Origin of the sequence: Hoeflea algicola (assembly GCF_026619415.1) — a bacterium.
Lineage (GTDB): Bacteria > Pseudomonadota > Alphaproteobacteria > Rhizobiales > Rhizobiaceae > Hoeflea > Hoeflea algicola.
This window is the reverse complement of record NZ_JAOVZR010000001.1, coordinates 4776567-4833711: the sequence shown is the minus strand read 5'-3', so window position 1 is coordinate 4833711 and position 57145 is coordinate 4776567. Positions and strand designations below refer to the sequence as shown.

52 protein-coding genes, 1 tRNA gene and 3 pseudogenes (2 of these 56 only partly in view) are annotated in these 57145 nt (G+C 60.3%); 26 read left to right on the top strand and 30 right to left on the bottom strand.

The features are described from left to right. A protein-coding gene (locus OEG84_RS23395) for a quaternary amine ABC transporter ATP-binding protein (protein ID WP_267655995.1) crosses the window boundary here: on the top strand, positions 1 to 1082 show its 3' portion. It extends 1 nt beyond the left edge of the window; only the last 1082 of its 1083 coding nucleotides appear in the window; only part of the start codon is in view: it crosses the left edge, with 2 bases visible at positions 1 to 2; its stop codon occupies positions 1080 to 1082. A gap of 445 nt (positions 1083 to 1527) precedes the next feature. Here OEG84_RS23395 and OEG84_RS23390 read toward each other — a convergent pair. Both OEG84_RS23390 and OEG84_RS23385 read right to left on the bottom strand, forming a co-directional pair. After that, positions 1528 to 1601 (bottom strand) — tRNA-Gln (locus tag OEG84_RS23390). A gap of 215 nt (positions 1602 to 1816) precedes the next feature. Next, positions 1817 to 2398, bottom strand: a complete 582-nt coding sequence (locus tag OEG84_RS23385; protein WP_267655994.1) for a biotin transporter BioY — start codon at positions 2396 to 2398, stop codon at positions 1817 to 1819. A gap of 176 nt (positions 2399 to 2574) precedes the next feature. Between OEG84_RS23385 and OEG84_RS23380 the strand changes: the two genes are divergently transcribed. After that, positions 2575 to 3483 (top strand): MBL fold metallo-hydrolase, encoded by a 909-nt coding sequence (locus OEG84_RS23380; protein WP_267655993.1) that lies wholly within the window; start codon positions 2575 to 2577, stop codon positions 3481 to 3483. A gap of 3 nt (positions 3484 to 3486) precedes the next feature. On the opposite strand, the gene OEG84_RS23375 is transcribed toward OEG84_RS23380, so the two are convergent. Further along, a complete protein-coding gene (locus tag OEG84_RS23375) occupies positions 3487 to 4461 on the bottom strand; it encodes a DUF1499 domain-containing protein (protein ID WP_267655992.1) in 975 nt (324 codons plus the stop codon). A gap of 289 nt (positions 4462 to 4750) precedes the next feature. Between OEG84_RS23375 and OEG84_RS23370 the strand changes: the two genes are divergently transcribed. Then, a complete protein-coding gene (locus tag OEG84_RS23370; protein ID WP_267655991.1) occupies positions 4751 to 5188 on the top strand; it encodes a hypothetical protein in 438 nt (145 codons plus the stop codon). A gap of 111 nt (positions 5189 to 5299) precedes the next feature. Then, positions 5300 to 5761, top strand: coding sequence for an Rrf2 family transcriptional regulator (locus OEG84_RS23365; protein ID WP_267655990.1), 462 nt, complete (start codon positions 5300 to 5302; stop codon positions 5759 to 5761). A 259-nt stretch (positions 5762 to 6020) separates the two neighbouring features. On the opposite strand, the gene OEG84_RS23360 is transcribed toward OEG84_RS23365, so the two are convergent. From OEG84_RS23360 to OEG84_RS23340, 5 genes are all read right to left on the bottom strand, one after another. Then, positions 6021 to 7712 carry a copper resistance CopC/CopD family protein gene (locus tag OEG84_RS23360; RefSeq protein WP_267655989.1) on the bottom strand — a complete coding sequence of 564 codons (1692 nt, stop codon included), beginning with the start codon at positions 7710 to 7712 and terminating at the stop codon, positions 6021 to 6023. 109 nt (positions 7713 to 7821) lie between these two features. Beyond that, on the bottom strand, positions 7822 to 8343 hold the full coding sequence (locus OEG84_RS23355) for a YcnI family copper-binding membrane protein (protein WP_267655988.1): 522 nt from the start codon (positions 8341 to 8343) through the stop codon (positions 7822 to 7824). A 262-nt stretch (positions 8344 to 8605) separates the two neighbouring features. After that, positions 8606 to 9691: a copper-containing nitrite reductase gene (gene nirK, locus OEG84_RS23350; RefSeq protein WP_267655987.1), complete on the bottom strand. Its 1086-nt coding sequence runs from the start codon at positions 9689 to 9691 to the stop codon at positions 8606 to 8608. A gap of 75 nt (positions 9692 to 9766) precedes the next feature. Further along, positions 9767 to 10264 (bottom strand): plastocyanin/azurin family copper-binding protein, encoded by a 498-nt coding sequence (locus OEG84_RS23345; RefSeq protein ID WP_267655986.1) that lies wholly within the window; start codon positions 10262 to 10264, stop codon positions 9767 to 9769. Positions 10265 to 10290: 26 nt separating this feature from the next. Continuing rightward, positions 10291 to 11388, bottom strand: coding sequence for a multicopper oxidase domain-containing protein (locus OEG84_RS23340; RefSeq protein ID WP_267655985.1), 1098 nt, complete (start codon positions 11386 to 11388; stop codon positions 10291 to 10293). 358 nt (positions 11389 to 11746) lie between these two features. Between OEG84_RS23340 and OEG84_RS23335 the strand changes: the two genes are divergently transcribed. Beyond that, entirely contained in the window at positions 11747 to 12988 is a 1242-nt protein-coding gene (locus OEG84_RS23335; RefSeq protein ID WP_267655984.1) for an aconitase X catalytic domain-containing protein, read from the top strand. Beyond that, the gene (locus tag OEG84_RS23330; RefSeq protein ID WP_267655983.1) at positions 12985 to 13422 is read left to right on the top strand and encodes an aconitase X swivel domain-containing protein; all 438 of its coding nucleotides are present in this window, start codon (positions 12985 to 12987) and stop codon (positions 13420 to 13422) included. The genes OEG84_RS23335 and OEG84_RS23330 overlap by 4 nt, the downstream gene beginning before the upstream one ends. Here the strand turns inward: OEG84_RS23330 and OEG84_RS23325 are convergent. Both OEG84_RS23325 and ppdK read right to left on the bottom strand, forming a co-directional pair. Further along, on the bottom strand, positions 13406 to 14494 hold the full coding sequence (locus OEG84_RS23325; RefSeq protein WP_267655982.1) for a YeeE/YedE family protein: 1089 nt from the start codon (positions 14492 to 14494) through the stop codon (positions 13406 to 13408). The genes OEG84_RS23330 and OEG84_RS23325 overlap by 17 nt on opposite strands. 219 nt (positions 14495 to 14713) lie before the next feature. Then, positions 14714 to 17380 (bottom strand): pyruvate, phosphate dikinase, encoded by a 2667-nt coding sequence (gene ppdK, locus OEG84_RS23320; RefSeq protein WP_267655981.1) that lies wholly within the window; start codon positions 17378 to 17380, stop codon positions 14714 to 14716. A 457-nt stretch (positions 17381 to 17837) separates the two neighbouring features. On the opposite strand from ppdK, the gene OEG84_RS23315 reads away from it, so the two are divergent. Beyond that, the gene (locus OEG84_RS23315) at positions 17838 to 18980 is read left to right on the top strand and encodes a DegT/DnrJ/EryC1/StrS family aminotransferase (RefSeq protein ID WP_267655980.1); all 1143 of its coding nucleotides are present in this window, start codon (positions 17838 to 17840) and stop codon (positions 18978 to 18980) included. Positions 18981 to 19304: 324 nt separating this feature from the next. Here the strand turns inward: OEG84_RS23315 and smc are convergent, their stop codons facing one another. The 3 genes and pseudogenes from smc to OEG84_RS23300 form a co-directional block, all read right to left on the bottom strand. Continuing rightward, a complete protein-coding gene (smc, locus tag OEG84_RS23310; RefSeq protein WP_267655979.1) occupies positions 19305 to 22769 on the bottom strand; it encodes a chromosome segregation protein SMC in 3465 nt (1154 codons plus the stop codon). 87 nt (positions 22770 to 22856) lie between these two features. Beyond that, positions 22857 to 23663, bottom strand: coding sequence for a DsbA family protein (locus OEG84_RS23305; protein WP_267655978.1), 807 nt, complete (start codon positions 23661 to 23663; stop codon positions 22857 to 22859). Between the two features lie 170 nt (positions 23664 to 23833). Next, positions 23834 to 24341: pseudogene (locus OEG84_RS23300) on the bottom strand (DUF721 domain-containing protein). Positions 24342 to 24611: 270 nt separating this feature from the next. Between OEG84_RS23300 and OEG84_RS23295 the strand changes: the two are divergent. The 3 genes and pseudogenes from OEG84_RS23295 to OEG84_RS23285 all read left to right on the top strand — a co-directional run bounded on the left by OEG84_RS23295 (position 24612) and on the right by OEG84_RS23285 (position 26763). Further along, positions 24612 to 24794 carry a PLDc N-terminal domain-containing protein gene (locus OEG84_RS23295; RefSeq protein WP_267655977.1) on the top strand — a complete coding sequence of 61 codons (183 nt, stop codon included), beginning with the start codon at positions 24612 to 24614 and terminating at the stop codon, positions 24792 to 24794. 249 nt (positions 24795 to 25043) lie between these two features. Then, positions 25044 to 26146, top strand: a pseudogene (gene mutY / locus OEG84_RS23290) (A/G-specific adenine glycosylase). Next, entirely contained in the window at positions 26143 to 26763 is a 621-nt protein-coding gene (locus OEG84_RS23285; RefSeq protein WP_267655976.1) for an HAD family hydrolase, read from the top strand. Before mutY ends, OEG84_RS23285 begins: the two are co-directional and overlap by 4 nt. A 136-nt stretch (positions 26764 to 26899) precedes the next feature. On the opposite strand, the gene OEG84_RS23280 is transcribed toward OEG84_RS23285, so the two are convergent. Continuing rightward, positions 26900 to 28033 (bottom strand): site-specific DNA-methyltransferase, encoded by a 1134-nt coding sequence (locus OEG84_RS23280; RefSeq protein WP_267655975.1) that lies wholly within the window; start codon positions 28031 to 28033, stop codon positions 26900 to 26902. 202 nt (positions 28034 to 28235) lie between these two features. Between OEG84_RS23280 and OEG84_RS23275 the strand changes: the two genes are divergently transcribed. Continuing rightward, entirely contained in the window at positions 28236 to 28925 is a 690-nt protein-coding gene (locus tag OEG84_RS23275) for an HAD family hydrolase (protein ID WP_267655974.1), read from the top strand. 13 nt (positions 28926 to 28938) lie between these two features. Here OEG84_RS23275 and OEG84_RS23270 read toward each other — a convergent pair whose 3' ends face one another. After that, positions 28939 to 29502, bottom strand: coding sequence for a hypothetical protein (locus OEG84_RS23270; RefSeq protein WP_267655973.1), 564 nt, complete (start codon positions 29500 to 29502; stop codon positions 28939 to 28941). A gap of 159 nt (positions 29503 to 29661) precedes the next feature. Here OEG84_RS23270 and thrC point away from each other — a divergent pair, with 159 nt between their 5' ends. From thrC to OEG84_RS23250, 4 genes are read left to right on the top strand one after another with little or no spacing between them, the layout of a single operon-like run. Further along, positions 29662 to 31065: a threonine synthase gene (gene thrC, locus OEG84_RS23265; protein WP_267655972.1), complete on the top strand. Its 1404-nt coding sequence runs from the start codon at positions 29662 to 29664 to the stop codon at positions 31063 to 31065. An 18-nt stretch (positions 31066 to 31083) separates the two neighbouring features. Next, entirely contained in the window at positions 31084 to 32382 is a 1299-nt protein-coding gene (locus tag OEG84_RS23260) for a M16 family metallopeptidase (protein WP_267655971.1), read from the top strand. A gap of 18 nt (positions 32383 to 32400) precedes the next feature. Then, positions 32401 to 33024: a GNAT family N-acetyltransferase gene (locus OEG84_RS23255; RefSeq protein ID WP_267655970.1), complete on the top strand. Its 624-nt coding sequence runs from the start codon at positions 32401 to 32403 to the stop codon at positions 33022 to 33024. Continuing rightward, entirely contained in the window at positions 33021 to 35954 is a 2934-nt protein-coding gene (locus tag OEG84_RS23250; protein WP_425602882.1) for an EAL domain-containing protein, read from the top strand. Before OEG84_RS23255 ends, OEG84_RS23250 begins: the two co-directional genes overlap by 4 nt. 44 nt (positions 35955 to 35998) lie before the next feature. On the opposite strand, the gene OEG84_RS23245 is transcribed toward OEG84_RS23250, so the two are convergent. Next, positions 35999 to 36610, bottom strand: coding sequence for a YqgE/AlgH family protein (locus tag OEG84_RS23245; RefSeq protein ID WP_267656305.1), 612 nt, complete (start codon positions 36608 to 36610; stop codon positions 35999 to 36001). A gap of 187 nt (positions 36611 to 36797) precedes the next feature. Between OEG84_RS23245 and OEG84_RS23240 the strand changes: the two genes are divergently transcribed. After that, positions 36798 to 37676, top strand: a complete 879-nt coding sequence (locus tag OEG84_RS23240) for a protein-disulfide reductase DsbD domain-containing protein (protein WP_267655969.1) — start codon at positions 36798 to 36800, stop codon at positions 37674 to 37676. Positions 37677 to 37773: 97 nt separating this feature from the next. Then, on the top strand, positions 37774 to 38259 hold the full coding sequence (locus OEG84_RS23235; protein WP_267655968.1) for a peroxiredoxin: 486 nt from the start codon (positions 37774 to 37776) through the stop codon (positions 38257 to 38259). A 19-nt stretch (positions 38260 to 38278) separates the two neighbouring features. Here the strand turns inward: OEG84_RS23235 and rnhA are convergent, their stop codons facing one another. The 11 genes and pseudogenes from rnhA to coxB all read right to left on the bottom strand — a co-directional run bounded on the left by rnhA (position 38279) and on the right by coxB (position 47344). Beyond that, a complete protein-coding gene (gene rnhA / locus OEG84_RS23230; protein WP_267655967.1) occupies positions 38279 to 38746 on the bottom strand; it encodes a ribonuclease HI in 468 nt (155 codons plus the stop codon). After that, positions 38743 to 39723, bottom strand: coding sequence for a homoserine kinase (locus tag OEG84_RS23225; RefSeq protein WP_267655966.1), 981 nt, complete (start codon positions 39721 to 39723; stop codon positions 38743 to 38745). Before OEG84_RS23225 ends, rnhA begins: the two co-directional genes overlap by 4 nt. 2 nt (positions 39724 to 39725) lie before the next feature. Further along, on the bottom strand, positions 39726 to 40724 hold the full coding sequence (ispH, locus tag OEG84_RS23220; protein WP_267655965.1) for a 4-hydroxy-3-methylbut-2-enyl diphosphate reductase: 999 nt from the start codon (positions 40722 to 40724) through the stop codon (positions 39726 to 39728). 81 nt (positions 40725 to 40805) lie between these two features. Beyond that, positions 40806 to 41561 carry an SURF1 family protein gene (locus OEG84_RS23215; RefSeq protein WP_267655964.1) on the bottom strand — a complete coding sequence of 252 codons (756 nt, stop codon included), beginning with the start codon at positions 41559 to 41561 and terminating at the stop codon, positions 40806 to 40808. Continuing rightward, positions 41558 to 41938 (bottom strand): DUF983 domain-containing protein, encoded by a 381-nt coding sequence (locus OEG84_RS23210; RefSeq protein ID WP_267655963.1) that lies wholly within the window; start codon positions 41936 to 41938, stop codon positions 41558 to 41560. Before OEG84_RS23210 ends, OEG84_RS23215 begins: the two co-directional genes overlap by 4 nt. 102 nt (positions 41939 to 42040) lie before the next feature. Beyond that, positions 42041 to 42913: a cytochrome c oxidase subunit 3 gene (locus OEG84_RS23205; RefSeq protein ID WP_267655962.1), complete on the bottom strand. Its 873-nt coding sequence runs from the start codon at positions 42911 to 42913 to the stop codon at positions 42041 to 42043. A gap of 62 nt (positions 42914 to 42975) precedes the next feature. Further along, a pseudogene (locus OEG84_RS23200) lies at positions 42976 to 43557 on the bottom strand (cytochrome c oxidase assembly protein); the annotation flags it as partial. A 33-nt stretch (positions 43558 to 43590) separates the two neighbouring features. Further along, positions 43591 to 43740 (bottom strand): hypothetical protein, encoded by a 150-nt coding sequence (locus OEG84_RS23195; protein ID WP_267655961.1) that lies wholly within the window; start codon positions 43738 to 43740, stop codon positions 43591 to 43593. A 2-nt stretch (positions 43741 to 43742) separates the two neighbouring features. After that, on the bottom strand, positions 43743 to 44681 hold the full coding sequence (locus OEG84_RS23190; protein ID WP_267655960.1) for a heme o synthase: 939 nt from the start codon (positions 44679 to 44681) through the stop codon (positions 43743 to 43745). A gap of 122 nt (positions 44682 to 44803) precedes the next feature. After that, positions 44804 to 46456, bottom strand: a complete 1653-nt coding sequence (gene ctaD / locus OEG84_RS23185; protein WP_267655959.1) for a cytochrome c oxidase subunit I — start codon at positions 46454 to 46456, stop codon at positions 44804 to 44806. Positions 46457 to 46471: 15 nt separating this feature from the next. After that, positions 46472 to 47344: a cytochrome c oxidase subunit II gene (gene coxB / locus OEG84_RS23180; RefSeq protein ID WP_267655958.1), complete on the bottom strand. Its 873-nt coding sequence runs from the start codon at positions 47342 to 47344 to the stop codon at positions 46472 to 46474. 366 nt (positions 47345 to 47710) lie between these two features. Between coxB and OEG84_RS23175 the strand changes: the two genes are divergently transcribed. Next, positions 47711 to 48241 (top strand): invasion associated locus B family protein, encoded by a 531-nt coding sequence (locus OEG84_RS23175; protein WP_267655957.1) that lies wholly within the window; start codon positions 47711 to 47713, stop codon positions 48239 to 48241. A gap of 39 nt (positions 48242 to 48280) precedes the next feature. Here the strand turns inward: OEG84_RS23175 and OEG84_RS23170 are convergent, their stop codons facing one another. Further along, positions 48281 to 48586, bottom strand: coding sequence for a DUF6958 family protein (locus OEG84_RS23170; protein ID WP_267655956.1), 306 nt, complete (start codon positions 48584 to 48586; stop codon positions 48281 to 48283). A gap of 98 nt (positions 48587 to 48684) precedes the next feature. Here OEG84_RS23170 and tldD point away from each other — a divergent pair, with 98 nt between their 5' ends. Together tldD and OEG84_RS23160 are read left to right on the top strand one after the other, a co-directional pair. Then, positions 48685 to 50100, top strand: a complete 1416-nt coding sequence (gene tldD, locus OEG84_RS23165) for a metalloprotease TldD (RefSeq protein WP_267656303.1) — start codon at positions 48685 to 48687, stop codon at positions 50098 to 50100. 174 nt (positions 50101 to 50274) lie between these two features. Then, a complete protein-coding gene (locus OEG84_RS23160; RefSeq protein ID WP_267655955.1) occupies positions 50275 to 51342 on the top strand; it encodes a polysaccharide deacetylase family protein in 1068 nt (355 codons plus the stop codon). On the opposite strand, the gene pdxH is transcribed toward OEG84_RS23160, so the two are convergent. After that, positions 51333 to 51947 (bottom strand): pyridoxamine 5'-phosphate oxidase, encoded by a 615-nt coding sequence (gene pdxH, locus OEG84_RS23155; protein ID WP_267655954.1) that lies wholly within the window; start codon positions 51945 to 51947, stop codon positions 51333 to 51335. The genes OEG84_RS23160 and pdxH overlap by 10 nt on opposite strands. 38 nt (positions 51948 to 51985) lie before the next feature. On the opposite strand from pdxH, the gene OEG84_RS23150 reads away from it, so the two are divergent. The 5 genes from OEG84_RS23150 (at position 51986) to OEG84_RS23130 (ending at position 55831) form a co-directional block, all read left to right on the top strand. Beyond that, positions 51986 to 52444 (top strand): RT0821/Lpp0805 family surface protein, encoded by a 459-nt coding sequence (locus OEG84_RS23150; protein ID WP_267655953.1) that lies wholly within the window; start codon positions 51986 to 51988, stop codon positions 52442 to 52444. Positions 52445 to 52574: 130 nt separating this feature from the next. Continuing rightward, entirely contained in the window at positions 52575 to 53600 is a 1026-nt protein-coding gene (locus tag OEG84_RS23145) for a DnaJ C-terminal domain-containing protein (RefSeq protein ID WP_267655952.1), read from the top strand. 114 nt (positions 53601 to 53714) lie between these two features. Further along, positions 53715 to 54527, top strand: coding sequence for an enoyl-ACP reductase FabI (fabI, locus tag OEG84_RS23140; RefSeq protein ID WP_267655951.1), 813 nt, complete (start codon positions 53715 to 53717; stop codon positions 54525 to 54527). 128 nt (positions 54528 to 54655) lie between these two features. Continuing rightward, entirely contained in the window at positions 54656 to 55243 is a 588-nt protein-coding gene (locus OEG84_RS23135) for a histidine phosphatase family protein (RefSeq protein WP_267655950.1), read from the top strand. Positions 55244 to 55360: 117 nt separating this feature from the next. Next, positions 55361 to 55831: a GFA family protein gene (locus OEG84_RS23130; RefSeq protein WP_267655949.1), complete on the top strand. Its 471-nt coding sequence runs from the start codon at positions 55361 to 55363 to the stop codon at positions 55829 to 55831. Positions 55832 to 55893: 62 nt separating this feature from the next. Here the strand turns inward: OEG84_RS23130 and OEG84_RS23125 are convergent, their stop codons facing one another. Beyond that, positions 55894 to 56154, bottom strand: coding sequence for a DUF1344 domain-containing protein (locus OEG84_RS23125; protein WP_267655948.1), 261 nt, complete (start codon positions 56152 to 56154; stop codon positions 55894 to 55896). A gap of 221 nt (positions 56155 to 56375) precedes the next feature. On the opposite strand from OEG84_RS23125, the gene aroC reads away from it, so the two are divergent. Continuing rightward, on the top strand, positions 56376 to 57145 hold the 5' portion of the coding sequence (aroC, locus tag OEG84_RS23120; RefSeq protein ID WP_267655947.1) for a chorismate synthase. The gene runs 325 nt beyond the window's last position; 770 of the gene's 1095 nt are visible here — the first part of the coding sequence; it begins with the start codon at positions 56376 to 56378; its stop codon lies beyond the right edge, outside the window.

The following is a 57145-nucleotide window of genomic DNA, read 5'->3' as shown; positions in this document are numbered from 1 at the left end:
TGAGTAACGACAGCAATCCCAAAATTTCGGTTCGCAATCTCTACAAGATCTTCGGAAACGATCCGCAGGCAGCGTTGGAGCGCGTCAAGGAAGGCATCAGCAAGGCCGACCTGTTAGCTGAAACCAACCATGTTCTGGGCCTCAACAACATCAATGTGGACATGCCCACCGGCAAAACCACCGTCATCATGGGGCTCTCGGGGTCGGGCAAATCGACGCTGATCCGTCACCTCAACCGTCTGATCGAGCCGACAGCCGGTGAGGTCTGGGTCGATGGCGAGAACATCCTGGAATACAACGAGAAGCAATTGCGCAGTCTGCGCCAGCACCGCATGTCGATGGTGTTCCAGAAATTTGCCCTTCTGCCGCACCGCACAGTGTTGGAGAATGCCGGCCTCGCGCCGACGATCAGTGGTCAAAGCCGCAAGCAATACAAGGACGAGGCCACCAAATGGCTCGACCGGGTTGGGCTCGAAGGACAGGGCAATCAGTACCCGGCACAGCTTTCGGGCGGGATGCAGCAGCGCGTCGGAATCGCGCGGGCACTGACGTCGAACAGCGACATCATGCTTATGGACGAAGCATTTTCCGCGCTTGACCCGCTGATCCGCACGGATATGCAAAACCTGCTCATCGACCTGCAGAACGAATTGCAGAAAACCGTGGTCTTCATCACCCACGATCTGGACGAAGCGCTGAAGCTGGCGGACCATCTGGTGATGCTGAAGGATGGATGCGTCGTCCAGCAGGGTGAGCCGCAGGAAATCCTGCTGCGCCCCAAGGATCCCTACATCGAGGATTTCGTCGCCGACATCAATCGCGCCCGCGTGCTGCGCGTCCGCTCGGTGATGGAAAAAACGACTGGCGCGCCCGGCAATGTGGCGGGTGATGTGGACCATGACGACACGCTTGAATCCGTGATCGCGCTATCGGAAGGCGACACGACTAAGCGCTACCGGGTGACAAAGGATGGCGTGCAGGTGGGCGTGCTGGATATGCGAACGCTGGTGCGTGCGCTGGTTCCGCAGGGTGGGGCGAGTGAAGCTGCGCGACTGCCGGAAACTGCACAGTCGGGAACATAGGTCAGATTTATAGCGGGTGCCGGCCCTCTCCGGCAAAACCGCAACGCGGATACCGGCTTGGCGGGCGAGTGGCATCGTGCCGCCGCCGGGCCCCTGTCTACCACTTGATGCCGGTTGTTATCGACAAGTGGCGGGTAACGCTCCCCCGGACATTTAATTGTAAACCCGGCGGGAGCCGGCATTCTCCAAACTGATTCGGCAACTGCATGCTTTCCCTGTGGTCTATACCCGCCACCGCCAGACCGCATCGCGTTTAAAAACATAGTGTGCGATAGCCATACCCTTCCCTCTCACGAGGGGGTGGGACGAATTCTGAAACCCTTCAGGTAAGACAAAGTCCGAGACATTCCGGTGAGGCTGTCAGGCCAGCCAATGGCTGACTTATAGGGCCCAGCTAAGCCGGACACACCAGAAAACATGTCTTCACGCGCTTGATAGAAAGCAGTGGCTGGGGCGCCTGGATTCGAACCAGGGATGCCGATACCAAAAACCGGTGCCTTACCGCTTGGCTACGCCCCATCACCTTGCCCGGACGAACAAATCCTCCGCCCGGCACATCCCGACAATGTCGGGAAGCCCCGGGGAGATAGCAAAAGACGGGTTGGATCACAAGCGGCGAAACCACCCCTTGCCAAGGAATTTCCACGTAGCAAAAAACCCGTGCAGCTTCACGCTACACGGGTTTTCAAATTCACCCCTTCGCGCCAGGGCGAGGTTTCATTGAGCCTGTGGACTCAGCGACGGAACAGATTGGCGATCTGCCAGCCGGCAGGAACGACGGCTGCGGCCAATGCGGCCTTGATCACGTCGGTGGCAATGAACGGGCCAACGCCCCATGCAACGGCCTTGTCGGCGCCGAACACCAGCGCGATCCAGGCAGCGCCGAGAGCCAGAATGATGGCGGTGCCCATCAGGTTGACCGCAAACAGCTTCAGTGCATTGCGGTCGAGACCACGATCAGCAGCCCAGCCGGTAAGACCGGCGGCGACGACGAAGCCTGCGAGGTAACCGGTGGTCGGACCGGCAAAATAGGCAAAACCGCCGCCATTGGTGAAGACCGGCAGACCGACAGCACCTTCAAACATATAGAGCGCCAGAGTGGCCAGCGCGAGCTTGCGGCCAAAGGCTGCGGCGAGCACGAAGATGGCGAGCGTCTGCATCGTCGCAGGAACGGGCCAGAACGGCACGACGACCTTGCCTGCAAGCGCAATCAGAATGCTGCCGAAAAGGGCAGCTACGCCATAGCTCGCATAGCGGGCCGTGCTGCTGGTGGGCGCAATCGATTCATATAAGGAACGGGCGGGGGCGATGGCCATGACTCATCCTCCAAAAGGGCTGTCGGGAACGCTGCCAAATTGTAGCGCGTTTGATGCGGTATATTGACTTAAGCCGCTGACAGCAAGACAGTCCGCCGCAAATCCGCGACCGTCCACAATCCCACGGGCGCTTGCACAGGCGGGCTTGCAGGCCGCCATGCATATTGGAGCAAAGCGTGAAAAAACCTGAGTTCGACCTGACCTTCGCCCCCGCGCATGGCGAGGCGGTGCCAGCGGCCGAGAATGTGCTGCGGGTAACTGCGTCAAATTCGGGGCCGATGACGTTTCACGGCACCAACAGCTATGTGGTCGGGCGCGACACTCTTGCGGTAATCGACCCGGGACCGGACAACGAGGCGCATTGGCGGACGCTGTTGGGCGCCATCGGCGGACGCCCGGTCAGCCATATCTTCGTTACCCACACTCACCAGGATCATTCGCCGCTGGCGGCGCGGCTGAAGGCCGAGACCGGCGCCACTGTGGTCGCCCAAGGTCCGCACCGCGCGGCCCGGCCACTCTACACCGGCGAGATCAACCCGCTCAAGGAAAGCTCGGACATGGCGTTTGTCCCGGATCAGACCGCCGCCCATGGCGAGGTGATCTCCGGTGACGGCTGGGCGATTGAAACCCTGCACACGCCCGGTCACACCGCCAATCATGCGGCCTTCGCACTGGCGGGAACCGGGCTGGTGTTTTCCGGTGACCACGTGATGGCCTGGGCAACATCGATCATTGCCCCGCCCGACGGCGCAATGGCCGATTTTATCGCTTCGCTTGACATGCTGGTGGCGCGCGACGACCGTCTCTATCTACCTGGCCATGGCGGGCCGGTGCGCGAGCCGCGGCAATTCGTGCGGGCGCTGAAGACCCACCGGCGAATGCGTGAGCGGGCGGTTCTGGGCCGCGTGGTCAAGGGTGACCGGCTGATTGCCGACATGGTCAAGGCAATCTACCGCGACACCGATCCGCGGTTGCATGGGGCTGCCGCCCTGTCGGTGTTGGCGCATCTGGAAGATCTGGTCGGCCGCGGCGAGGTGATCACCGATGGCCCGCCGTCGATTACCGGTGAATTCCGCATCAAATAGCTATTAGCCGCCAGCGATACCAAGCAGGCGGACATCAAGATCATGCAGGAAGCCGCGAATCAGGTCGGCGTTCAGGCCAAGGTCATGGTTTCCGTCACGGGTGGCTGCGCGCATGTCGACAAAAGTGGTTTCTTCCTCTTCGGAAAGCCTGATCAGCACATCCTGTGGAATACCGAGTACCAGCGTCCGGGTCCGGTACTGAAGCACTGCGTAGGTGGGAAGCGGCTCGAGTTCCCCGTTTTCGATATCGGGACGCTGGAGCGGCACCGGTGCACGCGCCGGGTCGGCTTCTCCGCTGGCGATCTGTTCGGGTTGGCCGTCACTGGCGGTCTCGGAGGTCGGTTCAAGGCCATCGATCAACGCCTCGACGCCGATATTGGCGACCGGTGTCCATTTTCGCTCCGCCACCGCTGCGCGCACCGCCAGCAGCACCCGGTCGATGGCGCCGTCGTAGCGCCGCCCCGCGACCTTGGGGTAGGCAAGCGCCTGTTGCTCACGCACAGCAGGGTCGTTGCCGTCGGGACGAGACAGCCAGGAAGGCGTGATCACCGGCGGTTCCAGCCATTCCGGCGGTTGCTCGATATCGGTGGAGACATCGTGAAGGGTCGGCAGGGCAATATAGCGACTGGCAGCCACGCCCACCGGCGCAAGCACCAAAAGCGCCGTCACCATGCCGCTGAAGGCAGCGTGACCGCCCTTGGCGCCGATATGCCAAAGCATGACGAAACCGATCACCGCCAGGCCAAGCACGATGGCTGCCAGAAAAGCCGCGAGCAGGATAACCGCAACAGCATTGGGCAGGGTCAACAGCCCTCCCCGATGAAACAGCACGGCCATGAACGCCAGCAACAGCGAGAATCGTCCAAGCCTGCGGGACCAGGCAGCGGCAACTGAAGGCGGGCGTTGATAGCGAAACGGCATGGCGGCGGCCGGGTCTCCGAACGGACGGCGCGGAATGCGCGGAATGGTTTGATGCAATTTATTAGAGCCGTTCCTTCCCGATTGAAAGCTCTTTGAAGACAGTTGCTTGATCCTCGGCCAAACAATCGGGCCAATCAATCGCGACGATCGGCACGACCGATTGCTTTGCCGCGCCCGATGGCAGGTATGGAACCACATCCCCGCAACGCACGTTACTGCAACAGCGCTTCCACATTGCCGCCGCTGGAAAACTGCACGTCACACTTCAGCCACGCTTGCCGTCAATTCTTGAGGGCGCGGGGGCAGATCAACCGGAATACGCATTCCTTAGCGAAGGAGATTTGCCATGACGACCGACACAGCCTTAGCGCCGATGGCACAGCCGAGCCACGCCGATCCCGCCCCGTTCATGGGGCCGATGCAACCGCTTCCGATCATCGCCACCACAGCGGAGCAATCATTGGCCCCGATGATGCTCGACCTGATGGAACTGGAACTGGCGCTTGATCTCAACGACATCGCCGAACTGGGATTTTCGCAGGCCGTGCGGCAGGCGGCAAAGACCATCGGCGGCGAATTCCTGTTTGATCTCCCCGCCTCCGGGCTGGTCGACAACGCCCAGCGCATTGCCGTTGTCTGCCTGTCGCGGACCGAGCCTGGTCGGTTCGGACTGGTCCTGCTGGACGCTGATGGCGACCGGGCCATCACGCTGGAACCGGATGCCGCGACTGCGGACCTGGTGCAGTTCGCCAAGGCCTTCGTTTCGGTGCTGGAGAAGCTCTAATCCGTGTCCACCCCCTTCTCGCTTCCCGCGTAGCGGCCACGGAAGCGCAACCATGCATACTCCACTTTTAAATATGCATATGCTATACTCTTTTCCGGACCGATCATTATTATGGCCGAGAGAGAGACTGGGATGCGGCTAACAACATATACCGACTATTCTCTTCGAGTTTTGATGTACGTCAGCCTGAAAAACGGTGAAAAGGCAACAATCAAAGAAATTTGTGACAGCTATAAAATTTCCAGAAATCACGTTATGAAAATAGTCTACGAATTGGGACTTGCAGGATTACTGTCAACGTCCAGAGGAGTGACCGGCGGGATCCTTCTGGCAAAGAAACCCGAGGAGATATCACTGCGCGATGTCATGCTCATTACAGAACCCGATTTCAAGATTGCCGAATGTTTTGATTGTGGTGAGTCCGAGTGCCCACTGGTCGGGAACTGCGAACTGAACAAGACGTTAAACACAGGGTTGAAGGCATTTCTGGACGTTATGGGCCGGGTCACTATTGCCGACCTTGTAAAGTCAAAGGGGACGTTGACGCGGCTTTTGAATTTGCCAGGTTTCTGAGGCTTGCGAGCCTTGTATTGATTGCGATGGAGGCCATTCGTGACATCCAGGACGTAGGCCGGCCTGCGATGTGTCCCATCTCTGGCCCTCCGCACGCCGAATATGCCCATTTTTTTGCGCCGCGCTGCCGCCACGTGGATTGCAGTACATCCGGTTTGCCCCCCGGACAGTCTGCTTGGCCTTACCCGGCAGGACGCGGGGCGGTTCGTCCAGGTGCATCGCATTGTGATTGACATGTACAATCCCGCCACAACCGCGTTCAATACCCTGCGTCCCGGCGACCTGCCCGAGCACCTTTGAGAACCAAATTCTCTTGCTCATGTCCGTCTCTCTGCCTCCAAATCACCAGGCAAGGCGCTATAAATTCGAATGGGCCTCGTGCTGCCCGTTTTGGGGGTGTGAAGATACCGCTGAGTGTAATCTGCTTGAAGTCAGTCACGAGAACCGCAATGTTCAGGCTCCACGGTCCGGCTGTGGGAAGCGTAACGGGCCCAATTTGCCACATGCCGCTGTCCAGCAACTGCGCGTCAAAACTGATTGGGCCAATGCCAGCCGCGGGATCCGAGAAGGTCAGATTGACCTCTTTGGGCGGTAGTAAATCTGCATTTGTGCCCATGAAATTGACCGATACATCAATCGCACCTGGCGGCGCGGCGGAAAGGCTGACTTCAGCCGCGATTTCAGCACTGTGCAGATGCAGGTGGATCGGGTCGGGTGCTGTGTGGGCACCGGGCGGCGGCGTTAACCGAAAGCACATGGCAACAAGCAGGACCATAGCCCCGAGGGCGATCTCGGCACTTATGCTGCGGCGCAGGCTGGACCGTGCGCTGCCCGGTGCTGTGGCAAGCGCCGGGGTCAGCCGCGTTTTGTTCAAGAGCGCAAGCGCAAGCATACAGGCCACCAGCACCAGTTTGAGCGCCAAGAGCTTCCCCCAATCCGACGCGATCAACGTGGCAATATCCGCGCCACGGATCAGCGCGAGGCCAACCCCCGTTGCCACAAGCACGATTACCGCAGGCAGCGCGACGTTCGAGAACCGGCGCAAGGCGTTTAACCCGCCCTGCCCGGACAGGCTGGCGATCAGCGGCGGCAGTCCTCCAACCCAAAAGATCAATGCTGCGGCATGAAGCATCATCAAAGGCTGCCCGATCCAGCGGTTTTGTCCGGTGCTGGAATGCCCCGAAACGGCAAGCGACGAAGCCCCAAGAACGAGCACAAGCAGAGCAATAGCAGGCCGCTGCCGCGAGCGACTCCCCGCGATGATGGCTGCGGCGGCGCCGACCAGAAATCCCCAACCGCGCGGCACCGCGATGGCAACCTGCCACGGCACGGAAGAAAATAAAGCGGAGGAGCCGCGCCCCAGCAGATCAAGCCCGTAGGCACCGAGCGCAACCAGCGCCAGCGGCACCGCAGCCAGTGCGGCAACCCGGCCAAAGCGGGCGGCACCAGAGGACAGCGGGCCAATGAGCGCAGCATAAAGCGCCGCCCCTACTGCAAAGATCATGCTTAAAATGGCTAAAAATCGCGCGATGATGGCGGGAAGGACTGCCGCATCGGTTCCGGGTTCGGTCGTGCCGGTGACCTCACCGAGGGAGAAGACCAATGCGCCGCCAATGGGATGACCATCGGCGGAGACAACCCGCCAGTTCAGAACATAGGTGCCACGTCCGGTCGCGGGCGGTGCGGACAGCAACAATCCGTCAGGCGTGGCTTTGGCCGTTGCAGTGCCACGCGTTCCATCCGGCAAAAGCCATTCAAGCGTCAGGGCTCCGACAGGTTCGCTGAACTGAAGGCGCACGCCCGTCGGCAATTCGTCAAGCAAGGCATTGGCAACCGGGGCGCTGCCCTGAAATTCAGCATGGGCAAGGGCGGATGAAGGCACCGTCGCCACTACAAGAACCATAAACAAGAAGCAGAAGACCCCTTGTACATTGCTTGCCAGAATACGCATCGACTGCCTCGTATTGGGAGCGTGAGTGGTGCCCCTGCCGGGCATCGACATGCGCGGCAGGGGGTAGAGCGCCCAGAGCCAGGCGCCTCTTTTCGATCTTGCGGACTTGTCAGTTCTTTGCGGCTGGCGCCAAGATCTTCAGGCCCGGTGCCGGATCTTCGAGGTCATGGGGGTCTTGACCATCGGCAGGGATTTCAATCCAACGGTCAGCCCCGTTTGCGCATTCCTGAACAACCGGGAAGTAGACGGTTGTGCCCACTGCCAGAGTATCGGTCAGCTTGCCACGGAAGGCGAACTGATCGAAATAGGCGTCGGAAAGCTCGCCGGTCCAGATCAGCTCTTTCACGCCTTCGGTCATCGGCGTGCCGTAATAATCGTAGCTTTGCGCATAAGCGCCGGTCACGATCTCGACCGACCAACCAGCTTTCGGAACTGGTTTGACGGCAATCACGCCATCGGGGATCTGCACCCGCACTTTCAACGTGGGCTCTCCGGCGCAACCGTGGCCGATTCCAAGCACGCCGAGATAGGTAGTCCCTTGCTGTGCCTGCGGCGTTTCAAAATTCACATGTGCGAACGCTGCCGGGACGGAAAGTGCAAGCACTGCAAGGGTCGTCAGAATGGTATTCACGGTTTCTCTCCAAAGGAAAAGGGGGGATCGATCGGGCTGTCGGCCCGGGTTTTGCCGCCGCCCTCAGGTCCGCGGCTTCGAACCCACCAGGGTTTTGGCCATAGGTGTGAATGGATGGTCGGTCGCGGCAAACATGGGAACACTTGCCAACCCGGCGACATCGAGGATGACGATGACGGGCTGTTGAATATTTCCAGGTCTCAGGGGCTACGGCCTTGAAGGTGCCGCCAGAAATCGTCTTTCCGGCGGCAGGGCGTGTGTCCTATCCCTTGGCGTCAAGGAATTCAGGGTTATCGTCACCAATAACCTCGATCTGTGCCGCATTGCCTTTGTTGGTAACGCGCGAAAGAGCGTGATCAACCAAGGTGATCAACCCCGGAACCGGAAGATCCATATCGCCCACGAACGTAGAGCCAGGGGTCACCGGCCATGTCTGAATGTACTTGAGCGGCTCATTCGCCAGCCCGCCTTGCGGCCATGCGCGCGACCAGACGTTGCCGACCGGGTGGAAGCTGGACATCAGGTTTGGTCCCCCCGACACCAGGAACACACGGACGGTCTCACCAACTTCGGCCTTCATGGTTCCAAATCGAGATGCCACAAATGGGGCGACGGCTCCGCTGAACAGCACATAGGTCGGGTCTTCCTTTACCATGGAGCGCCCATCAAAGTTGGCTTCGCCCGGCTGACCGAAACTTTCTTTGGTGTAGAGTTCGTGTTGACCGATATAGAATTCGCGGTCTACGGCGGGCAGACCTTCGAGGGGCTCGATGACGATCATGCCGAACATGCCACGGCTGATATGTTCGTCCATGTTGCTGACGCCACAGTGATAGATGAAGGCACCGGGGTAGTCCGCCTTGAACGTAAAGGTCTTGGATTTCCCGGGTGCGACTTCGGAATACCCGGCACCGCCACCTGTCCCTCTGACCGCGTGAAGGTCGATGCTGTGAGAGGTCTCGTTTTCGGGAGAGTTGGTGACGGTGATATTCAGCGTATCTCCCTGACGGGCGCGGATCATTGGGGCCGGCACCTGACCATTGAAGGTCATGAAGGTGTGTGTCACGCCAGGCAGGATTTCAGACACGACGCTTTTGGCAACAAGATGGATATCATGGCTGCGGGGGCTGTCGTAGGAAATCGGGCCGGGAATGGCCGTCGGATCGGCAACCACCAGATCAGGTAACAGGCGTTTGCCGACAAAGCTGCCGGTTGTCAGTTCCGGCTTGGGCACGGATGCGCTCGCCTGGGTTCCGCTCAAGGCAATAGCGCTCGAAGCGGCAATACCAACACCCGCCATCTGTATGAATTGGCGGCGGTTTGATTTCGTTGCGTCCTCAAATGACATTCGTTTTCTCCTGGGCATGGGATCGATTGCAAGGAGATTTCACGCATTGATTTCAATGCGTGAAATCCAGTTTGGCTATTCGGATTTGAGCGTCTCAAGGAGCACACCCAGGCGGGCGCGGGCGCCTTCTGACAATGCAGCGTTGGTTGGATAATTGGCGATGATGTCGTCCAGATTTACCGACGGATCACCGGCCACGACGATACCAACCATGCCGATTTCCTTGTGGGCCGCGCATTGGACGACGTAGACGCCTTCCTTCTCAAAAACGACATTGGTATCCGCGTTCTTGTAGCCCTTGAATGGCGCGGCACCGGCAGGTGCCAGACCATCCACCGACGTAAGGTCATGGCCAAAATCCCAGGCGACGAAATTGACATCGCCGCCAACCTCAATGCGCATGATCGCCGGTACAAATACCTTGTTGGTGCCATCGGGCCCCTTGTCCATGAGGCGCACTTCATTCGGGGCGGCATCCTGTGCAAAACCGGGAAGCGGCGCAATGAGCAGGGCGCCAAGCAACAGGGGAAGGACACGCAGCCGAAAGCTACGCGGGACTATCGCGTTTTCCATATTTTTCTCCTATGGAACTGGGGGGATTAACTTTTTGACGGGGTGGCTTTGAAGCCGGACTGGGTGATGAGCCCGTACCCTTTCTTCATACTTTCGGTGAAGTAGAAGTCAGGGTCATATTTCTTGTGAGCCCAAAGGTACCAGGGGTCATCGATGCCAACTTCTTCGTACTCAATAATGCCAAACAGCCCACCGGGGGTGTCGCCATTATTGCTCAGATGGTGGTCGGCATGATCGTGGAACGGCCAGCGACCTGGATTGTTCATGTGCACGATGACGTCTGCACGCTGGCCCATGGCAACATGAACCGTATCGGCCAGTTGAGGATATGGCACCGGCATCCCGTCGCGGTGGGTAACGAGCATATCGTGGCCGTGCAGGTGGAACGATACGGCAACGCTTGCCGCAAACAGGCGCAGACGCAGGACATCGCCTTCCTTCACCCGAATTGGCTGATTATAGGGAAATGACTTTCCGTTGATGGAGAAGTAATTCAGGTGCCCAGAGGGATCTTCCTGAGCGAAATAGTCATCGGCGACGTCACTATTCCAACCCGAGAACATTAGAAGGCAATCTTTGGTCACTTCCTTTTCGATTGGAAGCGGGTCTGCCGGATCAACGATCAGCGGGCCCCACATGCCACGCACGCCAACATGATTTGGCACTTCGACATGGCAATGATACCAGAGGCTGCCTTTCCGATCGGCCTTGAAACTATAGGTATTGCTGCCACCGCCCGACTCGATGGCCAAACCGTTAATTCCCGGTGCGCCATCGCTGCGCCATGAGTTTGTTTGCCACATCCCGTGCCAATGGATTGTATGCACGCCTTTGGTCTTGTTGGTGACTGTCGCTTCTACAAAATCACCTTCACGGACATGGATCAGAGGGCCGGGTACCTGCCCGTTATATGCCCAGACATTGGTTTCAAAACCACGCGACACACTTAAACGCGCCTCTTCAACGGTCATGTTAAATTTGTGTGTTTGAGGGGCAACAGGCGCGATCGTTTCCGATGCGCCTGCGGTAAATCCATACGCCGTTTCGGTTGCTGAAAGCTGTGTCGCCACAGCGGCGCCAATGCCCGCTAATTTCACAAGGCCACGTCGGCTGATATCGTTCATTCCCATGATTTTCCCTTTTTAATTCAAGACTTACCTTGATCCCTGTTGAGGTTCGTGGTGGGTGATTCCGTAAGATGTATTTCAGATACATCTTTAAAAAAGTATCGTCAATACTTTTTTATCTGCACCGTTTTGCCAACCTCATGTGCCGACCTCAATGCCCCTTTCAACGGGAGTTTTCGGCTCGCTTCGCAACGACGGATCCTCGCGCCGTTTGCCCCTTTGCTCGCGAGATCGATACTGCCCGGCGTTCGGACAGAGGCAGGGCATGCAGAGCTCGATACCCAAGCAAAACGTTTCCATTTAAGGATGAACAGATCTAGGTTCGCCGCATGTTCGCAAGCAGGGAGATGCCGGGGTGGAATTGACGCAGGACGATCGTGAGATGCTCTCGGGAACCCATGGCTCTGCCGCTGCAGACGCGCTTGGGCTGGTATTGCGCTTTGCCGAGGCGGTGGGTGCCGAGCGGCTGGTTGACTGCGCGCAAGCCCATGTCGACGGTTGTCTCTATCACGGCCAGGCCAGCCTCGATTTCGTCGAACGGTTCGTGGCACAGCAAGGCCGGGTGCGGGTGCCGACGACGCTCAATGTCGGCTCGGTCGATCTCATTCATCCAGAACTCTATATCGGCGAGGCGGAGCTTGGTGCTGCCGGCAAACGGTTGATGGAAGCGCATCTGGAACTGGGCTGCACGCCGAGCTTTACCTGTGCGCCCTACCAGACATTGCTGAGACCGCAACTCGGCGACCAGCTTGCCTGGGCCGAATCCAACGCTATCGTGTTTGCCAATTCGGTGATCGGCGCGCGCACCAACCGCTATGGCGATTTCATCGACCTAGCCTGTGCGCTGACAGGAAGGGTGCCCGATTACGGGCTGCATCGTAGCGAAAACCGGCTTGCCGGGGCGATCGTCGAAATCACCGGGCTTGAAAATGCCACTGCCGACCAGGCCGGCGGCATTGCGGTCGCTGCGGGCCTTGTTGTCGGTCGCGAGTGCGGTGATACCATCGCCGCGATCACCGGTCTCCCCGCCGCCACCAGCGAAGACGACTTGAAAGCGCTGGGGGCCGCGGCGGCATCGTCGGGCAGCGTGGCGATGTTCCATGCCGTCGGCCTGACACCGGAGGCCCCTGATCTCGAGACCGCCACCGGTGGCCGTAACGTGCCGGTTGTGGCGCGTCTGGACGCTGGCGAAGTTGCAGCGGTGTTGAACCGGCTCGGCACCGTAACCGAGGGTGCGCCGATCACCGCCGCGGCACTGGGGACACCGCATTTTTCACTCTCGGAGTTCGAACGGCTGCTGGCGATGCTGGATCTCGCACCGTTCGCGGTACCGGTCTATGTCAATACCGGACGGCATGAATGGGAACGGCTGTGCGCAACCGGAAACGCTGCACGGCTTGAACAGGCGGGAGTCACCGTGGTGGTCGATACCTGTACCTATGTCACCGCCATCATCCGCGATCTGTCAGGTGCAGTGATGACCAATTCAGGCAAATGGGCCTATTACGCGCCCGGCAATCTCGGCGTCGATGTTGCCTTCGGCACGCTCGCCGACACGCTTTTATCGGCCAAGGCCGGCCGGGTGGTGCGGGCATGAGCGCCGGTCTGCAGATTGATGGGAAGTCACTGGTTCACGGGTGCGCGCAAGGCCCGGTGTTGATGCTTGGTGACCCCTTGAGTTTCTGGGGAGGATTTGACAGCGCCAACGGCATGGTGATCGACCGTTTTCACCCGCAACACGGGACCTGCCTGTCCGGCAGGATCGTGTTCATGAGACGCGGGCGCGGTTCGTCGTCAGGCGCCTCGGTGCTAGCCGAAGCGATCCGGCTCGGCACAGCACCAGCGGCGCTTGTTCTGCTTGAAGCCGACGCCATCATCGCCACCGGCGCGCTGGTCGCGCAAATGCTCTACCAGACCGATTGCCCGGTTGTTGCCCTTGCTAACGAGGCAGATTGGAACAAATGGGCGGCCCTGCCCCGGCTTACAGTCGAGGCCGATGCAGGCGCGGTCCGGCTTATTCCGCCGGAATGATGCCAACTGAGGCAGCAGGATCGGCACTGCGGCTGCGCAGCGCCAGATGTGCCAGTGCCCCGCCGGTGATCATCGAGCCTAGTCCTGCCAGCGACGAAATTGCCAGCACCGAGCCACCGGTCAGGCCGGCGCCGATGGTGCAGCCGACGGCGAGAATGCCGCCAAAGCCCATCAGCACGGAGCCCGCTGTGTAGCGCCAGATCGACGGCGTGCCGGGTTCGGCGAAGGTGGCGATGCGGAATTCGCCGGCAACAAGGGCCGCCACAAACGCACCAATGATCGCGCCCAGCAAAACACCCTGATCAAGTCCGCCAAAGCCGCCTTCGAGTGCCAGTTCGCCGGTTGTGGCCAGCGGACGGATGAAGGAGAGGCTTTCTGCCTGGATCGGATCGAAAACTTGAGTGGAAAGCTGCCAGGTGAAGTACCAGCCGGCCGCCACCGTCAGGCCGACCAACGCACCGCCGGAAAGGCGCCAGATCGACACCCGCGCCCTAAGCGCCACGGCAAGTGCTATCGCCGCCAGTGCCGCACCCAGAACGATGCCGGCCCAGCGATCGAGCCCGGCATGAGCCAGCAGATCATTGCCGCCAATCGCCGCGGTGCTCCACAGACTGCCGATGCCATCGCGAAGCGGCACCAGAACGCCACTGTAGGTCGCCAGCGCGGTAATCGCGACAACGGCAATCGAGAACACACCGCGCAGATTGCCAGAGGCGCCAAGCACCAAGAGCCGCGACACGCAACCGCGCGCCAGTACCATGCCGACACCAAACAGCAGGCCGCCGATAATGGCGCCCGACAGGCTTTGCGCGGTGGAGAAGAAGCGGGTTTCATCAACATTGATCAGATCGCCGCCGAGCAGCAGTTGCACCGCCAGGATGGCCGCGGCAAAGCCTGCAGCCCAGGTCGCCAGCGGCTTGAGGTCGCCCTCCCCCATGGCCGACAACACCGCCGAGCGAGTGCAATACTGGCTGCGTTGGGCGAAAATACCGAAGGCGAGACCAAGAACAAGACCACCGATCAGGGCGGTATGCGGCTCACCGACAAGGTCGATCAGGGGAACGAGATCCATGACTGCCAGCTCCATTGGAATATTCGTCTGAACATATATGAAGCGGTGACATGCGCCGTGGCGCGGGATTGCGCACCCAGGACGGGGAGCGGAATTATTTTCCCTGAAACGCGCAGATGTTGGAAAGCCTGTTCACCGAGGACTGATACAGTCCCGCCGGCTGCGGCGCATTTGCGCGCAACTGCCGGCGGACGTGTAAAGCTGGGGCTTTGAGCCGCATCAGACCTTCTTGGCGATGGCGGCCTGGGCTGCTGCCAAGCGGGCAATCGGCACCCGGAACGGCGAGCAACTGACATAGTCGAGGCCAATGGAATCGCAGAACCGTACCGATGCCGGATCGCCGCCATGCTCGCCGCAGATGCCGAGCTTGATGTCCGGGCGGGTTGCCCTGCCCTTTTCCGACGCGATCCGCACCAGTTCGCCTACGCCATCGATGTCGATGGTGACGAAGGGATCAGTCTCGATGATTCCCTTCTGCTGATAGGTCATCAGGAAGGAAGACGCATCGTCGCGGGAGATGCCGAAGGTGGTCTGGGTCAGGTCGTTGGTGCCGAAGGAGAAGAACTCCGCAACCTCGGCAATCGCGTGGGCACGAATGGCAGCGCGCGGCAATTCGATCATGGTGCCGACCAGATATTCGAGCTCAACACCGGACTCGGAGATGACTTCCTGCGCCACCGCATCGATCCGCGCCTTGACGAAATCGAGCTCTTCACGCAGCCCAACCAGCGGCACCATGATTTCAGGCACCACCGGTGCGCCGGTTGACTTGGCCGCGGCGACGGCGGCCTCAAAAATGGCGCGGGCCTGCATTTCGGCGATTTCCGGATAGGAAATGGCCAGTCGGCAGCCACGATGGCCGAGCATCGGATTGAATTCATGCAGTTCATCAACACGCTGGCCGAGCTTGTCTGCCGTCACACCGATGACGGCGGCCACTTCGGCGATTTCTTCCTCGGTCTTGGGCAAGAATTCGTGCAGCGGCGGATCAAGCAGCCGGATGGTGACCGGCAGGCCCTTCATGATCTCGAACAGCTCAATGAAATCCGAGCGTTGCATCGGCAGCAATTTGGCAAGAGCTGCGCGGCGACCGGCTTCGGCGTCGGCCAGGATCATTTCACGCATGGCTGTGATGCGATCACCGTCAAAGAACATGTGCTCGGTGCGACACAGGCCGATGCCTTCGGCGCCGAACGAGCGCGCGGCACGGGCGTCGGCCGGGGTTTCGGCATTGGTGCGCACCTTCATGCGGCGGGTGGCGTCGGCCCATTCCATGATCTGGCCAAAATCACCAGAAAGCTCGGGCTGCAGCATGGCAACCTCGCCCTTCAGCACCTGGCCGGTGGAACCATCGAGCGTGATCACATCACCCGCCTTCAGGGTGACGCCAAGCGCCACCAGGGTCTGGTTGCGACTGTCGATGCGCAGGCCTCCGGCGCCGGAGACGCACGGCGTGCCCATGCCGCGGGCAACAACGGCGGCGTGGCTGGTCATGCCCCCGCGTGATGTCAGGATGCCTTCGGCGGCATGCATGCCATGGATATCTTCGGGGCTGGTTTCCACCCGCACGAGAATGACCTTGCGGCCGGTCTTTGCGGCTTCCACCGCCTCTTCGGAGGTAAAGACGATCTCGCCGGTCGCAGCCCCCGGCGAAGCCGGCAGGCCCGAGGCGATGATATCGCGTGCGGCGTGCGGATCGATGGTCGGGTGCAACAACTGGTCAAGCGAGGCCGGGTCGATCCGGATGACGGCTTCCTCGCGGGTGATCAGTCCATCTGCAGCCATGTCGACGGCAATCTTCAGTGCCGCCTTGGCGGTGCGCTTGCCCGAGCGGGTTTGCAGCATCCACAGCTTGCCGCGCTCGATGGTGAATTCGAGATCCTGCATATCGCGGTAATGGTGCTCGAGCCGGTTGCAGATGGCGAGAAATTCAGCAAACGCCTCGGGCATCAGCTTTTCCAGCGAAGGCCGGTCGGAGCCAGCCTCGATCCGCGCCGCTTCGGTGATCGATTGCGGCGTACGGATGCCGGCGACAACGTCCTCGCCCTGGGCGTTGACCAGAAACTCGCCATACAGCTCGTTGGCGCCGGTGGAGGGATTGCGGGTAAACGCAACGCCGGTGGCGGAGTGATCGCCGAGATTGCCAAACACCATGGCCTGAACATTGACTGCGGTGCCCCAGGACGCCGGGATATCGTGAAGTTGCCGGTAGGTGATGGCGCGGGCGTTCATCCAGCTGGCAAACACCGCGCTGATGGCGCCCCACAATTGCTGGTGCGGATCCTGCGGAAACGGCACGCCGAGTTCCTCGACGATGGTCGCCATGTAGCGGGCGATGATCTCGCGCCATTCGCCAGCAGACACATCGGTGTCGAGCTCATGGCCGAGCCTGGCCTTCTCGTCTTCGAGAATTTCCTCGAAAACTTCGTGATCGAGCCCCATCACCACATTGGCATACATCTGGATGAAGCGGCGGTAGCTGTCATAGGCAAAGCGTTCGTCGCCCGAATCGCGCGCCACCGCATTAACTGTTTCGTCGTTGAGGCCGAGATTGAGCACCGTGTCCATCATACCGGGCATCGAGGCGCGGGCACCCGAGCGCACCGACAAGAGGAGCGGCTTTTCGGGGTCGCCAAATGTGCGGCCGGCGATTTTACCGACATTGACCAGGGCGTCGGCAACCGCCTGCTCTAGGCCATCAGGCAATTTGCGGTCATGGTCATAATACCAGACGCAGGCGTCGGCGGTGATGGTCAGTCCTGGTGGCACCGGCAGGCCGAGGTTGCACATCTCGGCGAGATTGGCGCCCTTTCCTCCCAAGAGATTGCGGTCCGCAGCCGAGCCTTCCGCCTGCCCGTCACCAAAACTATAGACCCACTTCGTCATCACCGATCGTCCTTCTTCCACAGCGCATCGCCATATCAGAGCCGATACCGTCACCTCTTCTAAAGTGACAGCCGATCCCGCGACAGCGATGTATACGCCAACCCGTCTACGCGGTGCTTATCGCATGACGAGCGAAATACAATGCGCAATTCCTCTAAATGAACGACTAAATCGATCCAAAGGATCAAGATCTTGACAGCTTTCTTGCGCAACCACCACGAATGGCGCGTGCGCATCTGACTCCCGGTCCCATACATCCTGACCAGTCATGAACTTGGAGAGTCACGCCAGATCACGGCAGGCAACGCAAAGTGATGGTAGCACAGCCATGAAGCGGGCATTCGCTGCAGCGGGATATGGACCCGACAGGCGCGACCGATTAACAGAGGGATCAAACCTACCGCTCTGGGCTCGCGGCGGGAGAGACAACAGGATTGAGCCCGGAGACCGCTGCACCATGACATCCACGCCTCTCGACCCCGTTCGTTTTGTTGATCTTGCCGCGCAGCAAGCGCTCATCCGTGACCGCGTCGATGCGGCGATCGCGCGGGTTCTTGATCATGGGCAATACATCATGGGTCCCGAAGTGGCGGAGCTGGAAAAACAGTTGTCGGCCCATTGCGGCGCGGTGCATTCGATCGCCTGCTCGTCGGGCACGGATGCGCTGGCAATGGTGTTGATGGCCCGGAACCTCCGGCCCGGCCAGGCTGTGTTCTGCCCGTCATTTACCTTTGTCGCCACGGCCGAAGTGGTGGCCTGGCTCGGCGCGCATATCTGGTTTGTCGATGTTGACGCCGAAACCTTCAACATGGACCCGGCATCGCTGGAAACTGCAATTACTGCCGCCAGAGAGGCCGGGCACGAGCCGGTGGGGGTTATTCCGGTCGATCTGTTCGGAATTCCGGCCGATTACGACGCTGTCGGCAAGATCGCCAGCCGCGAAGGCCTTTGGGTTCTGGGCGACGGCGCGCAATCTTATGGCGCGCGCTATCACAACCGCCGCGTCGGCACGCTGGCGATGGCGACGGCCACCAGCTTCTTTCCGGCCAAGCCGCTGGGCGCCTATGGCGATGGCGGCGCGATCTTCACCGACGATGCCGAACTGGCCGAGACGCTGCGCTCGATCCTGTTTCACGGCAAGGGCACGAGCCAGTACGACAATGTGCGCATCGGCATGACCGGCCGCATCGACACGATGCAGGCGGCGATCCTGATCGAGAAACTCAAGATCTTCGACGAGGAAATTGAAGCGCGCAACCGCATCGCTGCGCGCTATTCGGCCCAGCTTGGCGCGCATGTCACCACCCCGGTGGTGCCAAACGGGCTGCAATCGGTCTGGGCGCAATATACGGTCAAGCTGCCCGCTGGCGCTGACCGCGACGCCATTCAGGCGCAGATGAAAGGCGAAGGCGTGCCGACGGCAGTCTATTACGCCAAGCCTCTGCACAAGCAGGACGCCTACAGCCATCATGGGGTGGCAGGGGACGAATTGCCGGTGACCGACATGCTGTCTGGTTGCGTGCTGAGCCTGCCGATGCATCCCTATCTCGACGAAGAAACCCAGAACCGGGTCACCAACGCGCTTGTCTCCGCCCTATAAAAGGGGCCTTCAGAGAATGGCTCAGGGCGCCTTCAAGGTGAGTTCACCGGTGAGGATACGCGGCAGGAACAACGGTCACCAGGCCCCCTTCCATCCACTCTTGTGGGAAGACCATGTTGACCGTTACCTGTCGGGACGTGGCATAACGCAAACCGCCCCGGGCCTGAGAGATTTATAGGTTGATTCAACGTACTGCTTGAGTGTCTTGGAATATTGTCTGCCGCAACGACGCAAAGTTGGAAAACTGATTCAAGCGAACCCTGCAAGTCATTGAACGGGAATCAGCTTTGGGGGATGTCCTGCCCTGTCCGACAACCCAGCGCTTTAGCCTGCGTCGCGCAATTGCTCGGCGGTCTGCAAATCCACCGAGACCAGTTGGCTGACACCCTGTTCAGACATTGTGACGCCAAACAGGCGGTTCATCCGCGCCATGGTGATCGGGTTGTGGGTGATGATGACAAAGCGGGTCTCGGTGGACGCCGCCATCTCGTCCATCAGGTTGCAGAAGCGCTCGACATTGTGATCGTCGAGCGGCGCGTCGACCTCGTCGAGCACGCAGATTGGCGCCGGGTTGGTCAAAAACACCGCGAAAATCAGCGCCATGGCGGTAAGCGCCTGCTCGCCGCCTGACAGCAGCGTCATGGTCTGCGGTTTCTTGCCGGGCGGGCGGGCAAGGATTTCCAGACCGGCTTCCAGCGGATCGTCGGATTCGATCAGTTGCAGTTCTGCCGTACCGCCGCCGAAGAGATGGGTAAACAGCCGCTGGAACTGGGAATTGACCACGTCAAACGCCAACAGCAGCCGTTCCCGGCCTTCCTTGTTGAGGCCCTGGATGCCCGCACGCAATTTCTTGATCGCGTCGATGATGTCTTCGCGCTCGGTGATAATGGTTTCGAGCCGGTTGGAGAGATCGGTCTGCTCTTCCTCGGCACGCAGATTGACGGCGCCGAGCCTTTCGCGCTCGATCTTGAGCCGTTCGAGATTACGCTCGATGACGGCAGAATCGGGTATCGGCGCGTCGGCGGCGAGGCCGGTCTGGCGCATCGCGTGGTGCGGCTCGCAATTGAGCGCTTCGCGGATGCGCGCTTCGCCCTCTTCACGGCGCTCCCTGGCTGCCATCAGCCGTTCCTCGGCGCGGCCCCTTGCCTCGCGCCCCTGCGACAGATGACCGATCGCCTCGGTGGCGATCTTGTCAGCCTCGCGTGAGCGGGTTTCCGCCAGCGCCAGCGTGTCGGCGGCTTCCTGCCGGCGTTTTTCCGATTCCGACAGTTGGTGCATCAGTTGTCGGCGGCGCACGGCGATTTCATCGGGCGCTTCGGCCATGCCGGTGGCCTCGGTTGTCGCCTCATCGAAGCGGGCATGAAGGCCGGCAAGATGGCTTTCCGCATTGGCGGCGCGGTCGGTCCAGGCGGCGCGTTCTGCGGCAATCGCCTCAAGCCGGTTGACGCGAGCGGCGTTTTCGCGCTCCAGCCCTTCATGGGCGGCACGGGCCTCGGCTACCGCGCCACGGTCGGTGGCAACCTCGGCATTGACCTGGGTCAGCGCCGCATCAAGGCCGGCGAGATCCGGGCAGGCCTTGAGCGCGGCGGCCGCCTGCTCCAGAGCTTGTTCGGTTTCCGAAAGCTGCGCGCCGATCTGGGCGCGCGATTCAGTCAGCACCGCGCGGCGATTGGATAATTCGCCCGAGGCGCGCTCGGCGTTGGCCAGTTCATCGCGGGCCCGAGAGAGGTTGCGGCTGGCGTCGCGGATCAGGTCACGAGCTGTGCGGCCCTCGCCAACCAGGGCGGCAACCTGTTCTTCGCTTGCCCGCAATGCCTCCTCGGCCTGTCGAAGGACTCTGGTTGCTTCGACAGCCTCGGCGTCGAGTTCGGCAAGACGGTTTTTCTGCTCGAGCCGCATCGCCGCCGGCGTCGGAGCGTCGGCGGAAGCCACATAGCCATCCCAACGGAACAAAGCGCCGTCGCGGGTCACCAGCCGCTGGCCCGGCTTGAGTGACGCATGCAGCGCATGGCCGTGCTCAATATCGGCGACAAGTCCGATCTGGGCGAGACGGCGCTCAAGCTGCGACGGGGCGCGGACATGAGTTGACAGCGGCGTCACGCCGTCAGGCAAGTGCGGGTCCTGGCTGTCAGGCGCGATGCCTGCCCAATGCGCTGGTGCAGCCGGATCAAGCGGCAGATCGAGATCGTCGCCGAGCGCTGCACCAAGCGCTGTTTCATAACCGCGATCGACCTTGATCTTCTCGACCACCGGCGGAAACAGTTCCGCCCCTTGGCCAGCATTGAGCATGCGAGCAATGGTCTTGGCTTCGGTCTCGATCGCATTGAGCCGGGCCTTGGCCTCGGTGACCGGTTGGCGCGCAGCGGCTTCGGCCTCGCGGGCAGTTTCAAGCGCGGTTTCGATTTTCGCAAGCGCGGCCTCGGCCGAAGCCAGCGCCTGTTCGGCACTTTCCGTTTCAGCGCGCTTGGCGACCGGGTCGGGCAACCCGGCGATCCGCTCGGCAATGGAGGCGAGATCGGCATCCTGGCTGGCGATCTGGCGTTCGAGCCTTGCCTTGCGTTCACCGGTCTCGCGCAGCACCCGTTCAAGCTGGGTGCGTTCGGCTGCGGCTTCGGCCCGCTCGGCGGTGACAACGCCAAGCGAAGTTTCGCTTTCGGCGAGCTTTGCCTGGGCCGCCAGGAAACTGGCCTTGAGTTCAGCGGAGCGGGCGCCACTGCCTTCGAGTGCCGCGCGCAATTCGGCTTCTTCCGCCGACAGCCGCGCCATGACCCCGGCATTGTCGGCTATCAGCCGCTCCTCGCGTTCGATGTCGGCCTTGAGTTGCGCCAGTCGCCGGTCAAGCTCGGCACGGCGGCGCTCGATGCGATCGGCTTCCTCGTCAAGCTGGGTGCGGGCGATCTGCAGCCGCTGTAGCGCTGCGGCAGCAGCGGCTTCGCTGTCACGCAGTTCCGGCAGCTTGTGGGCGGCGACCGCCTGGTTTTTGGCGGCCTTTATCTGCGCCTGGGCAAGTTCGGCGACCTTTGAGGTTGCCTGTGCCAGCGCACTCTCGGCTTCGCCTTCCTGGGCCTTGGCCAACGACCAGCGCAGATGCAGCAGCGTCGCTTCGGCCTGACGCACTTCAGCAGAGAGGATCTTGAAGCGGTTGGCCTGCCGCGCCTGGCGCTTGAGGCTTTCGATCTGGGATTCAAGCTCGGAGGTGACGTCGTCGAGCCGCTCGAGATTGGTCTCGGCGGCACGCAACCGCAATTCGGCCTCGTGACGGCGCGAATACAGACCGGAAATGCCGGCCGCTTCTTCGAGCAATTGCCGCCGCGCTTGCGGCTTGGCCTGGATCAGTTCACCGATACGGCCCTGTCCGACCATTGACGGCGAGCGCGCGCCGGTCGATGCATCGGCAAACAGCAGCTGCACATCCTTGGCGCGGGCTTCCTTGCCATTGATGCGGTAAACCGAACCGGATTCACGCTCGATCCGTCGGGTGACCTGTATCTCGTCGGAATCGTTGAAGGCAGCGGGTGCGGTACGGTCGGAATTATCGAGATAGAGGCCGACTTCGGCGGTGTTGCGCGCCGGGCGATTGCCCGAGCCCGAGAAGATAACATCGTCCATCCCGGATGCGCGCATGTTCTTGTAGGAATTCTCGCCCATCACCCAGCGCATGGCTTCGACAAGATTGGACTTGCCGCAGCCATTGGGGCCAACCACGCCGGTCAACCCGCGCTCGATGACGAATTCGGACGGCTCGACGAAGGACTTGAAGCCCAGAACACGTAGCTTGGTAAACTTCATGACCGGGTCTCCCGGTCATGAGGGAATATCGGCACACCGATCCCGACCCTGCAACCCGGTTGCAGGGTGCGAAGATGCGAAACCCGCTTAAAGCAGCGGGTCGATGATCGCCGACATGATTTCAATCGACATGTTCCCCGGATAGCGCTTCCCGTTGATGAAGAACGTCGGAGTGGATTGCACCCCGAACTCGTCCGCGGCCTTGGTTCTTACCGCATTCACATCGTCCAGAAGTTTCTGGTTCGTCAAGCAAGCCTCGAAGGAGTCCTGTGTAAAACCTGCCAAACGGGCGATTTGCAGCAGTGCTTCGCGCCCATCCGCCGCTGTCGCCCAGTTCCGCTGCTGCTGGAACAACACGTCGACCATCGGGAAAAACTGGTTTTCGGGTGCGCAACGGGCCAGCATGATGGCCGCGGCAGCGCGCGGATCGAATGGAAATTCGCGCAGCACGAGACGAACCTTGCCGGAGTCGATGTATTTATCGATCAGCGGCTTGAGATTGGTTTCGTGGAAGGCGGCGCAGTGCGGGCAGGTCATCGACATGTACTCGACGATGGTGACCGGCGCGCTGTCATCGCCAATGACCATATCCTTGAGCGGGCCGGCTTCCATCAACTTGGCGACATCAACCTCGCCATCAGGCTCGGGCGCCTTGACGGCTGCAGCCTTGGTTTCGGTCTTCGGCGCAGTTGCCGTATCGGCCGGAGCGGCGGTGGTTTCAGCCTGTGCAACAATCATTTCCGCGGGCGCTGCAGCCGTTTCCACCGGTGCGACGGTTTCGGTCGGCTCGGACGCGTTGGCGGTGTCGTCGGAAGAGTCCGCACAGGCCGACAGGGTCAAGGCGAGCAGCGATACCGACGCAGCGGCGGTCAGTCGGGACGTCAAACGGAACATGCAAATCACCCATTATTCGAGAGTATTGTCACTCACGCGCTCAGCAGCTTTGTTGCCTCCTGGCCGCGCCCGGCTTCCGCGTCACTGTCGCGCTCGCCAAATTCGTCCCAACTCCTATAACCTGAAATGTGGCCAAACAAGTGCACAATGATCACGCAGCCGTGATCGGCTCAGGGTTTCGGCTGGCGGCTGATGACCCCTTGCCCCAACTTTTCCAGCGCTTGCCGCAATTTCGGATCCTCGACATCGGCGAGCATATCGGCGAGCCGTTGTTTCTCGGCGGTGTTCAATGGACGTGCCGCGGGCTTGTGGCTTGGCGCATGAACAGCCTTCTGCACGATGCGAGATCTGCGAGATCGCCCGAAACCCGAAGAAACTGTTGACCCGGGAGATCAGCTCGGCTTCCTGGTGCATCAGGAACAACGCCCGCGCGCCCTCGCAGGCAATGGTCAAAACACCTGGGGAAAAACCGCCGCCGATCTCGTTGGGGCTGTCCTGACGCGGCCAGCGGATGCGCTCGGGACGCGAACAGCCAGCGAACTGTTCGCCCGCAATCTCGTCCCAGGAACCCAGCAGCAACGTGTTGATGCCAGCTCGCTTGGCCAGGATCGGGTCAATCAGGTGATTGGCTATTTCTGCAATTTGCTGACTGCCCTTGCGGGTGAACGGCTTGGCCACAGCTCTGCCTCTGCTCATCTGCTAGCCGGCGCGTCGCCTTGCCAGACTTGTCTGGGCACCGGGATAGCGCGAAAACGCGATGATGAAAAGCGCTCACCGCTGCCAATCCGGCGAGCAATACCGCAGAATGGCGGGCAGGTGCGCGTTTATCTGGTGAACCAGCGCCCATGCCCCAGAGTCCCTGTGTCGCTTTAATGGAACCATTTCCGGGCAAATCAGTTTGCTAAATGCAACGCATCATTTCGGACGACCATATTTGGAGATATTGAGATGGGATTTGAATACAGCGGAATTTTGGGCATCATTATTTTGGTCCTCGACATCTGGGCGATCCTCCAGATCATCAAGGGTGGCGGTTCGACGGGTAGAAAGCTGCTGTGGATACTGATCATTCTGTTGTTGCCGGTGATTGGTCTGCTGATCTGGCTGCTGGCTGGCCGGGGAAGAATTTAAGTTCTGAACGGTATCAGGATTTGACTGGCGTCCCCCGGGGGATGCCAGTCTGCTGTTTCTCACGCTTTCTTTTTGAATGCACTGCCACAGCAGACACTTCCGGTGGACTGGCGACTTCCAGTCCACGATGACGGAAAAGAATCGCGGCTGATTGCGCCGGGGTGACTGGCACGACATGATCCCGACTTGCGTTCGCAACCGCGCGCATTAAGTGTTGTCGTTAATCCCTTGCACCGCTCCATGAGTCTGATGTCACCAGCCAACACAGTTATCCCGATCCCTGCCGACCTGATCGGGCCGGCGCTGCTTGCCTGGTACGACCGGCACGCACGCGCCCTGCCCTGGCGCGTCGGCCCTTCGGCGCGGGCGGATGGCGCGAGCAACGATCCCTACCGTGTGTGGCTGTCGGAAATCATGCTGCAGCAGACCACAGTGCAAACAGTCAAACCCTATTTCGAAGCCTTCATCGAGCGCTGGCCGGGCGTGATTGATCTCGCCGCAGCCGACACCGAAGACGTGATGAAGGCCTGGGCCGGAATGGGTTACTATTCGCGGGCACGGAACCTGAAAAAATGCGCCGAAATGGTGGCGGGCGAGCATGGTGGCCATTTTCCGGCAACCGAGGATGGCTTGCGCGCCCTGCCCGGCATCGGCCCCTATACGGCGGCAGCAATGGCGGCGATCGCCTTTGATCAGCCTGCGGCGGTGGTCGACGGCAACATCGAGCGGGTGTTCTCACGACTTTACCAGATCGAGACACCGCTGCCCGCGGCCAAGGTCGAGATCCGCGAACTGGTGGGCCGCGCCACGCCGCTGAAACGACCGGGAGATTTCGCGCAAGGCCTGATGGATCTCGGCGCCACGATCTGCACCCCGCAGCGCCCGGCCTGCGTGCTATGCCCGCTGACTGCTTATTGCGGCGCGCGCCATGCAGGCCGGCAGCAGGAATTTCCGGTCAAGGCGCCCAAAAAACCCAAACCAATGCGCCGGGGCGCGGCGTTCGTCGCCGAACGCGCGGATGGTGCGGTGCTGCTGGTCAAGCGTCCCGACAAGGGCCTGCTTGGCGGCATGAGCGGCATTCCCACCAGCGACTGGACCGTCCGCGCCGATGGTGCGACCGGCGAAGCCGCAGCCCCCTTGCCGCCGGCTGGCGCGACAAGGGCATCATTTCACACGTGTTTACACATTTTGAATTGCGGCTTGAGATATTTCATGCCGTTGTCAGCGACGAACCTGACCACGCCGGATGGTGGAGCGCGCGCGAATCCCTGTCCGGCGAAGCATTGCCAACCGTGATGAAGAAGGCGCTTTCCGCAGCCCTTCCCGATCTTTTCCAAAAAGGCGTCCGATGACCGAGAATTCCACACCCGTCCACCACATCGTGTTCGATATCGGCAAGGTGTTGATCCATTATGATCCGCATATTCCGTTCAGCCGGCTGATCCCGGATGAAGCCGAGCGCAACCGGTTCTTCGAAACGATCTGCACCCACGAATGGAATATCGAGCAGGACCGGGGCCGCAGTTGGGCGGAAGCCGAAGCGCTGCTGATCGACAAACATCCCGAGAAGGCGGAGTTGATCCGCGCGTTCCGCGCCAACTGGCGTGAAATGGTCAGCCATGCCTATCAGGACAGCGTCGACATCATGCTCGATCTGATCCAGCAGGGCCGCGACGTTACCATGCTGACCAATTTTGCTTCCGACACATTTGTTGAGGCTCGGGAGATGTATCCGTTTCTCAATGTGCCGCGCGGCGTCACCGTTTCCGGTGAAGTCGGCATGATCAAGCCCGACCAGGCGATTTACGACACCCATGCGAAGAGCTTCGACCTGGAGCCGGCAGCCTGCCTGTTCATTGATGACAGCCAAAAGAATGTCGAGGGCGCCATCGCCGCCGGCTGGCAGTCGGTGCTGTTTACGGATGCGGAAACATTACGGCAGGACCTGACGCGACTGGGCGTCATCTGACCCAATTGACCGACGGTACGTGCGGCAGTTGTAGGACGACAGACGAACGCCCGGAATACGCATGCGCATTCCGGGCGTTTATCGCGGCGGTGACTGAAGGTACTTGACGCCCGCCGGACCTGTAAATTGATTGAGCTTAGCCGGCGCGGGCCATCTCCTTGCGGATGGTGGCACGAAATTCATCGATCAGCGTCAGGCCATCTGCGCTCTCGACATGCCAGAATGTCCAGCCGTTGCAGGCGTCCAGGCCCTGCACATGGGCGCCGACCTTGTGGATCGAGCCGGCCTGTCCGTCCGCCACCAGCGTGCCATCGGCACGGACAATTGCCTTGTGCCGGCGCTTGGCATCATGCAGCACATCGCCGGGCTTCACATGACCTGCCTCGATCAGCACATTGAAGGCCACGCGCGGTTCGGCGCGTTTTCCCGTAAGCACGGTGAGCTCGTTCTTGCCAAGCGGTTCGACCGCATCAATGCGCGCGCGGGCGGCGTCGATGTAATCCTGTTCGCGCTCGATGCCGACAAAATGCCGGCCAAGCCGCCGCGCCACAGCACCGGTGGTGCCGGAACCGAAGAACGGATCGAGCACCACGTCACCGGGTTTGGACGAGGCCATCAGCACGCGGGCCAGAAGTGCTTCCGGCTTCTGGGTCGGGTGAACCTTCTTACCATCGTCACCCTTGAGCCGTTCCGCCCCGGTGCAGATCGGAAACAGCCAGTCGGAGCGCATCTGGACGTCGTCATTGGCGGCCTTCATGGCTTCGTAGTTGAAGGTGTAGCTCTTGCCCGACTGGTCGCGCGAGGCCCAGATCATGGTTTCGTGGGCATTTTGAAACCGGCGGCCGCGAAAATTGGGCATCGGGTTGGTCTTGCGCCAGACGACATCGTTGAGCAGCCAGAAGCCGAGATCCTGCAACTGCGTGCCGACACGGAAAATATTGTGATAGGAGCCGATCACCCAGATCGTGCCGTTGGGCTTGAGCACCCTGCGGCAGGCGAGCAGCCAGGCGCGGGTGAATGCGTCATAGGCGGCGAAGCTTTCGAACTGGTCCCAATGATCGTTGACCGCATCGACCACCGACTGATCAGGGCGCGCCAGGTCACCGCCAAGCTGAAGATTATAGGGCGGATCGGCGAAGATCACATCGACGGAATTATCGGGAAGGGCTTCGAGGGCGGCAACGCAATCGCCCTTGATGATGGTGTCGAGCCAGGTTTGACGCGCGGCTTTGACAGTCTGAACTTCGGCAAGCGATACGGAACGGGCCATGGGATACTCACATTACACAAACGCAACAACTGAGCTTCATGGTTACCGAACAGGGTAAACATCCGATGAACGACGCGAGCACCACGTCATTTACCAGTACATCAGCAGCTCTGGAGAGCGGGCCGTCCCTTGCCTGAAACCATGGCATGTTATAGGTCCGGTGGCGTTTGCCCCATTCCCCTCCCCAGACAGGAATTCTCCCATGGCCGGTTTCGAGCTTGTTCTTTTTGATTGCGACGGCGTGCTGGTCGACAGCGAGATCATCGCAGCCGAGGTCGAATCGGTGCTCCTGGCCGAAGCCGGTTATCAGATCACGCCTGAGGAGCTGGCCGAGCGCTTTGCCGGACTGACCTGGAAGGACATCCTGTTCGAGGTCGAGAAGGAAACGAGCATTCCGCTGTCGGCCTCGCTGCTGGACGCGTCGGAACCGCTGCTCGACAAGCGCCTGGCGGCAGAGGTGCGCGCCATCGACGGCGCGGGTCAGGCGATCAGCCGGATACCGGGGCCGCGCTGCGTGTGCTCGAATTCCTCGTCACACCGCCTGAAGGCAATGCTGGGACGGACCGGACTCGACCGGCTGTTCGGCGACCACGTGTATTCGGCGAAGGATGTTGGCGAAGGGCATACCAAGCCGGCGCCGGATGTGTTCCTGCACGGCGCGGCACAGTTTGATGTCAACCCGGAAAATTGTCTGGTGATCGAGGATTCGGTGCACGGCATTCAAGCGGCAAAAGCCGCTGGCATGCGGGTGATCGGCTTCACCGGTGGTGCCCACAGCTATCCCGGCCATGCCGACAAGCTCACAGAGGCTGGCGCGGAAACCGTCATTAGCCGGATGGTGGACTTGCCCGCCACCGTCGAAGCGTTGGGGCAATGGTCGGAACTTCTGTAGGCCCGCGTCTCGGTTAAGGGGTGTTGTAAGGCCCCGGATCAAAGCCGATATACATCTTTGCCGTACGCGAGGCTGTGGCCGGGAAGGTGACGGTAGAGTTGGTAAAGATGAACTGCGCTGCCGCCCCGCCTTCAGACACAACCACCGGCTGCTTCTGCAATTCGGAATAGAGCACGTTTTCGCCATCGAGCACGACGACGCGCACAGGGACATCGATCTGTCCGGGCTTGCCCGCCGGTCCGGTGACAACCCGGCCTGATGCAACCACCGTGGCAATCATCTGATCGCCGCTGATCCGGCATTGCCGGGTGGTGTCACTGATCGAAGCCTGATGAATGACCTTGGAAGGATCACCATCGCCGCCCTTCTGGTAGGTGCGGTAGAAGGCCGTGCCTTCACGCAACAGCACCTGCGGACAGGCGCCCTGGACCACTTCGGAATTTGTGACCGGGTCAATCGGCGGTTGCTGATTGGCGGCACCGGAATTGAGAAGAGCGCCCGGATTGGGCGATGTACAGCCGGCAATCAGGGCCGCTCCAAGCAACACCGGAACAAAACGCAATAATCTGTTTGACACGATTTACCTACCTTCAACTCAATCTCGGACCGAAGGCGGAGCCTGCAGCCGGTGTATGGCCTTTGCATGACGACCGCCCATGGTCTATATCAGCCGCGCGTCTAAAAATCGACCGGCGTTATCTCATCTTGCGCGTTCCGCGTCCACCACCCGGAGACCATGTCTGTGGACTATATTTCGACACGGGGCGAAGCCCCCGCACTTGGTTTTAGCGACGCACTGCTGGCGGGCCTGGCCCGCGACGGCGGGCTCTATGTGCCGCGCGAATGGCCAGAATTCTCGCGCAAGGACATCCGCGCCATGCGCGGCCAGTCCTACCAGGAAATAGCTTACCGGGTGATCTCGCCCTTTACCGAGAGCGAGATCGGCAGTGATGCGCTGCGCACAATGATCGACGAGGCCTATGCAGGCTTCCGCCACCCGGCGGTGACGCCGCTGGTGCAAAGCGGCCCCAATTCCTTCGTGCTTGAGTTGTTTCACGGCCCAACGCTGGCGTTCAAGGATGTGGCGATGCAGCTGATCGCCCGGCTGATGGACCATGTGCTGGCCGAACGCGACGCACGTGCCACCATCGTTGGCGCCACCTCCGGTGACACCGGTGGGGCGGCAATCGACGCCTTTGCCGGCCGCGACCGCACCGACATCTTTATCCTGTTTCCCGAAGGCCGTGTGTCGCCGGTGCAGCAGCGGCAGATGACCACCTCGCAGGCCAAGAACGTGCACGCGCTGGCGTTGAAGGGCAATTTCGACGATTGCCAGGACATCGTCAAATCGATGTTCAACCACGCTGCGTTTCGCGACAAGGTGCAATTGTCAGGCGTCAATTCAATCAACTGGGCCCGGATCATGGCCCAGATCGTCTATTACTTCACGTCCGCCGTGGCGCTCGGTGCGCCCGACCGCAAGGTCTCGTTTACGGTGCCGACCGGCAATTTCGGCGATATCTTCGCCGGCTATTGCGCCAAGCGAATGGGCCTGCCGATTGCCAAGCTGGTGGTGGCGACCAACGAGAATGACATCCTGGCGCGCACGCTGAGAACCGGGCGCTACGAGATGCGCGGCGTCACCGCGACCACATCGCCATCAATGGACATCCAGATCTCATCCAATTTCGAGCGGCTGCTGTTTGATGCCTGCGACCGCGACGGGGCTGCGGTGCGCCTGGCAATGTCCGGACTCAAGCAATCGGGCGCATTCGAGATCGCCGAACCGGCGCTCAAGGCAATCCGCAAGGAGTTAAGCGCAGGCCGGGCAAGCGAGCGCCAGGTCAAGGAGACCATCAGGCAGGTCCAGGCCGAAACCGGCTATGTGCTCGATCCGCACACGGCGGTGGGCGTTTTTGTCGCGGCAAAGATGGAAAAACCCTCGGCACCCATGATCACGCTGTCGACAGCGCATCCGGCAAAGTTCCCCGAGGCGGTAAAACTGGCCTGCGGTATTGACCCGGCGCTTCCGGCGTGGCTCTCTGATTTGATGCAACGGGAGGAACGGTTCAACATATTGCCCAGTGAACAGAAGATGGTGGAAGCCCATATACTGTCGCATAGCCGGGCCGTTCGATGAGCCGCGGAAAGTGACATAATGACAGTAAGAACCACGCTTCTCGCCAACGGTGTAACCGTCGTCACCGAGACAATGCCTCATCTTGAAAGCGTCGCGCTCGGCGTTTGGGTCAAATCCGGGTCGCGCGATGAAACCGCGGACGAGCACGGGATCGCCCATCTGCTTGAGCACATGGCATTCAAGGGAACCCACAAACGCAGCGCCCGCCAGATCGCCGAGGAAATCGAAAATGTCGGCGGCGAGCTCAATGCCGCGACATCGACTGAAACCACCTCATATTATGCCCGCGTGCTGCGCGACCATGTCCCGCTGGCGATCGACATCCTGCACGATATTCTCACAAATTCGGTATTCGACGAAGGCGAACTGGCGCGCGAGAAAAACGTCATCCTCCAGGAGATCGGCGCCGCCAACGACACGCCCGACGACGTTGTCTATGACCGTTTCACCGAGGCTGCGTTTCGCGACCAGACCATTGGCCGCCCGATCCTGGGCACCCCGGAGACGGTCAAAGCCTTCACTCCGGCGCAGATCCGCGCCTACCTGGCGCGCCACTATACCGGTGACCGGATCGTCGTTGTGGCCGCTGGCGCGGTTGATCACGATGCCTATGTCAAGCTGGTTGATGAACGCTTCGGCCAATCGATCAAGCCTACCGGCACCCAGTTGCGGGCGATCCCGGCGGCAAATTACACCGGGGGCGACTACCGCGAAGTGCGCGATCTGATGGACGCCCAGGTGCTGATCGGCTTTGAAGGCCGGGCTTACCAGGTGCGTGATTTCTACTGCTCGCAATTGCTCGCCAACATTCTTGGCGGGGGCATGTCATCGCGGTTGTTCCAGGAAGTGCGGGAAAAGCGTGGACTTTGCTATTCGGTCTATGCGTTCCACTGGGGTTTTTCGGATTCCGGCCTGTTCGGGGTACATGCGGCAACCGGCGCAGAGGATCTGCAGGAATTGATCCCGGTGATTTTATCGGAACTCGCCAAAGCGACCGACGGTGTCGAGGAGCAGGAGATCAACCGGTCCCGCGCCCAGGTCCGTTCGGGACTGCTGATGGCGCAGGAAAGTCCGGCGGCACGCGCCAGCCAGATTGCCCGGCAGATGTTGCTGTTCGGCCGGCCCGTCAGCAACACCGAATTGATGGAACGGCTCGCCAACATCACGCCCAAACGGCTCTCCGACCTTGCCGGGCGTTTGTTTTTCGACACCCCGATTTCGGTGTCGGCAATCGGCCCGGTGGACAAGTTGCTGCCGATGTCAGAGATGGCGCAGAGCTTGGCCCAGCACGGTGGTCGAACAGCCGCAGCCGAATAGAGCCTTGAGGAATCCGTGATGGCTCCGCCGGTGTTCCTTTTCCGCAACCGGTCACAACATGCCTTCCGGATCGACGGCGAAAGGACTTTCCTGCGCTATCCGACCGTCGCCGATCACGGCGAATGGTCCCGGCTACGCACCGCAAGCCGCAGTTTTCTGGAGCCGTGGGAGCCGAGCTGGTCGGATGACCACGAGAACCGGGCCAGCTTCCGTTACAGGGTGCGCCGCTACGATGCGGACCGGGACGCCGGTCTGGCCTTGCCCCTGTTCGTCTGCCTGAAATCCAACCGCCGCATCATTGGCGGCGCAACGCTGGGGTCAATCCGGCGCGGTGCTGCCGAAACCTGTACGCTTGGCTACTGGATGGGTGAACAATATGCCGGCAAGGGGCTGATGCACGACGCGCTGACCGGGCTGCTTCCCCATGTGTTTAACACGATGCGGTTGCACCGGGTCGAAGCGGCCTGTATTCCCGACAACACGAGGAGCCAGCGCCTCCTTGAAAAAATCGGATTTCGGCGCGAGGGATACTTGAACGGCTATCTGAAAATCAACGGCGTCTGGCGTGATCACCTGCTCTATGCGCTGATTGCCGAGGATTGGCATTCCATGCGCAGAAAGAGGTCCGGGTCCGGCGGATGACTTGCAAGTACTGTTTTCCCCCTGTCGGGCGCTGCAATTGGGCAGCGGGCAACTATGTGCGCGCGGTTTTCGGGCTGCTTGCGTTGTGCCTTGTGCTGTTTACCGGGCCCACGGCCATGGCCATCGAGCCGGTCAAGATCAGCCGTGACGACACTGCGCTTGACCTCACCGCGACCACAGAAATTTACAAGCGACGGGGTGAGGCGTTCCAGGTTTCCACCGCCGCCGGCGCTGACGGCATTGTCCGACGCATCGAGGTGCGTGCCAGTTCGCCACAGCACTCGGGCGACTGGGCGGTGTTTGCGCTCGCCAATGTCACCGACGAGCAGATCGACCGGTTGATCGTCGCCCCGCATTTCCGACTGGTGGGCTCGGGCCTGTTGTGGCCGGATCTCGGCTCGACCCGCATTCTGGGGATCACGCCGAGCGAAGGCTTTGCGCTGGACCGGGTGGAGGAAGGCAGCGAGGACGACGTCTTTCGCATCACCCTGAACCCCGGCAGCGTGATCACCTTTGTCGCCGAGCTTGCTGCCCCGGACCTGCCGCAGATCTATCTGTGGGAGCCGGAAGCCTACAAAGACACGGTCAACGCCTACACGCTGTACCGCGGTATTGTGCTCGGCATAGCCGGTCTGCTGGCGGTATTTCTGACCATTCTGTTCGTGGTCAAGGGCACCTCGATGCTGCCGGCAACCGCCGCGCTGGCCTGGGCGGTGCTGGCTTATGTTTCGGTGGATTTCGGTTTTTTATCCAAACTCATCAGCGTTACCCCCGGTGACGAACGCATCTGGCGAGCGGGCACCGAAGTGCTGCTGGCAACCGGGCTGGTGGTATTTCTGTTCACCTATCTCAACCTCAACCGATGGCACACCAACCTCTCCTATGTGACGGTGGCCTGGATCCTCGGGCTGGGCGGACTGTTCGCCGTGGCGATCTATGATCCGCCAGTGGCTTCGGGGATCGCCCGGATTTCGTTTGCCACCACGGCGCTGGCAGGGGTCGCGCTGATTACCTATCTCGGCTTCAACCGCTACGATCGGGCGGTGATGCTGATACCGACCTGGGCGCTGATACTATGTTGGCTCTTTGGCGCCTGGATAACGGTAACCGGACAGTTGGCCAACGACATTGTGCAGCCGGCGCTGGGCGGCGGCCTGGTGCTGATCGTGCTGCTGATGGGCTTCACGGTGATGCAGCATGCCTTTGCCGGCGGCGCCTATCAACAGGGCCTGTTTTCGGACATGGAACGCCAGGCCATGGCGCTGGCGGGATCGGGTGACACGGTATGGGATTGGGACGTTACCCGCGACCGGGTTGTCACCTCGCCGGACATGTCGCCACAACTGGGACTGTCGCCGGGCTCGCTTGCCGGCCCTGCCCGCATCTGGCTGCCAAGGATTCACGCCGACGACAGGGACCGATTCCGGACCACGCTTGACGTGTTGCTGGAGCACCGCAAGGGACGGCTCAACCATCAATTCCGGATGCGTGCGGAGGACGGCCATTACCACTGGATGGCGCTGCGTGCACGGCCGGTGCTGGGCTCCAACGGCGAAGTCATCCGCTGCGTCGGCACCATCATCGATGTGACCGAGCAAAAGAATTCGGAAGACCGACTGCTGCATGACGCGGTGCATGACAATTTGACCGGACTGCCCAACCGGCAATTGTTCCTGGACCGATTGCAGACCATGATCAGCATGGCTGAACGCATCCCCAATGTGCGGCCCAGCGTATTCATGATCGACATCGACCGGTTCAAACTGGTCAACGACAAGCTCGGCATGTCGGTCGGCGACACCATTCTGCTGGCGCTCACGCGCCGGCTCAAGCGGCTGCTCAAGCCGCAGGATACGCTGGCGCGGATTTCAGGCGATCAGTTCGGTCTGGTGCTGGTCTCCGAGCAGGATGCGGACAAGGTGGCGGCCCTCGCCGAGGCTATCTCCAAGGCGATCTCCGCGCCCATCGACTTTGCCGGGCAGGACATCCGGCTGACCGCATCGATCGGCGTTGTCACCTGGGTGGAAAACAATGCGGTTCCCGAAGACCTGGTCAAGGACGCCGAACTGGCGATGTACCAGGCCAAACGGTTTGGCGGCAACCGGATAGAGCCGTTCCGGCCCGCCTTCCGCACGGTCGGATCGGACCGGCAGCGGTTGGAAAGCGATTTGCGCCGGGCGCTGGAACGACGCGAGCTGACGCTGGTCTACCAACCGATTGTCGAGCTCAAGGACGCCGAAATCGCGGGCTTCGAAGCGTTGCTGCGGTGGGAGGATCCGAAACGCGGCACGGTACCGCCATCGGAGTTCATCCCGGTGGCCGAAACATCCGACCTCATTCTCGAGCTGGGAATGTATGCACTCAAGCAGGCAGCCGACGATCTGGCACAATGGCAGGAGACGGTGGGAGAAATTCCGGTCTTCATGTCGGTCAATCTGTCGAGCGCGCAACTGCTCAAGAGCGACCTCTGCAACGATGTGATCAAGGCCATTTCCGCCTCGCGTTGCGACCCTTCGCGGTTCCGGCTTGAACTGACCGAAACCCTGGTGATGCACAACCCGCAACAGGCGCTGATGACCCTGTCACGGCTTTCGGAAGCCGGCATCGGCCTGACGCTGGATGACTTTGGCACCGGGCACTCGTCGCTCGCCTATCTGACGCGGTTTCCATTCCGGACGATCAAGATCGACAGGTCACTGGTGATCGATCAGTCAGAAAAGGGCGGCATCCTGATCCGCTCGATTGTCGATCTGGCGAACAAGCTCGACATGAAGGTGGTCGCCGAGGGTGTGGTTTCCGAAGATGATGCGCTCAAGCTGTCGGAGATGGGGTGCGACTATGGACAGAGCTTCCTGTTCGGCCCGCCAATCGGTGCAGAATCAGTGCAGAAGCTGCTCAAGGAACGGTTTCCAATCTCCAAGTCCAGCTGACAAGCCCAACTACAGCGGCGCTGCAACGCCGAGGTCCACGCGCGTCAGGCGTGGCCGGTCTCGGTCGACAGCATTGCCGGTGTCACTCCCATATGCGCCAGCACCCGGTTGTACTTGGCCGAGTGGTCCAGGTCGAAAACGATGTCATCGCGCGCCGGACAACTCAGCCAGGCATTGGCGGCCATCTCCTGTTCGAGCTGACCTGGCCCCCAGCCGGCATAGCCGAGCAGCATGATCCCGCGCTCGGGCCCCTGGCCATCCTTGATGGCGCGCAGAATGTCGACCGTCGCCGTCAGGCATAGATCGTCGTTCACGGGCATGGTTGATTCACTCATGTAATCATCCGAATGCAACACGAAGCCGCGCCCGGTGTCGACAGGTCCACCGAGCTGAATCGGAAAATCGCGAGCGCAATCGCTGACGCCGACCTTGCGTGATTTATTGCTGCCAGAACGGCGTTTGTGGCTGTCGAGATCGAGATTTTCGACAAGTTCCGAGAACCGCAGCGGCTGCGGCCGGTTGAGAATGAAGCCCATCGCCCCGTCCTCCGAATGCGCGCAAACGAAAATCACCGTGCGCTCAAAGCGAGGGTCCGTCATTCCCGGCATGGCGATCAGAAAATGCCCATCCAGGCATCCCCGCGTCCGCCGAGACATATGGTCATGGATCTCAAGCATGCTCTGAGCCTAGCAAGTTTTGGGGGATTGGAAAGGTCTAACCGGCATGGCGTGCCCGGATCGCAGGTCCGAAGTTGGCGGCTCAATGCCGCAGAGTCACATAAAAATGATGAGCGAGCGCCAGATTGAATGGATTTGGAAACCCGAACTCCTCTAAACTGGTGGCATGATGACGCATCTCTTCCCCACACGCCGCCATTCAGCCGCAACCGGTCTGGTTGCCAGTGCCGCACTCATTCTGGCCCTTGCCGTTTCGCCCGCCTGGTCGCTCGACAGTGGCTGGGCCGAGACAGAGGGTGGTCGGATGCGGCTGGTGGTGGATCCGGAGCCGCGTGCGGATGGAACAGTCCGTGCCATCCTCGATGTCGATCTCGATCCAGGCTGGAAAACATACTGGCGCGACCCCGGCAGCGCCGGCATTCCGCCGACGCTGGATTTCACGCAGAGCAAGGGCATCGCGCTGGAGAAATTTGACTACCCACCCCCGGTACGGGTCGACGATGGCTACGCGATCTGGGCTGGCTACACTGCACCGGTGCAGTTTCCGCTGACCTTGCGCCGCACGGCGACGGGCGACGCGGAAATCCGGGCCCAGGCATTCATCGGCATTTGCGCGAAGATATGTGTCCCGTTTCAGGCTGAGTTGGCGGTGGACCTGCCGAAACAGCTTGCAGCCTCGGATGCGGACAGCACTTTGATTACCGATGCGATGGCGTTGCTGCCAGAGCCTGAAGGGGCAGATTTCAGGCTCGAAAACGTGCTGCTTGCCGCCGACGGAAGCGAATTTGAAATCGAAGCCGCCCTGCCAAGCTTCCGCCCGCGCGGCGTCGCTCCGGAGTTGTTCGTGGCGGGGCCGGAGGGGTTTGCCTTCGCACCACCCACACTGCTCGGCGATGAGGATGGTGTGGCCAGATGGCGGGTCCGGCTCGAAAGACGGCCGAATAAGACCGCTGCGATCGATCTGTCCTCAATCGATGCGGTGATCACGCTTGGGCAGCGTTCCATGGGCACCAATCTCGCCAGTGCCGCAACCGAAAAACCATAAGGCGGAATGAGTTTAAATCGCAGGTTGGCCCTCGCATCCGGGATGGAATCGCCTATGTCTGTGGGTGAGATCAACGGCCAATCAAGGGAGCGCCAACGTGACAATTGCAACTGGGGATAAACTGCCCGACGCCACATTCAAGGAAACCACCGCCGATGGCATGATGGAGGTAACAACCGCCGATCTTTTCAACGGCAAGAAAGTGGTGGTATTCGCCGTACCCGGCGCTTTCACGCCCACATGCCACCTCAACCACCTGCCCGGCTATCTGGAAAACCGTGACGCCATTTTGGCCAAGGGCGTGGACGAGATCGCGGTCATCTCGGTCAACGACGCCTTTGTCATGGCGGCCTGGGAAAAGGCTACCAACGGCACCGGCAAGCTGCGCTACCTGTCGGACTGGAATGCTGAGTTCACCAAGGCGATCGGCATGGACGCCGACCTTTCAGCCGGCACCCTGGGTGTGCGCTCGAAGCGCTATTCGATGATCGTCGAGGACGGCAAGGTGACCGCTCTCAACCTCGAAGAATCGCCCGGTCAGGCCATAACCTCTGGCGCTGCAGCGTTGCTCGAACAGCTCTGATCGCGATTATGCAATAAACCTATCTGACGGCGCCGGTTCTCGGCGCCGTTCTGGTTTTGTAGGGCGCCATGCCGGTCCGCGCCAATTCGTCGGCACGCTCGTTCTCGGGATGGCCGGCGTGACCCTTGACCCAGTTCCATTTAACCTTGTGGCGCTGATTGGCCTGATCGAGAGTCTGCCAGAGTTCGGCGTTTTTCACCGGCTTCTTGTCAGCGGTCTTCCAGCCGTTCTTCTTCCAGCCGAATATCCATTTCGAGATGCCGTCCATTACGTATTTGCTGTCGGTATGGAGCTCGACTTCACAGGCACTGCTGAGCGCGTTGAGCGCGTTGATCGCTGCCAGCAGCTCCATCCGGTTGTTGGTGGTTACAGCCTCGCCGCCGCAAAGTTCCTTGACGGTTCCATTATACCTGAGGATCGCGCCCCAGCCGCCGGGGCCCGGATTGCCCGAGCAGGCGCCATCGGTGAATATTTCAACTTGTTTCACGACAGGTTTTCCTCGTTGCGGTGGCCATATTCGGAACTCGATACTATTTGACCGTGAAACCGCAGCTTCTGCAGATATTCAAGCGGGTCCTTCTTGACCACCATCGCCCCCTCGGGCGTGGTCAGCCAATCGTGCAGACGGGTCAGGAAGAACCTGAGTGCCGCGCCTCGCGCCAACAGCGGCAGAGCCTGGGCTTCAGCGGACTCAAGCTTGCGCACGGAGGTATAACCGTTGATCAGCGCCATGCCCTTGGTGTGGTTGAAGGAACCATCCTTCTCAAAACACCAGGCGTTGAGACCGATGGCAACGTCATAAGCCAGGTAATCATTGCAGGCGAAATAGAAGTCGATCAGGCCCGACAGCCGGTCTTCGATGAAGAATACATTGTCGGGAAACAGGTCCGCATGAATGACACCCTCGGGCAGGTCCTTCGGCCAGCCGGCCTCTAGGATCTCTAGTTCGCGGTCGATCTCGTCGCGGAGGCCGGGCAGGACCTCGTCGGCGCGCGCTCGCGAACTTTGCCACAGCGGCCGCCAGTTGGGCATGGTCAGCGCATTGGCGCGTCGGATCGGAAAATCGCTTCCGGCCACATGCATGGCAGCCATTGCGCGGCCGACCTCGCGGCAATGCTCGGCGCGCGGTTTGCGCAGCCAGGAGCCATCGAGAAACGAGACCATCGCCGCAGGCCTGCCCGCCAGTTCGCCAAGATGGCCGCCGTCGCGCCGCTGGATCGGTAGCGGGCAGTTTAGTCCCTTGGCCGCCAGATGGTCCATCAGCCCGATGAAGAACGGCAGATCGTCGCGATTGACGCGCTTTTCATAGAGCGTGAGAATTAAAGTGGCCTTGGTGGTACGCAGCAGGAAATTGGAATTTTCCACACCCTCGGCGATGCCCTTGTAGGACAGGAGCGTGCCAACATCATACTCGGTCAGGAAAGCGCTCAGTTGCTCTTCGTTGACATCGGTGTAAACGGCCATGCTCAGCGCACTCCATTGACGAAGGCCATGTCGGCCGCGGTCAGTTCGACATCGCGCAGCTCGCGACTGACCATGAAATTCTCGGTCTCACGCACCGTCTCGGCCAATTCGATGGTGGCGTCGAACCGAACCTTGAAGGCTTCGATGATTTCATCGACGACCACTTCCGGCGCGGAGGCACCGGCAGACAGCCCGAGCACCCCGATCTCGCCGATAGCTTCCCAGTCAATCTCGTGGGCGCGTTGCAACAGAATCGATTTTTTCGCGCCGGCCTTCAACGCCACTTCCACCAGACGCTTGGAATTGGAGGAATTGGGCGCACCGACAACGACAAAAAGATCGCAACCGGGCGCTGCCTGTTTGACCGCATCCTGACGGTTGGTGGTGGCGTAACAGATCGATTCCGCCGACGGTGCCGTAATTTGCGGAAACCGGGCGTGAAGCCGGGCGATCACCGCGGCGGTATCATCAACCGACAGCGTGGTCTGGGTGACGAAACCGAGGGCCGCCGGATCGACGGGTTCAAGTTGATCGACATCGGCAACGGTTTCCACCAGCGTGACGGCGCCTTGCGGCAGTTGCCCCATGGTGCCGATCACCTCGGGATGTCCCTTGTGGCCGATCAGCACGACGTGGCGACCCAGCCGCTCATGGCGCATGGCCTGCTTGTGCACCTTGGATACCAGCGGACAGGTGGCATCGAGAAAGAACAGGTTGCGCGCCTGAGCATCCGCCGGCACCGATTTCGGCACGCCGTGGGCCGAAAAGATCACCGGCTGGGTATGGTGCTCGGCCGGGATTTCATCGAGTTCCTCGACGAATACGGCGCCGAGCTTCTCCAGTCCTTCGACAACGAAACGGTTATGGACGATCTCATGGCGGACATAGACCGGCGCGCCGTATTTCTTGAGCGCCAGCACCACCATCTGGATGGCACGGTCCACACCCGCGCAGAAGCCGCGCGGTCCGCAGAGGCGAATGGTCAGGGCATGCCGATGCATCGAATTCTCCGGGTCGTTGGGGGTTCCTTTGACAGTGTAGCGCGGGGCGCTGTCAAGGCCAGCGAAGCAACGCCTGACGGTCTATTTGCCGCGACCGCGACCACGCCACCAGAGCGCGACGGTAACGCCCAGAAGGGCAAGCGCCAGACCATACCAGGTGACAGCGTATTGCAGGTGGCTGTTGGGCAGGTTGACCTGGGTGACGCCACCGATTGGCTGGCCACCGGGGTTCGGACTGTCGTCGGCGTCGATGAAAAATGGAAGCAGTCGGTCTGCCTGCGGGTCAATTCCGGCATTGACCGCCATGGCATCGAGGTCCTTCCAGAAATAGATATTCTTCGCCAGATCATTGTCCGGCACCACCCATGAAGGTTTTTCGTCGAGCCGATCGCGCACCAGACCGACGATCGCCACTGTGCCTGCCACCTGCCCCTGGCCGCGCATGGCAGGGTCCTTTGAACCGACATCGACAAAACCACGATTGATGAAGATCAGTCGTCCGGCGTCGGTCTCGAACGGCGTGTAGACGTAATAGCCGGAGCGCCCGTTCAGGGTAGAGAAGAAGAACTGTTCGTTTGCGTGCCGGAAACGGCCAGTCAGCGAGACCCGGCGGTATTCAATGTCTTCGCCTGCCGATTCGAGCGCGACAATCTCTTCGAGGTTCGCCGGCGCAGCAACCATGCGCGTCTCGATCTTGGCCAGCAAATCCTGCTTCCAGTAGAGCCGCTTGACCTGCCAGGTACCGAGCGCCAGCAAAACAGCAAGGGCAGCCATGATGACAATCAACGTCACCGGTCCAAGGCGACGCGGCGTGGAAGTTGGGGATGCGTCAGTCACTTGTCAATTTGTCCTTCGGCAGCCTTGTTTCGATACTGCAGCGCGATCATCAGCCCCTTGAGGCCGCGCAACAAGGTGAGCGACAGCAGCGTTGCAAGCGGGATCCACAAGAGCATATGCACCCACAATGCCGGGCTGTAATTAACCTCGAGCCAGAGCGCCGAGCCCAGCACTACAAAGCCGATGATGAGAATGACGAACACCGCCGGCCCGTCGCCCGCATCGGCGAAGCCATAATCGAGTCCACAGGTACCACAGACCGGCTTGACGGTGAGAAACCCATCAAACATGGCGCCTTCCCCGCACCGAGGACAGCGACCGCGGAGGCCAACCGAGACCGCGTCTACCGGAGGATAATGGGCTTCATCGCTAGACATCAGGATTGTCTCCAGATCCGGGCCGCACTACGGCCGGTTCAAATGCACGAGGCGGCAGGTTTCCCCGCCGCCTCGCATAACTTTTGCCTATCCGGCATATGGTCAGTGGTGGATCGGGGCGCCCCAAGACGACCAGACGTAGACCGCAAAGAACAGGAACAGCCAGACCACGTCGACGAAATGCCAGTACCAGGCGGCAGCTTCGAAGCCGAAATGCTGCTTGGGAGTGAAGTCCCCGCGCATCGCACGGATCAGGCAGACCAGCAGGAAGATGGTGCCGATCAGCACGTGGAAGCCGTGGAAACCGGTGGCCATGTAGAAGGTCGCGCCGTAAATCGATTCCGTGAACGCGAACGGCGCCACCGAATATTCATAGGCCTGGACCGACGAGAACAGGATGCCGAGCAGCACCGTCAGCGTCAGGCCGGCGACCAGCCCCTTGCGGTTGCCATGCAGCAACGCGTGGTGCGCCCAGGTCACGGTGGTACCCGACAGCAACAGGATGATGGTGTTGTAAAGCGGCAGGTGCAACGGATCGAGCACCTCGATACCGGCCGGCGGCCACTGACCACCGGTAAATGTCGTCCGCGCGACCTGGATGGCCTCATCGGGAAACAGGCTGGCGTCGAAGAATGCCCAGAACCAGGCAACGAAGAACATAACTTCGGAAGCGATGAACATGATCATGCCGTAGCGAAGATGCAGGCCCACGACGCGGGTGTGATGGCCTTCATGCGCTTCCTTGATGGTGTCCGACCACCAGCCGAACATCGTGTAGAGCACGATGGCCAGGCCGACCAGGAACAGAACCGGATTGGTAATCGGCAGGCCCAGGAGCGACTCGGCGCCCTTCATGCCCTGCATCCAGCCGATTGCGCCCAGCGCCATCACCAGTGCGCCGATTGAACCGGTCAGCGGCCAGGGGCTCGGATCAACAATATGAAAGTCGTGTTGCTTTTGATGTGCGTCGGCCATGTAATTTTTCCCCGATGGTCAGCATTCCCGCCCCGAACCAATCCGTCCGGCGCATGTTTGGCTTACAAAGTTCCCTTGTCTTGCACCGGCTTCGCCACAGCTGCAACGGGTTTTTCCGTCTCGTGCGGGAAGAAAGTGTAGGACAGTGTTATTGTCTCGATGTCTTTGGTCTCGACTTCGTTAACGATCTCCGGGTCGATGAAAAACACCACCGGCATATCCATTGTCTCGCCGGGCTGCAATTCGTTCTCGGTGAAACAAAAACACTGGATCTTGTTGAAATAGGCGCCCGCTGACTGCGGCGTGACGTTGAACGTCGCCTGCCCCGAAGTCGCGGTGTCTGAAACGTTGTGCGCAGTATAGGAGATCTGGATGGTCTCGCCGATCTTGAGTTCGACCTCGCGCTGGACCGGTTTGAAATCCCAAGGCAGTCCAGCGGCGACATTGCCGTCGAAACGAACCTTGATGGTCCGATCCAGAATCGTATCCGACGCCTGTTCGACACGCTGGGTCGTGCCACCATACCCGGTCACCTGGCAGAACATCCGGTAGAGCGGCACCGCCGCATAGCTGACACCGAGCATCGACACCACAAATGCCGAGCAAATCAGTACAACCGTTCGATTGCCGCTTTTTTTGGGGTCTCTGGCCCGCCCTGCTCGCTCATAGTCTGCTCCTCACAAAGGTCGATCCATAATGCCGGGGCCGATCTTGATGATCGTCACCACGTAAAACATGATCACCAGCAGGGCCAGAACCACGGCCAATGCGACCGAGCGCGAGCGCCGTGCCTTCTTCTGCTGTGGAGTAAGTTCAACCTGATCCATGATTACACCGCAGCGCCCATAAACTTCGACACAAGGCCATCAACCGCCAGCGCCGTAAAAATCAAAAACAGATAGACCAGCGAATAGGCAAACAGCTTCTTGGCCGGCACCATCTTCTCGTCGCCGTCCGGCATCTGCCAGACCCGAACAGAGTACCAGATAAAGCCCGCGCCCAGGGCTGCGGCAAAAACGCCATAGACAACACCGGCAAACCCCATCAGCGAGGGAACCACGCCACTGATCGCGGTCAACACTGCGTAGAGCACGATCTGGTGCTTTGTGGCGCGCTCTCCGGCGACATTGGGCAACATCGGCACGCCTGCGCGGCCATAATCACCGGACTTGAACAGCGCCAGCGCCCAAAAATGCGCAGGCGTCCACAGAAAGATGATCGAAAACAGGACGATGCTCTCGATGGAAATCGAATTGGTCACGCAGGCCCAGCCAATGATCGGCGGGAACGCGCCGGCCGCGCCACCGATAACGATGTTCTGCGGCGTCGAACGCTTGAGCCAGATGGTGTAGACCACGGCATAAAAGAAAATCGTGAATGCCAGCAGCCCGGCTGACAGCCAGTTGACCATCAGACCCAGCACCGCGACCGAAAACACCGAAAGAACCAGACCAAAGGCCAGCGCTGTATCGGCCGAAATCCGTCCAGCAGGCACCGGACGTTTTGCCGTGCGGGTCATCAGGATGTCGATGTCGGCATCATACCACATGTTGAGTGCGCCGGATGCGCCAGCCCCCACAGCGATCGACAGGATCGCGATGAAGCCGAGCACCGGATGGATTTCGCCAGGTGCGAGCAGCAGGCCGACAAAAGCGGTAAACACCACCAGCGACATAACCCGCGGCTTGAGCAGCGCGAAAAAATCTCGCGCGTCGCCGTCCAGCACGGTAACGGCGTTCACCGCCTCATGTTCATTGGTCATAGCCATCGGCTTTCCGCCTTTCCCTGTTCCCCGATCTATCCCGGGGATCCGGGTGTGTTGCCCGGTCATTAATTACCAGGCCGCCGGCTCTTATCCGGCGGCCTGGCCAAGTCATCAATTGCGTAGCGCTACTTGATGCGCGGCAGCTTTTCCCACTGGTGGTAAGGCGGCGGTGAAGACAACTGCCATTCCAGCGTTGTCGCACCCTCGCCCCAAGGGTTGTCGCCGGCGATGCGCTTCTTGGCGAAGGCTTCCCAGACACCGTAGAGGAAGATCAGCACGCCAAAACCCGACAGGTAGGAACCATAGGAAGAGACTGCATTCCAACCGGCAAAGGCGTCAGGGTAGTCGATGTAGCGGCGCGGCATCCCGGCAAGTCCGAGGAAATGCTGGGGGAAGAACACCAGGTTAACGCCGATGAAGGTGACCCAGAAATGGATCCGGGCAATCGTCGAGTTGTACATGTAACCGAACATCTTCGGGAACCAGTAGTACCAAGCCGCGAAGATCGCGAACACGGCACCCAGCGACAGCACGTAGTGGAAGTGAGCGACCACATAATAGGTGTCGTGCATGACCCGGTCGAGGCCGGCATTGGCCAACTGCACTCCGGTGACGCCGCCAACGGTGAACAGGAAGATGAAGCCGATCGCCCAGAGCATCGGCGTGCGCAGCGAGATCGACCCGCCCCACATCGTCGCGATCCAGGAGAAGATCTTCACGCCAGTCGGGACCGCAATCACCATGGTGGCGAAGACGAAGTAGCGCTGCGTGTTGAGTGACAGGCCGACCGTATACATGTGGTGGGCCCAGACGATGAAGCCGACGGCACCGATGGCGACCATGGCGTAGGCCATGCCCAGGTAACCGAACACCGGCTTGCGCGAGAAGGTCGACACGATGTGGCTGATGATGCCGAAACCGGGCAGGATCAGAATGTAGACTTCCGGATGACCGAAGAACCAGAACAGGTGCTGGTAGAGGATCGGGTCGCCGCCGCCTTCAGGTGAGAAGAACGCGGTGTCGAAGTTACGGTCGGTGAGCAGCATGGTGATGCCGCCAGCCAGCACAGGCAGGGACAGCAGCAACAGGAACGCGGTGATGAGCACAGCCCAGGCAAACAGCGGCATCTTGTGCAGCGTCATGCCGGGAGCCCGCATATTGAAGATCGTGGTGATGAAGTTGATCGCACCCAAGATCGACGATGCGCCGGCGATGTGGATCGACAGGATCGCAAAATCCATTGCCGGACCCGGCTGACCGACAGTCGAGAATGGCGGATACATGGTCCAGCCACCACCGGTGCCATAGCCGCCGGCTGGGCCTTCAACAAACATCGACAGCAACAGCAGCAGGAAGGCCGGCGGAAGCAGCCAGAAGGAGATGTTGTTCATGCGCGGGAACGCCATGTCAGGCGCGCCAATCATGATCGGCACCATCCAGTTGGCAAATCCACCGATCAGTGCCGGCATGACCATGAAAAAGATCATGATGAGGCCGTGGGCGGTGGTGAACACATTATACATGTGCTTGCCGCCGTCGATCGCGGAATCGCCCTCGAACCCGTAAACCAGCGATGCGAGACCGTGGAAGATCTGGATACCAGGCTCCTGCAGCTCCATGCGCATGGCAATGGAGAGAGCGCCACCGATGATCCCTGCGATGATCGCAAAAATCAGGTAGAGGGTGCCAATATCCTTGTGGTTGGTAGAATAAAGCCAGCGCCGCACGAAGCCCTTGGGCTTGTGGTCGTGGTCATGAGCGACAGTTGTACCGGCCATTGCTCGTTCCCTCTCTTAGTTCTTTGCGTTGACAGCGACATTCACCGACTTGTCGGCTTCAATGGCGGCAATCAGATTACGGTTGGCGGCTTCGACATCATCGGCAGCCTCGGCAAACCAAGTATCAAACTTGTCTTGCGCAACCACACGGATGGCGATTGGCATGAAGGCATGGTCCTTGCCGCAAAGCTCAGAACACTGTCCGTAGTACAGCCCTTCGCTCTTGGCATCGAACCAGGTCTCGTTGAGGCGACCCGGAACGGCGTCGATCTTGATGCCGAATGACGGCATTGCAAAAGAATGCAGCACGTCGGCGGCAGTAACGAGAACGCGTACCGTCTGACCGACAGGGACCACCAGTTCGTTGTCGACCGTGAGCAGGCGCGGATAGACCGCCATGTCTTCCTTGGCGTAGTCGGCGCGGTCGCCATCCTGCAGCAGGATTGAATCGAAGGAGAGTTCGTCGTCGGTCTGGTATTCGTATCCCCAATACCACTGATAGCCGGTGGCCTTGACGGTCAGATCGGCTTCCGGCGGCGAGAATTCCGCGGTCAACAGATTGAAGGAGGGAATCGCGAGCGCGAGCAAGATCACCACCGGACCGAGCGTCCAAATCACCTCAATGGCGGTGTTGTGACTGGTCTTGGATGGGTTCGGGTTGGCGCTGGCGCGGAACTTCACCATCACGTAGATCAACAGCACCAACACGAACAACGTGATCGGAATGATGAACCAGAGTGTATATTGTTCAAATCCACGGACTTGAGACATCATGTCGGTTGCCGCGGGCTGAAGACCCAATTGCCAGTCAACAGGTTGCGCGGCCATTGCTGAGCTTGCGCCCAGCGAAGCGAACGCGGCAAGCCCCGCAAAAAGCTTGTTGATCACGTTATTTCTCCCTCGAGTATCGTGCCGCCTGGTGGCTCAGGCGAAATCCCTCAATATGATTGCAGCTTAAAACCACAGAACGGCACCGTCCGCAACAGTCGTCATTATAGGATGATGCGGCATATATTCGCGCCCATGGGGGCAAAAGCGGTCGGGCCATCATTTTTGTGGATGAAGCCCGTTTTATTGAGCATATTCCCCTCCAGAACGCCAGTCCCGCGCGTCTGAGACGTATGTCTTTGGTGCGGGATTGGGGCCAGGCCGCATTTTTGCCGCAGAAAACAGAAGAGAGTGGGCCTGAAGGGTTCCAATTTGGCCGAGCGCATCTACAAATTGTCAGGTGATTCGGCGGCCCGTGGAGTTAAAATGGCATTTGCTTTGAAATCGAAACCGGCCATGGCCGTGGGGCTGGCCCTGTTTGCGCTTGCGACAGGCCTTCCCAATACGTCTGCAGCGCTCGCTCAGCAGGCCGGCAAGGTGAAATCCTCGCATGGTTCCTGGTCGATCGCCTGCGACACCCCGGCGGGCGCGCCCGGCGAGCAATGCGCGCTGATGCAGAATGTCATCGCCGATGATCGGCCCGAAGTCGGTCTGTCAGTGGTGGTGCTAAAGACAGCCGACCAGCAGGCGCGCATTCTCAGGGTGCTGGCACCACTTGGTGTGCTGCTGCCCTCCGGCCTCGGCCTCAATGTCGATGGCAAGGATATCGGGCGTGCCTATTTCGTGCGGTGCTTCTCCGACGGCTGTTACGCCGAGGTGATTCTCGACGATACGCTGCTGACCACGTTGCGCGGCGGCACTACGGCAACCTTCATCGTGTTCCAGACTCCAGAAGAAGGTATCGGCATCCCGGTCGATCTCGCGGGCTTCACAGAAGGCTACGCCGCGCTTCCGTGAACCAGCCAACTGGCTGACTGCCTGGACAAAGGTGCGATCTCAGTCCCCTGCCCCGCTGCCGGTAAGATGAAACCGCAAGGGCTTGTAGGACGTCCGCGCCAGATTACCCTTTGCTTCGAGATCAAGCTGAACCACCTTGATCCACCAGCCGGCTGTTGCTCCGGCTGGAAACAGCTGCTGCGGCAGAATCGGCAAAATGGCCTGCTTGATCTGTGCATAGGTCATCGGCGTATCGGCGTTTTTCAGAACTGTTTCGATGGCCTCGCACATGGCCAGATATTTGGTGGCGTCGACTCGTGACGATTTGCCTGGCTGGTTGACGTTTTCCACGGTGATCTTGTCCATCGACGCTCTCCCTCCGGCAGCAGACGCGCCGCTGTGTTCCAATCGCTGCGAGATTACCTATATACAGGATCAGGATTCGATCAGAAATGGACATTGTCATGCAGGACGCGCTCACCAGCCAATTCGACGTCTCGGAAGCAAAACTGGAGCGAATCGTCGCCAACGCATTGAGGGGCGCTGACGACGGCGAGCTCTATCTCGAATACGAGGAAAGCGAATCGCTGCTGTTTGACAATGGCAAGCTGAAATCCGGCAACTATTCGACCGATCGCGGATTCGGCCTGCGCTCGGTTCTGGGCGAAAGCTCGGGCTATGCGCACTCGGGCGAGCTCTCGGAAGCAGCCCTGTTGAGGGCTGCCGACGCGGTGTCCGCCGTTACCCATGGCGCCAACGGCACCTATTCTGCCGCCCCGCAACGCACCAACAAGCTGCTTTACACGGCACAGAACCCGCTCTCAGCACCCGGCTTTGAAGAAAAGGTGAAACTGCTGCAGAGCATCGACGCCTACCTTCGCGGCAAGGACGAACGCGTGCGCCAGGTGTCGGTCTCGATCGCCGCCAATTGGCAGGTTGTCGAGATCCTGCGCGCCGATGGTCACCGCGTGCGCGATGTGCGGCCGATGACGCGGCTCAATATTTCGGTGGTTGCCGGGGTTGGTGACCGGCAGGAAAACGGCTCCTACGGCATGGGCGGACGCAAGCTGTTCGGTGATTTTCTGACCGAACAAAGCTGGCGGCACGGCGCCGACGAGGCCTTGCGCCAGGCGCTGGTCAATCTTGACGCAATCCCGGCACCTGCGGGAACGCTGGATGTGGTGCTTGGCGCGGGTTGGCCAGGGGTGATGCTGCACGAAGCCGTCGGGCATGGTCTCGAAGGTGATTTCAACCGCAAGAAAACCTCGGCCTTTGCCGGCCTTCTCGGCGAGCGGGTGGCGTCGAAGGGCGTCACCGTGGTCGATGACGGGACCCTTGAGGGCCGCCGAGGCTCGCTATCGGTGGATGATGAAGGCACGCCTTCGGGCTATAATGTACTGATTGAGGACGGTATTCTGGTTGGCTACATGCAGGACCGCCAGAACGCACGGCTGATGGGCATGAAAGCCACCGGCAACGGGCGTCGCCAGTCCTACGCTCACCAACCGATGCCGCGCATGACCAATACCTATATGCTGTCTGGGGACAGGAGCCCCGCAGAGATGATCGCTTCGGTGAAGAAAGGTCTTTACGCGGTGTCCTTCGGTGGCGGCCAGGTGGACATCACGTCGGGCAAGTTCGTTTTCGGTTGCACCGAAGCCTACATGATCGAGGACGGCAAGATCGGCGCGCCGGTCACGGGGGCTATGCTGATCGGCAACGGTCCGGAAGCCATGCAGCGGATCTCCATGGTCGGCGATGATTCCGCTCTCGATACCGGCATCGGCATGTGCGGCAAGGGTGGCCAGAGCGTTCCAGTGGGTGTCGGGCAACCGCACTTGCTGATGAACGCGATGACCATCGGTGGCACCCAGACCTGACCGCTAATGAGGCAGTGTCACGCGATAACTGACCACGAAATACGGCCTGAAGACGGCGATGACTGGCGGCAAGAACCGGCATTGCGAAAAAACGCGCGCTCGATTCAACATCGGTTAAGTCAGGACTGCTATTAAGCTGACTTCGTAAGCGCATTCAGCGCCCGGGAACGGTTTATGCACGGTCCGAATACAGTCGCCGCACGTCGCATGGTCAAGCGTGCCGCCATCCAGGGCGGGCTTGAGGCCGTGTCCCTGCTGGCAAAATCGGGACTGATGCCGACAGCCCGCGGGTTGGGAGCGATTTTCACCCTGCATCACGTACGGCCGGCTATCGAAAAACACTTTGATCCGGTTGCGCACCTGACCATCACGCCCGAATTTCTCGACCAGAGCATCACCAAACTGAAGGCCGACGGCCATGTTCCCGTGGCTCTCGAGGACCTACCGGAATTTCTCGCGCAGCCCAATCCTCCCGGCCCGGCGATGGTTTTTACCCTGGATGACGGATATCGCGACAACGACCGGTTCGCGCGCCCGGTGTTTGAGGAACATGGCGTTCCCTACACGATATTCATCTCGGGTGGCTTTGTTGACCGCACCCACTCGATCTGGTGGGAGACGGCGGAACAACTGATTGGCAGCCTTGACCAATTCACCTTCGACTTCGGCAAGGGTGAAATCTCGCTTCGGACACGGACCCTGTTGGAGAAATACGCGGCATTCGACCGGCTGCACAAGGCGCTGGCCTGTGCCCATCAGGATGAGATAATCGCCCAACTCGACAATCTGGCTCGGGCAGAGGGCATCTGTCCGACAGGCATAGTCGACCGCGAAGTAATGAACGAGCAGGAACTACGCGCGCTTGCCGAGACCCCGCTTGCACGGCTTGGCGCTCACACCATTGCCCATGTCAATCTGGCGCATTTGCAAGCCGATCGAATGATGGCGGAGATCACCCAGTCAGCACAAAGGGTTGCGATGATAACCGGCACATCCCCGACAACGCTGGCTTATCCCTACGGCGATTCATGCGCTGCCGGGCCCCGAGAATTTCAAGCGGCGCAAGATCTGGGATTTACGCTGGCTGTAACAACCAACCCCGGCGTTCTTACCCGCCGCAGCCTGAATGAACGTTACGCTCTCAAGCGGATTTCATTGAACGGCTATTATCAGAAGAGCCGCTATGTCGGCGCCCTCGCCTCGGGTATCCCGTTCGCGCTTTCCGGCCGCGGTCAGGGATAAAGTCGAGTCTTTTCCCAGGTCTTATCGGTACGGCTGAACACCACCCGGTCATGCAGCCGGAACGGCCGGTCATGCCAGAATTCGATGGATTGCGGCACAATTCGAAAACCTGACCAGTGCGGCGGGCGCGGTATCTGACCGATGGCATATTTGGCGGTATATTCCGCGACCGCCTTTTCCAGCGCAAACCGGCCTTCCAGCGGACGCGACTGTTTTGAGGCCCAGGCCCCGATTCGGCTACCGCGCGGACGCGACGCATAATATTCATCGGCTTCGCTGTTGCTGACCTGCTCGACCGCGCCACGAATCCGCACCTGACGACGCAGCGATTTCCAATGGAAACACATGGCTGCCTTCATCGCGCCAAGGATTTCCTCACCCTTCCGGCTTTCGAAATTTGTGTAGAACACAAAGCCGCGGTGATCGAAGCCCTTGAGCAGCACCATCCGCACATTGGGAAGTCCATCCGCATCCACAGTGGCGAGCGCCAGCGCGTTGGCATCATTGGGTTCGGATGCGGTCGCATCCTCGAGCCATTCGGCGAACAGCTGATAAGGCTCCTCTGCCGCGGTAAAGTCACCAGTCGTTAACCCTGTTTCGGTCATACTATTGCCTCATGCATCCTGAATTGAGCGGCATCACATTGGCAAACGACCTAACAGATGCGGACAGAGCCGAAAAGGCCAGGCACAGGCGGCGCGCGCTTTTGGCGCTGATGTTGCCGATCCTGCTCGGCGCATCGGGGTGCATGCGAAGCGGCAGAGATGCGGTTTCAGCCCTGTCTCTCGACCCCATGACCACCGGTTCGATCGCGCCACTGTCGGCAGACAGCGAAATCATGTCCGACGAAACTGTCATCGGCGACCTGCTCGGCGAATTGACCGAAGATCAACTGATCAACCCGCATCCATGGTCGAATGCGTTGACCGGATCGGCCGGGGTCATTTCGGACATCGTCAGTCAGAACGATGGAGCCACAAGCTGCCGGGTGTTTCAGACTACGCGTCACGGATTTGACGGCGTAGCGCTGTTCAATGGCCGCGTCTGCCGCCTGACAACGGGCGCATGGGGCATGGACAGCTTCGAGCGGGCCGGCAGCTGAGGCTGCGCCGAACCTTTACCGACACTTCCCGACCCGCGACTTCATTCCTCCCGCTAATTTTCGTTCATACACGGATGGTTAGCAAATCACCGGTAGGTTTTGATAAGACAAGCCCATACGGGAAAGTATCATGCGTAGTCCGTACACGGTGCTCGGCGTCAGTAAGTCCGCCAGAGCTGAAGATATCAAGAGTGCTTACCGTCATCTCGCCAAGGCGTGGCATCCTGACCAGAAGCGTGACGACCCTCAGGCGGGCGCTCGCTTTTCCGAGATTTCGCAGGCTTACAAATTGCTGATTGATCCGGATCTGCGGCTCAAGTTCGACAGCGGTGTCATCGACGCCCGCGGACGCAAGCGAACCAGGCCGGTACGCGGCTTCGCCGCCAATCCCTTTGCCGCCTTCAAGCAGGCGCGCCGCACGGCGGCGAACGCGGATTCCGCAAACAGCCAGACCAATACGCGCGACGAAGCCAGCTTCGACGACATGGTTGCGCACATATTCGGCGAAGCGGCGTCGAAACAGACCCGCGAGGAGGCTGCGCGAACCGCCCAAACCACCGGTCGCAGAACCGAGACGAACGCACCTGGACTGGACGACGATCCGTTGGCCACACTCGACGCACTGTTTGCCAAGTGGAAAACCCGTAAGGCGTCCAGCGGCGGATTGCCGGCCACCAGGCAGCAAATCGACATCAGTCTTGAGACCGCGATGGCCGGATACAGCGGCGAGATCGTGTTTGGCGAAGATCGGGCCGTCGCCTTTTCCGCACCTCCGGGATCGGTGGACGGGGCAGAAATCACCGTCCCCTCGCCCGATCCTTCAGCCTATGGCGACGTGATTGTCACCTTGCGCCATGAAGACCATCCGCGCTTCCGTTCAAACGGCGCCGACCTGCATGGCGAACAGGCAATCGATCTGATCGAGGCAGTGTTGGGTGGAAGTTTTGTCTATAACAGCCTCGACGGTCCGGTGCGGATCACCATTCCGGAATGGTCCGGCTCGGACACCGTACTGCGTGTCGCCGGCAAGGGGCTGATGCGCGCCGATGGCCAGCGCGGTGCCCTTCATGTCCAATTGCGGGTTATGTTGCCGGAAAAGCCGGATCCGCGATTGACAGACCTTATGCGATCAAGCCGCAAGGCCTGGTTTCTATGATCCTGCCATTCAGTGTGGGATAACCTGTCGTGATCGCGTGTCCCCAAAAGCCGCGACTTGCAGCTAATGGCACCGTGTGCCATAGCCTGCCCGACCAATTCGAGGGAGACTGCAATGGCTGACACTTCCGGCCTGATGAAAGGCAAACGCGGCCTGATCATGGGCGTGGCGAACAATCGGTCGATTGCCTGGGGCATCGCCAAGGCTTGCGCCGACGCCGGCGCCGAACTCGCCCTGACCTATCAGGGGGACGCGTTGAAGAAACGCGTCGAACCCCTTGCCGCCGATCTCGGCGCGATTGTCGCCGGTCATTGCGACGTAACCGATCTCGACAGCATCGACGCTGTATTCGCCGAGATTGGAAGCAAATGGGGCAAGCTCGATTTTGTGGTTCACGCCATCGCGTTTTCCGACAAGGACGAGCTCACCGGCCGCTATGTCGAGACAAGCCGCGAGAACTTCAACCGGACGATGGAAATCTCGGTCTATTCACTGACCGCGGTGGCCAAACGCGCCGAACCGTTGATGACCGATGGCGGATCAATCCTGACGCTGACCTATTACGGCGCGGAAAAGGTGATGCCGCATTACAATGTGATGGGCGTCGCCAAGGCCGCGCTGGAAGCCAGCGTGCGCTATCTGGCGGTTGATCTGGGCGGTTCCAATATCCGTGTCAACGCGATCTCGGCAGGCCCGATCAAGACGCTCGCGGCCTCCGGCATTGGCGATTTCCGCTATATTCTGAAGTGGAACGAGTACAATTCGCCGCTGAAGCGGACCGTGACCATCGACGAAGTGGGCGATTCGGCCATGTACCTGGTTTCGGACCTGTCGCGTGGCGTCACCGGCGAAATCCTGCATGTCGATTCGGGTTATCACACCGTGGGCATGAAAGCCGTCGACGCGCCGGACATCAGCGTCGTCTGAAAGGCCGCGCGTTCGGTAGAACGCGCATATTAGCTTTAATCTGATGCGTGCACGCCATGCCCAAATGATGCCATTTGGGCATGGCAAGCATCAGCATCGTTTGACCGCATCCAATCCGAAAGCGTGACATGCTTCTCTATGTGATCCGACATGGCCAGACCGACTATAATCGGGATGAAAGGCTTCAAGGTGCGCGCGATATCCCGCTCAATGCCACCGGGCGCGAGCAGGCCCGCGGCAATGGCCGCGCGCTCGCGGCAGCGAAGCTCGAATTGCCACTTGAAGAATTCGACTGGGTGGCAAGCCCGCTGGGTCGAACCCGCGAAACCATGGAACTGGTGCGCGGCGCCGCCGCTCTTGACCCCACCAACTATCGCATTGAGCCGTTGCTGATCGAACTGTCATTCGGTGACTGGGAAGGCTTCACACTGGCCGACATCGGGGTGGATTCACCCGAGCGCATCGCCGAACGCGAGCGCGGCAAATGGCGGTTTCGCCCGCCCGGGGCTACCGCGGAAAGCTATGCGATGCTCGCCGAGCGCATCGACCGGTACCTGCCAACCGTCACCCGGCCAACCATTTGCGTTGCCCATGGCGGTGTCATCCGGACGATGTTCGAGCGTATCGGCAAGATCGATGGCGAAGAAGCCGCGCTGCTGGATATCCCGCAGGATCGCATCCTGAAGACCGACGGGACCAAAATCGGCTGGATCTGAGCGCTTTGCGAAGGGCCTGATCGTGAGCCAGTATCGGACAAATCCGGACGGTTGGCTTGGTGTACTCGACTGCGTGGGAGTTATTGAGCATCGGGGACGGTTGGAAACGGAGGCGATATGGCTACGGAATTGACTGGAGGATGCGGTTGCGGTGCGTTGCGCTACCGGCTCAAGTCGAAGCCGATGATCGTGCATTGCTGCCACTGCAAGGATTGTCAACGACAGACCGGCAGCGCCTTTGTTGTCAATGCTGTCATCGAGCGTGACAACATCGAGATCGATCAGGGAAAAACGGTGGTCTTCACCATGCCGACCGACAGCGGCAACCCGCATGATCTTTATCGCTGCGAGGCTTGCGGCACCACTGTCTGGTCCGATTACGGCCGCCGCAAGACGATGGTATTCTTGCGGGTCGGCACTCTGGATGATCCGATCAATCTGCCGCCAGACGTTCACATTTTCACCCGCTCGAAACTGCCATGGGTCAGCTTGCCTGCGGACATACCCGCTTTTGACATCTTCTATTCGAGTGTTGAGGCATTTTGGCCAAGAGAGGCACTGATGCGACGCAAGGCGCTGGGATATTAGGGCAGGAAAATCAAGACGCAGCGCTATCCCAAGAATCGTAGACGGTATGAACCGCTTCGAGCCTACTGAACCAGTTCGAGATCGATAATCTGCCGTTTGCCATCGACTTCGGTATAGAACACCACAACCTTGACGCCGGATTCGAGCCCCTCAAAATTGAACTCGGTCGGGGCCTGGTAGACCTTGCCGTCATCCAGGCTGATGGTCAATTCAGCTGTCGAGACGTCGGTGATCGTGGCCTCGACATCAGCACTTTGCGCCCAGGCAGCAAACGGCGCAAGCAGGGCAGAAAGGGCCAATATGGCGGATATGGCAAAGCGCATCGGGAAGTCCTTGATCAATCAATTTGCGTCCCCTCTTGAAGGGACTGAATGTGGCAAAATTTACGGCGCAATCTGAGCCGTAAACAATTGTGATGTCAACGAAACGGTGCGGCATCGGCGCAAGATCAACAAAAAGGCTTTCCCCGAAGGCTCCAGATCATCTAGAAGTCACGCTGAACACCCCATCCGGGCGCGTCCCGAACTATCCACGGTTGATCCGCATGTCGCACAACACATTTGGCCATTTGTTTCGCGTGACCACCTGGGGCGAGAGCCACGGACCGGCACTTGGCTGTGTTGTTGACGGCTGCCCTCCGGGCCTGCGCTTTACCGAAGCGCAGCTGCAGCACTGGATGGACAAGCGCAAGCCGGGTCAGTCGCGCTTTGTCACCCAGCGCCGCGAAGACGATCTGGTCAAGGTGCTCTCGGGCGTGATGCGCGAAGATGACGGCGGCCTGATCACCACCGGTACTCCGGTCTCGCTGTTGATCGAGAACACCGACCAGCGTTCGAAGGACTATTCGGACATTGCCAAGCGCTACCGGCCCGGTCACGCCGATTATACCTATGACACAAAATACGGCGTGCGCGACTATCGTGGCGGCGGACGGTCTTCGGCGCGAGAAACCGCTGCCCGTGTTGCCGCCGGCGGTCTGGCGCGGCTGGTGGTGCCCACAATCAGGATCCGCGCCGCCTTGGTACAGATCGGCATCCATTCCATCAACCGGGCCAACTGGGACTGGGCAGAAGTCGACAACAACCCGTTCTTTGCCCCCGACCCCGAAATCGTGCCTGTCTGGGAGAATTATCTCGACACCATCCGCAAGGCCGGTTCATCTGTCGGCGCCGTTGTTGAAGTGGTGGCGGAGAATGTGCCTGCCGGGCTCGGCGCGCCGATCTATGCCAAGCTCGATCAGGATATCTGCGCCAACCTGATGTCGATCAACGCGGTCAAGGGCGTGGAGATCGGCAATGGTTTCGAAGCGGCCCG

What these genes read in the sequence shown, in the direction of transcription:
- OEG84_RS23315 (WP_267655980.1), top strand. Translation starts at nt 17,838, where the DNA reads ATGACATCCACGCCTCTCGACCCCGTTCGTTTTGTTGATCTTGCCGCG.
- OEG84_RS23305 (WP_267655978.1), bottom strand. Translation starts at nt 23,663, where the DNA reads ATGTTCCGTTTGACGTCCCGACTGACCGCCGCTGCGTCGGTATCGCTG.
- OEG84_RS23145 (WP_267655952.1), top strand. Translation starts at nt 52,575, where the DNA reads ATGCGTAGTCCGTACACGGTGCTCGGCGTCAGTAAGTCCGCCAGAGCT.
- OEG84_RS23250 (WP_425602882.1), top strand. Translation starts at nt 33,021, where the DNA reads ATGACTTGCAAGTACTGTTTTCCCCCTGTCGGGCGCTGCAATTGGGCA.
- OEG84_RS23385 (WP_267655994.1), bottom strand. Translation starts at nt 2,398, where the DNA reads ATGGCCATCGCCCCCGCCCGTTCCTTATATGAATCGATTGCGCCCACC.
- OEG84_RS23285 (WP_267655976.1), top strand. Translation starts at nt 26,143, where the DNA reads ATGACCGAGAATTCCACACCCGTCCACCACATCGTGTTCGATATCGGC.
- OEG84_RS23170 (WP_267655956.1), bottom strand. Translation starts at nt 48,586, where the DNA reads ATGGACAAGATCACCGTGGAAAACGTCAACCAGCCAGGCAAATCGTCA.
- OEG84_RS23260 (WP_267655971.1), top strand. Translation starts at nt 31,084, where the DNA reads ATGACAGTAAGAACCACGCTTCTCGCCAACGGTGTAACCGTCGTCACC.
- OEG84_RS23210 (WP_267655963.1), bottom strand. Translation starts at nt 41,938, where the DNA reads ATGTCTAGCGATGAAGCCCATTATCCTCCGGTAGACGCGGTCTCGGTT.
- OEG84_RS23330 (WP_267655983.1), top strand. Translation starts at nt 12,985, where the DNA reads ATGAGCGCCGGTCTGCAGATTGATGGGAAGTCACTGGTTCACGGGTGC.
- OEG84_RS23340 (WP_267655985.1), bottom strand. Translation starts at nt 11,388, where the DNA reads ATGAACGATATCAGCCGACGTGGCCTTGTGAAATTAGCGGGCATTGGC.
- OEG84_RS23195 (WP_267655961.1), bottom strand. Translation starts at nt 43,740, where the DNA reads ATGGATCAGGTTGAACTTACTCCACAGCAGAAGAAGGCACGGCGCTCG.
- OEG84_RS23275 (WP_267655974.1), top strand. Translation starts at nt 28,236, where the DNA reads ATGGCCGGTTTCGAGCTTGTTCTTTTTGATTGCGACGGCGTGCTGGTC.
- OEG84_RS23245 (WP_267656305.1), bottom strand. Translation starts at nt 36,610, where the DNA reads ATGTCTCGGCGGACGCGGGGATGCCTGGATGGGCATTTTCTGATCGCC.
- OEG84_RS23365 (WP_267655990.1), top strand. Translation starts at nt 5,300, where the DNA reads ATGGCCGAGAGAGAGACTGGGATGCGGCTAACAACATATACCGACTAT.
- OEG84_RS23205 (WP_267655962.1), bottom strand. Translation starts at nt 42,913, where the DNA reads ATGGCCGACGCACATCAAAAGCAACACGACTTTCATATTGTTGATCCG.
- OEG84_RS23325 (WP_267655982.1), bottom strand. Translation starts at nt 14,494, where the DNA reads ATGGATCTCGTTCCCCTGATCGACCTTGTCGGTGAGCCGCATACCGCC.
- OEG84_RS23225 (WP_267655966.1), bottom strand. Translation starts at nt 39,723, where the DNA reads ATGGCCGTTTACACCGATGTCAACGAAGAGCAACTGAGCGCTTTCCTG.
- OEG84_RS23160 (WP_267655955.1), top strand. Translation starts at nt 50,275, where the DNA reads ATGCACGGTCCGAATACAGTCGCCGCACGTCGCATGGTCAAGCGTGCC.
- nirK (WP_267655987.1), bottom strand. Translation starts at nt 9,691, where the DNA reads ATGTCATTTGAGGACGCAACGAAATCAAACCGCCGCCAATTCATACAG.
- fabI (WP_267655951.1), top strand. Translation starts at nt 53,715, where the DNA reads ATGGCTGACACTTCCGGCCTGATGAAAGGCAAACGCGGCCTGATCATG.
- OEG84_RS23345 (WP_267655986.1), bottom strand. Translation starts at nt 10,264, where the DNA reads ATGGAAAACGCGATAGTCCCGCGTAGCTTTCGGCTGCGTGTCCTTCCC.
- tldD (WP_267656303.1), top strand. Translation starts at nt 48,685, where the DNA reads ATGCAGGACGCGCTCACCAGCCAATTCGACGTCTCGGAAGCAAAACTG.
- OEG84_RS23295 (WP_267655977.1), top strand. Translation starts at nt 24,612, where the DNA reads ATGGGATTTGAATACAGCGGAATTTTGGGCATCATTATTTTGGTCCTC.
- OEG84_RS23280 (WP_267655975.1), bottom strand. Translation starts at nt 28,033, where the DNA reads ATGGCCCGTTCCGTATCGCTTGCCGAAGTTCAGACTGTCAAAGCCGCG.
- OEG84_RS23370 (WP_267655991.1), top strand. Translation starts at nt 4,751, where the DNA reads ATGACGACCGACACAGCCTTAGCGCCGATGGCACAGCCGAGCCACGCC.
- smc (WP_267655979.1), bottom strand. Translation starts at nt 22,769, where the DNA reads ATGAAGTTTACCAAGCTACGTGTTCTGGGCTTCAAGTCCTTCGTCGAG.
- OEG84_RS23175 (WP_267655957.1), top strand. Translation starts at nt 47,711, where the DNA reads ATGGCATTTGCTTTGAAATCGAAACCGGCCATGGCCGTGGGGCTGGCC.
- OEG84_RS23135 (WP_267655950.1), top strand. Translation starts at nt 54,656, where the DNA reads ATGCTTCTCTATGTGATCCGACATGGCCAGACCGACTATAATCGGGAT.
- pdxH (WP_267655954.1), bottom strand. Translation starts at nt 51,947, where the DNA reads ATGACCGAAACAGGGTTAACGACTGGTGACTTTACCGCGGCAGAGGAG.
- OEG84_RS23255 (WP_267655970.1), top strand. Translation starts at nt 32,401, where the DNA reads ATGGCTCCGCCGGTGTTCCTTTTCCGCAACCGGTCACAACATGCCTTC.
- thrC (WP_267655972.1), top strand. Translation starts at nt 29,662, where the DNA reads ATGTCTGTGGACTATATTTCGACACGGGGCGAAGCCCCCGCACTTGGT.
- OEG84_RS23240 (WP_267655969.1), top strand. Translation starts at nt 36,798, where the DNA reads ATGATGACGCATCTCTTCCCCACACGCCGCCATTCAGCCGCAACCGGT.
- OEG84_RS23130 (WP_267655949.1), top strand. Translation starts at nt 55,361, where the DNA reads ATGGCTACGGAATTGACTGGAGGATGCGGTTGCGGTGCGTTGCGCTAC.
- ispH (WP_267655965.1), bottom strand. Translation starts at nt 40,724, where the DNA reads ATGCATCGGCATGCCCTGACCATTCGCCTCTGCGGACCGCGCGGCTTC.
- OEG84_RS23360 (WP_267655989.1), bottom strand. Translation starts at nt 7,712, where the DNA reads ATGCGTATTCTGGCAAGCAATGTACAAGGGGTCTTCTGCTTCTTGTTT.
- OEG84_RS23190 (WP_267655960.1), bottom strand. Translation starts at nt 44,681, where the DNA reads ATGGCTATGACCAATGAACATGAGGCGGTGAACGCCGTTACCGTGCTG.
- ctaD (WP_267655959.1), bottom strand. Translation starts at nt 46,456, where the DNA reads ATGGCCGGTACAACTGTCGCTCATGACCACGACCACAAGCCCAAGGGC.
- ppdK (WP_267655981.1), bottom strand. Translation starts at nt 17,380, where the DNA reads ATGACGAAGTGGGTCTATAGTTTTGGTGACGGGCAGGCGGAAGGCTCG.
- OEG84_RS23125 (WP_267655948.1), bottom strand. Translation starts at nt 56,154, where the DNA reads ATGCGCTTTGCCATATCCGCCATATTGGCCCTTTCTGCCCTGCTTGCG.